The 56,188-nt window shown below is 62.3% G+C and carries 57 protein-coding genes, 2 tRNA genes and 1 riboswitch (2 of these 60 running past the window's edge); of the genes, 35 read left to right on the top strand and 24 right to left on the bottom strand.

Annotated features, from left to right (window positions below; all coding sequences use genetic code 11):
* From hrcA to RA302_RS17925, 5 genes are all read left to right on the top strand, one after another.
* Positions 1-341, top strand: the 3' end of a protein-coding gene (hrcA, locus tag RA302_RS17945; RefSeq protein ID WP_003944583.1) for a heat-inducible transcriptional repressor HrcA. It extends 703 nt beyond the left edge of the window; the window shows 341 of its 1,044 coding nt (coding positions 704-1,044); the start codon falls outside the window, past its left edge; it ends in the stop codon at positions 339-341.
* An 80-nt stretch (positions 342-421) separates the two neighbouring features.
* Positions 422-1,573 carry a molecular chaperone DnaJ gene (gene dnaJ, locus RA302_RS17940; protein WP_058227187.1) on the top strand — a complete coding sequence of 384 codons (1,152 nt, stop codon included), beginning with the start codon at positions 422-424 and terminating at the stop codon, positions 1,571-1,573.
* A 2-nt stretch (positions 1,574-1,575) separates the two neighbouring features.
* Positions 1,576-2,337 carry a 16S rRNA (uracil(1498)-N(3))-methyltransferase gene (locus tag RA302_RS17935; protein ID WP_003944495.1) on the top strand — a complete coding sequence of 254 codons (762 nt, stop codon included), beginning with the start codon at positions 1,576-1,578 and terminating at the stop codon, positions 2,335-2,337.
* Between the two features lie 123 nt (positions 2,338-2,460).
* Positions 2,461-3,699, top strand: a complete 1,239-nt coding sequence (locus RA302_RS17930; RefSeq protein WP_003944568.1) for an Ig-like domain-containing protein — start codon at positions 2,461-2,463, stop codon at positions 3,697-3,699.
* A gap of 14 nt (positions 3,700-3,713) precedes the next feature.
* Positions 3,714-4,490 carry an alpha/beta hydrolase gene (locus tag RA302_RS17925; protein ID WP_070161082.1) on the top strand — a complete coding sequence of 259 codons (777 nt, stop codon included), beginning with the start codon at positions 3,714-3,716 and terminating at the stop codon, positions 4,488-4,490.
* Here the strand turns inward: RA302_RS17925 and RA302_RS17920 are convergent.
* Positions 4,482-6,086 carry an MFS transporter gene (locus RA302_RS17920; protein ID WP_338477366.1) on the bottom strand — a complete coding sequence of 535 codons (1,605 nt, stop codon included), beginning with the start codon at positions 6,084-6,086 and terminating at the stop codon, positions 4,482-4,484. The two genes, RA302_RS17925 and RA302_RS17920, sit on opposite strands and share 9 nt — an antisense overlap.
* Positions 6,087-6,214: 128 nt before the next feature.
* Between RA302_RS17920 and RA302_RS17915 the strand changes: the two genes are divergently transcribed.
* From RA302_RS17915 to era, 5 genes are all read left to right on the top strand, one after another.
* Entirely contained in the window at positions 6,215-6,910 is a 696-nt protein-coding gene (locus tag RA302_RS17915; protein WP_083291542.1) for a TetR/AcrR family transcriptional regulator, read from the top strand.
* Between the two features lie 199 nt (positions 6,911-7,109).
* Positions 7,110-8,111, top strand: coding sequence for a PhoH family protein (locus RA302_RS17910; RefSeq protein WP_223304543.1), 1,002 nt, complete (start codon positions 7,110-7,112; stop codon positions 8,109-8,111).
* Positions 8,112-8,159: 48 nt separating this feature from the next.
* Positions 8,160-8,702, top strand: a complete 543-nt coding sequence (gene ybeY / locus RA302_RS17905) for an rRNA maturation RNase YbeY (RefSeq protein ID WP_003944525.1) — start codon at positions 8,160-8,162, stop codon at positions 8,700-8,702.
* Between the two features lie 21 nt (positions 8,703-8,723).
* Positions 8,724-10,028 carry a hemolysin family protein gene (locus RA302_RS17900; RefSeq protein WP_003944509.1) on the top strand — a complete coding sequence of 435 codons (1,305 nt, stop codon included), beginning with the start codon at positions 8,724-8,726 and terminating at the stop codon, positions 10,026-10,028.
* Between the two features lie 24 nt (positions 10,029-10,052).
* The gene (era, locus tag RA302_RS17895; RefSeq protein WP_003944451.1) at positions 10,053-10,970 is read left to right on the top strand and encodes a GTPase Era; all 918 of its coding nucleotides are present in this window, start codon (positions 10,053-10,055) and stop codon (positions 10,968-10,970) included.
* Here the strand turns inward: era and RA302_RS17890 are convergent.
* Together RA302_RS17890 and RA302_RS17885 are read right to left on the bottom strand one after the other, a co-directional pair.
* Positions 10,967-11,518 carry a TetR/AcrR family transcriptional regulator gene (locus tag RA302_RS17890; RefSeq protein WP_003944561.1) on the bottom strand — a complete coding sequence of 184 codons (552 nt, stop codon included), beginning with the start codon at positions 11,516-11,518 and terminating at the stop codon, positions 10,967-10,969. The two genes, era and RA302_RS17890, sit on opposite strands and share 4 nt — an antisense overlap.
* A 4-nt stretch (positions 11,519-11,522) precedes the next feature.
* The gene (locus tag RA302_RS17885) at positions 11,523-12,941 is read right to left on the bottom strand and encodes an amidase (RefSeq protein ID WP_007731074.1); all 1,419 of its coding nucleotides are present in this window, start codon (positions 12,939-12,941) and stop codon (positions 11,523-11,525) included.
* Positions 12,942-13,270: 329 nt separating this feature from the next.
* On the opposite strand from RA302_RS17885, the gene kdpF reads away from it, so the two are divergent.
* From kdpF to RA302_RS17855, 6 genes are read left to right on the top strand one after another with little or no spacing between them, the layout of a single operon-like run.
* A complete protein-coding gene (gene kdpF, locus RA302_RS17880; RefSeq protein ID WP_007731078.1) occupies positions 13,271-13,369 on the top strand; it encodes a K(+)-transporting ATPase subunit F in 99 nt (32 codons plus the stop codon).
* Positions 13,369-15,054, top strand: coding sequence for a potassium-transporting ATPase subunit KdpA (gene kdpA / locus RA302_RS17875; protein ID WP_003944472.1), 1,686 nt, complete (start codon positions 13,369-13,371; stop codon positions 15,052-15,054). The genes kdpF and kdpA overlap by 1 nt, the downstream gene beginning before the upstream one ends.
* Positions 15,051-17,156: a potassium-transporting ATPase subunit KdpB gene (kdpB, locus tag RA302_RS17870; protein ID WP_338477359.1), complete on the top strand. Its 2,106-nt coding sequence runs from the start codon at positions 15,051-15,053 to the stop codon at positions 17,154-17,156. Before kdpA ends, kdpB begins: the two co-directional genes overlap by 4 nt.
* A gap of 6 nt (positions 17,157-17,162) precedes the next feature.
* Positions 17,163-17,813, top strand: a complete 651-nt coding sequence (locus RA302_RS17865) for a potassium-transporting ATPase subunit C (protein WP_007731080.1) — start codon at positions 17,163-17,165, stop codon at positions 17,811-17,813.
* A gap of 7 nt (positions 17,814-17,820) precedes the next feature.
* Positions 17,821-20,361 carry a sensor histidine kinase KdpD gene (locus tag RA302_RS17860; RefSeq protein WP_003944466.1) on the top strand — a complete coding sequence of 847 codons (2,541 nt, stop codon included), beginning with the start codon at positions 17,821-17,823 and terminating at the stop codon, positions 20,359-20,361.
* Positions 20,358-21,038, top strand: coding sequence for a response regulator (locus RA302_RS17855; RefSeq protein WP_003944545.1), 681 nt, complete (start codon positions 20,358-20,360; stop codon positions 21,036-21,038). The genes RA302_RS17860 and RA302_RS17855 overlap by 4 nt, the downstream gene beginning before the upstream one ends.
* Before the next feature lie 9 nt (positions 21,039-21,047).
* Here RA302_RS17855 and RA302_RS17850 read toward each other — a convergent pair whose 3' ends face one another.
* Entirely contained in the window at positions 21,048-22,028 is a 981-nt protein-coding gene (locus tag RA302_RS17850; RefSeq protein WP_042924097.1) for a zinc-binding alcohol dehydrogenase family protein, read from the bottom strand.
* The gene (locus RA302_RS17845) at positions 22,025-22,486 is read right to left on the bottom strand and encodes a MarR family transcriptional regulator (RefSeq protein ID WP_007731082.1); all 462 of its coding nucleotides are present in this window, start codon (positions 22,484-22,486) and stop codon (positions 22,025-22,027) included. The genes RA302_RS17850 and RA302_RS17845 overlap by 4 nt, the downstream gene beginning before the upstream one ends.
* Positions 22,487-22,607: 121 nt before the next feature.
* On the opposite strand from RA302_RS17845, the gene dinB reads away from it, so the two are divergent.
* Positions 22,608-23,906 (top strand): DNA polymerase IV, encoded by a 1,299-nt coding sequence (gene dinB / locus RA302_RS17840; RefSeq protein WP_007731083.1) that lies wholly within the window; start codon positions 22,608-22,610, stop codon positions 23,904-23,906.
* Here dinB and RA302_RS17835 read toward each other — a convergent pair.
* The 3 genes from RA302_RS17835 to RA302_RS17825 all read right to left on the bottom strand — a co-directional run bounded on the left by RA302_RS17835 (position 23,903) and on the right by RA302_RS17825 (position 26,204).
* Positions 23,903-25,183, bottom strand: coding sequence for an LLM class flavin-dependent oxidoreductase (locus RA302_RS17835; RefSeq protein WP_054187674.1), 1,281 nt, complete (start codon positions 25,181-25,183; stop codon positions 23,903-23,905). The two genes, dinB and RA302_RS17835, sit on opposite strands and share 4 nt — an antisense overlap.
* Positions 25,183-25,974: a 3-oxoacyl-ACP reductase gene (locus RA302_RS17830; protein ID WP_070161100.1), complete on the bottom strand. Its 792-nt coding sequence runs from the start codon at positions 25,972-25,974 to the stop codon at positions 25,183-25,185. Before RA302_RS17830 ends, RA302_RS17835 begins: the two co-directional genes overlap by 1 nt.
* Positions 25,965-26,058: riboswitch (TPP riboswitch) on the bottom strand. Its footprint overlaps the gene before it by 10 nt.
* 2 nt (positions 26,059-26,060) lie before the next feature.
* Positions 26,061-26,204, bottom strand: a complete 144-nt coding sequence (locus RA302_RS17825; protein WP_261254182.1) for a hypothetical protein — start codon at positions 26,202-26,204, stop codon at positions 26,061-26,063.
* Between RA302_RS17825 and RA302_RS17820 the strand changes: the two genes are divergently transcribed.
* Both RA302_RS17820 and RA302_RS17815 read left to right on the top strand, forming a co-directional pair.
* The gene (locus RA302_RS17820) at positions 26,197-26,637 is read left to right on the top strand and encodes a DoxX family protein (protein WP_003944516.1); all 441 of its coding nucleotides are present in this window, start codon (positions 26,197-26,199) and stop codon (positions 26,635-26,637) included. The genes RA302_RS17825 and RA302_RS17820 overlap by 8 nt on opposite strands.
* A gap of 103 nt (positions 26,638-26,740) precedes the next feature.
* Positions 26,741-27,730 carry a diiron oxygenase gene (locus RA302_RS17815; protein WP_070161085.1) on the top strand — a complete coding sequence of 330 codons (990 nt, stop codon included), beginning with the start codon at positions 26,741-26,743 and terminating at the stop codon, positions 27,728-27,730.
* Here the strand turns inward: RA302_RS17815 and RA302_RS17810 are convergent.
* Positions 27,727-28,476, bottom strand: coding sequence for a TetR/AcrR family transcriptional regulator (locus RA302_RS17810; protein WP_070161087.1), 750 nt, complete (start codon positions 28,474-28,476; stop codon positions 27,727-27,729). The genes RA302_RS17815 and RA302_RS17810 overlap by 4 nt on opposite strands.
* A gap of 96 nt (positions 28,477-28,572) precedes the next feature.
* On the opposite strand from RA302_RS17810, the gene recO reads away from it, so the two are divergent.
* From recO to RA302_RS17795, 3 genes are read left to right on the top strand one after another with little or no spacing between them, the layout of a single operon-like run.
* Positions 28,573-29,388: a DNA repair protein RecO gene (recO, locus tag RA302_RS17805; protein WP_029255636.1), complete on the top strand. Its 816-nt coding sequence runs from the start codon at positions 28,573-28,575 to the stop codon at positions 29,386-29,388.
* Positions 29,345-30,163 carry an isoprenyl transferase gene (locus RA302_RS17800; RefSeq protein WP_003944543.1) on the top strand — a complete coding sequence of 273 codons (819 nt, stop codon included), beginning with the start codon at positions 29,345-29,347 and terminating at the stop codon, positions 30,161-30,163. The genes recO and RA302_RS17800 overlap by 44 nt, the downstream gene beginning before the upstream one ends.
* Positions 30,160-30,582: a YbjN domain-containing protein gene (locus tag RA302_RS17795; protein WP_019749000.1), complete on the top strand. Its 423-nt coding sequence runs from the start codon at positions 30,160-30,162 to the stop codon at positions 30,580-30,582. The genes RA302_RS17800 and RA302_RS17795 overlap by 4 nt, the downstream gene beginning before the upstream one ends.
* A 5-nt stretch (positions 30,583-30,587) precedes the next feature.
* Here RA302_RS17795 and RA302_RS17790 read toward each other — a convergent pair whose 3' ends face one another.
* Together RA302_RS17790 and RA302_RS17785 are read right to left on the bottom strand one after the other, a co-directional pair.
* Complete coding sequence (locus RA302_RS17790; protein ID WP_003944514.1) at positions 30,588-31,019, bottom strand: Fur family transcriptional regulator; 432 nt, start codon at positions 31,017-31,019, stop codon at positions 30,588-30,590.
* Between the two features lie 11 nt (positions 31,020-31,030).
* Positions 31,031-31,318, bottom strand: a complete 288-nt coding sequence (locus RA302_RS17785) for a metalloregulator ArsR/SmtB family transcription factor (protein WP_223257795.1) — start codon at positions 31,316-31,318, stop codon at positions 31,031-31,033.
* 294 nt (positions 31,319-31,612) lie between these two features.
* Between RA302_RS17785 and RA302_RS17780 the strand changes: the two genes are divergently transcribed.
* Both RA302_RS17780 and RA302_RS17775 read left to right on the top strand, forming a co-directional pair.
* On the top strand, positions 31,613-33,004 hold the full coding sequence (locus RA302_RS17780; protein ID WP_003944491.1) for a glycine--tRNA ligase: 1,392 nt from the start codon (positions 31,613-31,615) through the stop codon (positions 33,002-33,004).
* 94 nt (positions 33,005-33,098) lie between these two features.
* On the top strand, positions 33,099-33,680 hold the full coding sequence (locus tag RA302_RS17775; RefSeq protein ID WP_064074761.1) for a dihydrofolate reductase family protein: 582 nt from the start codon (positions 33,099-33,101) through the stop codon (positions 33,678-33,680).
* On the opposite strand, the gene RA302_RS17770 is transcribed toward RA302_RS17775, so the two are convergent.
* Complete coding sequence (locus RA302_RS17770) at positions 33,655-34,146, bottom strand: MepB family protein (protein WP_054781578.1); 492 nt, start codon at positions 34,144-34,146, stop codon at positions 33,655-33,657. The genes RA302_RS17775 and RA302_RS17770 overlap by 26 nt on opposite strands.
* A gap of 48 nt (positions 34,147-34,194) precedes the next feature.
* Positions 34,195-34,560, bottom strand: coding sequence for a nuclear transport factor 2 family protein (locus RA302_RS17765; RefSeq protein ID WP_054781579.1), 366 nt, complete (start codon positions 34,558-34,560; stop codon positions 34,195-34,197).
* Between the two features lie 138 nt (positions 34,561-34,698).
* On the opposite strand from RA302_RS17765, the gene RA302_RS17760 reads away from it, so the two are divergent.
* Positions 34,699-35,505 (top strand): helix-turn-helix transcriptional regulator, encoded by an 807-nt coding sequence (locus tag RA302_RS17760; protein ID WP_047270801.1) that lies wholly within the window; start codon positions 34,699-34,701, stop codon positions 35,503-35,505.
* Here RA302_RS17760 and RA302_RS17755 read toward each other — a convergent pair.
* Positions 35,480-36,217, bottom strand: a complete 738-nt coding sequence (locus tag RA302_RS17755) for a polyprenol monophosphomannose synthase (RefSeq protein ID WP_003944487.1) — start codon at positions 36,215-36,217, stop codon at positions 35,480-35,482. The genes RA302_RS17760 and RA302_RS17755 overlap by 26 nt on opposite strands.
* A 99-nt stretch (positions 36,218-36,316) precedes the next feature.
* Positions 36,317-38,383, bottom strand: coding sequence for a TPM domain-containing protein (locus RA302_RS17750; protein ID WP_338477339.1), 2,067 nt, complete (start codon positions 38,381-38,383; stop codon positions 36,317-36,319).
* A gap of 180 nt (positions 38,384-38,563) precedes the next feature.
* Here RA302_RS17750 and RA302_RS17745 point away from each other — a divergent pair, with 180 nt between their 5' ends.
* Together RA302_RS17745 and RA302_RS17740 are read left to right on the top strand one after the other, a co-directional pair.
* Positions 38,564-39,142 carry a YdcF family protein gene (locus tag RA302_RS17745; protein ID WP_128638009.1) on the top strand — a complete coding sequence of 193 codons (579 nt, stop codon included), beginning with the start codon at positions 38,564-38,566 and terminating at the stop codon, positions 39,140-39,142.
* A gap of 5 nt (positions 39,143-39,147) precedes the next feature.
* Positions 39,148-40,446, top strand: a complete 1,299-nt coding sequence (locus tag RA302_RS17740; RefSeq protein ID WP_003941643.1) for a deoxyguanosinetriphosphate triphosphohydrolase — start codon at positions 39,148-39,150, stop codon at positions 40,444-40,446.
* 13 nt (positions 40,447-40,459) lie between these two features.
* On the opposite strand, the gene RA302_RS17735 is transcribed toward RA302_RS17740, so the two are convergent.
* Positions 40,460-42,010 carry a serine/threonine-protein kinase gene (locus RA302_RS17735; RefSeq protein ID WP_070161091.1) on the bottom strand — a complete coding sequence of 517 codons (1,551 nt, stop codon included), beginning with the start codon at positions 42,008-42,010 and terminating at the stop codon, positions 40,460-40,462.
* A gap of 72 nt (positions 42,011-42,082) precedes the next feature.
* On the opposite strand from RA302_RS17735, the gene dnaG reads away from it, so the two are divergent.
* Positions 42,083-44,002, top strand: coding sequence for a DNA primase (gene dnaG, locus RA302_RS17730; protein WP_030536590.1), 1,920 nt, complete (start codon positions 42,083-42,085; stop codon positions 44,000-44,002).
* A gap of 1 nt (position 44,003) precedes the next feature.
* Here the strand turns inward: dnaG and RA302_RS17725 are convergent, their stop codons facing one another.
* Positions 44,004-44,255, bottom strand: a complete 252-nt coding sequence (locus RA302_RS17725; RefSeq protein ID WP_003941570.1) for a hypothetical protein — start codon at positions 44,253-44,255, stop codon at positions 44,004-44,006.
* Between the two features lie 136 nt (positions 44,256-44,391).
* Here RA302_RS17725 and RA302_RS17720 point away from each other — a divergent pair.
* Positions 44,392-44,464, top strand: a tRNA-Asn gene (locus tag RA302_RS17720).
* 57 nt (positions 44,465-44,521) lie between these two features.
* Here the strand turns inward: RA302_RS17720 and RA302_RS17715 are convergent.
* A complete protein-coding gene (locus tag RA302_RS17715; RefSeq protein WP_241896077.1) occupies positions 44,522-44,758 on the bottom strand; it encodes an HAD-IA family hydrolase in 237 nt (78 codons plus the stop codon).
* 181 nt (positions 44,759-44,939) lie between these two features.
* Positions 44,940-45,137, bottom strand: coding sequence for a hypothetical protein (locus tag RA302_RS17710; RefSeq protein WP_003941659.1), 198 nt, complete (start codon positions 45,135-45,137; stop codon positions 44,940-44,942).
* A gap of 177 nt (positions 45,138-45,314) precedes the next feature.
* Here RA302_RS17710 and RA302_RS17705 point away from each other — a divergent pair.
* A tRNA-Ile gene (locus tag RA302_RS17705) sits at positions 45,315-45,388 on the top strand.
* 827 nt (positions 45,389-46,215) lie between these two features.
* On the opposite strand, the gene RA302_RS17700 is transcribed toward RA302_RS17705, so the two are convergent.
* Both RA302_RS17700 and RA302_RS17695 read right to left on the bottom strand, forming a co-directional pair.
* Positions 46,216-47,178 carry an HTTM domain-containing protein gene (locus RA302_RS17700; protein ID WP_070160001.1) on the bottom strand — a complete coding sequence of 321 codons (963 nt, stop codon included), beginning with the start codon at positions 47,176-47,178 and terminating at the stop codon, positions 46,216-46,218.
* Complete coding sequence (locus RA302_RS17695) at positions 47,175-47,666, bottom strand: hypothetical protein (RefSeq protein ID WP_070159999.1); 492 nt, start codon at positions 47,664-47,666, stop codon at positions 47,175-47,177. Before RA302_RS17695 ends, RA302_RS17700 begins: the two co-directional genes overlap by 4 nt.
* Positions 47,667-48,032: 366 nt before the next feature.
* On the opposite strand from RA302_RS17695, the gene RA302_RS17690 reads away from it, so the two are divergent.
* Positions 48,033-48,749 (top strand): SGNH/GDSL hydrolase family protein, encoded by a 717-nt coding sequence (locus RA302_RS17690; protein ID WP_024487644.1) that lies wholly within the window; start codon positions 48,033-48,035, stop codon positions 48,747-48,749.
* Between the two features lie 1,168 nt (positions 48,750-49,917).
* On the opposite strand, the gene RA302_RS17685 is transcribed toward RA302_RS17690, so the two are convergent.
* Entirely contained in the window at positions 49,918-50,259 is a 342-nt protein-coding gene (locus tag RA302_RS17685) for a hypothetical protein (RefSeq protein WP_020969943.1), read from the bottom strand.
* 243 nt (positions 50,260-50,502) lie between these two features.
* Between RA302_RS17685 and RA302_RS17680 the strand changes: the two genes are divergently transcribed.
* Positions 50,503-51,021 (top strand): DinB family protein, encoded by a 519-nt coding sequence (locus tag RA302_RS17680; RefSeq protein WP_070160007.1) that lies wholly within the window; start codon positions 50,503-50,505, stop codon positions 51,019-51,021.
* Here RA302_RS17680 and RA302_RS17675 read toward each other — a convergent pair whose 3' ends face one another.
* Together RA302_RS17675 and RA302_RS17670 are read right to left on the bottom strand one after the other, a co-directional pair.
* Positions 51,022-52,494, bottom strand: coding sequence for a mannitol dehydrogenase family protein (locus RA302_RS17675; RefSeq protein WP_070159995.1), 1,473 nt, complete (start codon positions 52,492-52,494; stop codon positions 51,022-51,024).
* 7 nt (positions 52,495-52,501) lie between these two features.
* Entirely contained in the window at positions 52,502-53,512 is a 1,011-nt protein-coding gene (locus RA302_RS17670) for an NAD(P)-dependent alcohol dehydrogenase (RefSeq protein WP_064444266.1), read from the bottom strand.
* Positions 53,513-53,651: 139 nt separating this feature from the next.
* Between RA302_RS17670 and RA302_RS17665 the strand changes: the two genes are divergently transcribed.
* From RA302_RS17665 to RA302_RS17655, 3 genes are all read left to right on the top strand, one after another.
* A complete protein-coding gene (locus RA302_RS17665) occupies positions 53,652-54,650 on the top strand; it encodes a sugar-binding transcriptional regulator (protein ID WP_070159993.1) in 999 nt (332 codons plus the stop codon).
* 63 nt (positions 54,651-54,713) lie between these two features.
* A complete protein-coding gene (locus RA302_RS17660) occupies positions 54,714-56,066 on the top strand; it encodes a sugar ABC transporter substrate-binding protein (RefSeq protein WP_070159991.1) in 1,353 nt (450 codons plus the stop codon).
* A protein-coding gene (locus RA302_RS17655) for a sugar ABC transporter permease (RefSeq protein WP_019748978.1) crosses the window boundary here: on the top strand, positions 56,063-56,188 show its 5' end (the start). The gene runs 825 nt beyond the window's last position; the window shows 126 of its 951 coding nt (coding positions 1-126); it begins with the start codon at positions 56,063-56,065; its stop codon lies beyond the right edge, outside the window. Before RA302_RS17660 ends, RA302_RS17655 begins: the two co-directional genes overlap by 4 nt.

Here is a 56,188-nt window from a genome sequence, read left to right as displayed (position 1 = left end):
GCGGAACCTCGAATCTCACGCGCAACGCCGCCGATTTCTCCGGTCTGGCCGGCTTCCCCGGTTCGCTGCGCGCAGTGCTCGAAGCACTGGAAGAGCAGGTAGTGGTCCTCAAACTGCTCGCTGCGACGCAGAACTCCGGCACGGTCACCGTTCAGATCGGTGAAGAGACGCAGGTCGAACAGATGCGCGGAACCTCTGTGATTTCGACTGGCTACGGCGCGGCCGGTACCGTTTTCGGTGGTGTCGGTGTGCTCGGACCCACTCGGATGGACTATCCGGGAACAATTGCATCGGTTGCCGCCGTTGCCAGATACATCGGCGAAGTTCTCTCCGAGCGATGAAGGACGTCGACATTCGTCGGCACGCCTCTTCGCGAGGACTGAGGAAAACCTAGAAGTAAGAGAAGGACGAGAGACTCAACGTGGCACGGGATTACTACGGATTGCTCGGCGTCGACAAGAACGCGACAGACCAGGAGCTCAAGCGCGCTTACCGCAAGCTGGCACGCGAACTGCACCCGGACGTCAACCCTGACGAGGCGGCGCAGGCCAAGTTCAAGGAGATCTCGACGGCCTACGAGGTCCTGACCGACCCGGAGAAGCGTCGCATCGTCGATCTCGGCGGAGACCCGCTCGAGTCCGGTGGTGGCGGCGGTGGTGGCTTCGGCGGCGGATTCGGTGGCGGCGGCCTCGGCGACGTCTTCGAAGCATTCTTCGGCGGCGGTGGCGGCGCAGGTCGTGGGCCGCGCGGTCGCGTTCAGCCCGGAGCCGACTCGTTGCTTCGCACCAAGCTGACCCTCGCAGAATGTGCGACGGGAGTCAGCAAGCACGTGACCGTCGAGACGGCCATTCTGTGCGACAGCTGCACCGGAGCCGGAACCAACGGCGACTCCAGGCCTGTCCGCTGTGAGACCTGCAACGGTGCCGGCGAAGTTCAGTCCATCCAGCGCTCGTTCCTCGGTCAGGTCATGACCTCGCGTCCGTGCCCGACGTGCCGCGGTGCCGGTGAGACCATCCCGGATCCCTGCCACAAGTGTGGCGGCGACGGCCGAGTTCGGGCCAAGCGTGACATCACCGTGAAGGTTCCCGCGGGCGTCGCCGGTGGCATGCGCATCCGTTTGACCGCGCAGGGTGAAGTGGGCCCGGGCGGCGGACACCCCGGCGACCTCTACGTCGAGATCGTCGAGCAGCAGCACGATGTCTTCGTTCGAGACGGTGAAGACCTGCACTGCACGATCCGCGTTCCGATGGTCGACGCAGCGCTCGGTACGACTGTCACCGTCGACACCATCATCGACGGCCCCAAGGAAATCACCATCGAGCCAGGCACCCAGCCCGGACACGTTGCTGTTCTTCGCGGTCATGGCATGCCGAAACTGCGGTCGGGAGTGCGCGGCGACGTGCACGCTCACCTCGAGGTGGTCATCCCGAGCCGTCTCGATCACAAGCAGTCCAAGCTGCTCAAGGAATTCAAGCTGCTCCGCGATCGTGACGAGGCCGAGGTTGTCTCGACGGCCTCGCAGAACAGCGGTGGATTGTTCTCGCGTCTTCGCGAAGCATTCAGCGGCCGCTGACGGTGGCCGCGACGGTCTTCTTTCTCGACCCGGTTCCCGGCGTCGGTGAAATCGCAGTTCTGGACGGACAGGAGGGTCGCCACGCGGCCACTGTCCGCCGGATCGGCGTCGGTGAGCGATTGGTGTTGGCCGACGGCCGTGGCCGGGTGGCCGACGCCGAGGTGACGAGCGTCGGCAAGGACCGCCTGGAACTGTTGGTCAGTGACGTTCAGGTTCTCGAGCAGCCCAAGCCGTTGGTGACCCTCGTTCAGGCACTTCCCAAGGCCGAGCGTTCCGAGTTGGCCGTCGAACTGGCGACCGAGGCGGGGATCGACGCGGTGATCCCGTGGCAGTCCTTGCGTTGTGTCGCCAAGTGGGAGGGCCCCAAGCTCGCCAAGGGCGTCGCACGCTGGCGAAGTGCGGCAGTGTCTGCGGCAAAGCAGTCCAGACGCGCGTTCGTCCCGGAAATTGCGGAACTGCACAAGACGCCGGCGGTGATCGCGTTGGTTCGTGACGCCGTTGCCCGTGGCGCTGTGGTTGCGGTGCTTCACGAATCGGCGACGACGCCGTTGGCCGGTTTGCCGCTGGCGAGCGCGGACGAGGTATTTCTGGTTGTCGGTCCCGAAGGTGGGCTGGACGATTCGGAGATCAGCGCGTTGTCGGAGGCCGGGGCCACTCCGGTGCTTCTCGGCCCGACGGTCCTGCGCACGTCGACCGCCGGGGCTGTTGCTCTGGGCGCGATCGGAGTGCTGACCGATCGCTGGGGACCACGGCCACTGCACTGATCTTGTTGTGATCCCGAGCTGAATCGGATCCGGCGCTCAGCGAAGTGTCAGATTTGCGCACTATCGTAAGGACGTCGGGGGTCGCCTTCGGCGTGAGTTGGTTCGGGGATTTCAGGAGGCCAGATGTTGTCACGTGCGCATATGCGAATCGTTGGAGCGGTGTGTGCCGCGGCGGCGTTGATGCTCGTCGCGGGGTGCACGGTCTCCACCGGAGACAACACGGGTTCCTCCAGCAGCGCCGTCACCACTACCCCGACCAGCGAGGCTCTCGTCACCGTCACCCCGGCGGACGGCGGAACTCCGGTGAGTCCACTCGACCCCATCGAGGTCCAGGTCGCGAAGGGAACACTGACGACCGTCGCGCTGACCAACCCCGAGGGTAAGGAAGTCGCCGGTATCACCACGCCGGACAAGACGTCCTGGAAACCGAGCGAACCACTCGGATACGGCAAGACCTACAAGCTGGTCGTCGACGCCGTCGACGCGAATGGTGTTGCCACGACCAAGAACACGACGCTGACCACCGTCGCGCCGAGTAACCAGACCCGGGCGTACATCAACACCACCGGTGGCGCCTCGATATCGGACGGTGGCACGTACGGTGTCGGCACCGTCGTCGCCGTTCATTTCGACGAGTTGATCGGTGACAAGGCCGCGGCCGAGAAGTCTCTGCTGGTCACAACCAATCCGCCCGTACAGGGATCGTGGTACTGGGTCGACGGTCAGAACGTTCATTGGCGACCGCAGAACTACTACGCACCAGGCACGACGGTCTCGGTGAACGCGAACATCTACGGCAAGCAGCTCGGCAACGGACTGTACGGCCAGCAGGACGACACCGTGTCCTTCAAGATCGGCGACTCCCACGTCTCGGTCGCCGACGACAACACCAAGATGGTGACCGTCTACGAAAACGGTCAGGTGATCAAGGAAATGCCGACCTCGATGGGAATGGGCGGCACCGAGACGATCGGCGGCACGACGCTCTCGTTCTGGACCCAGCCCGGCACGTACACCGTGATGGACAAGGCCAATCCCGTCATCATGGATTCGTCGACCTACGGTCTGCCGATCAACTCGCGCCTGGGCTACAAGGAATCCATCAACTGGGCCACCCGCATCAGCACGGACGGTATCTATCTTCACGAGTTGGAGAGCACCGTCTGGGCGCAGGGAAACACCGACACCTCGCACGGTTGCCTCAATCTCAGTGCGGCCAATGCCAAATGGTTCTTCGATTTCTCGCAGCCGGGAGATGTCGTCGAGATCAAGAACACCGGCGGCGCTCCGCTGGAGGTGTGGCAGAACGGCGACTGGACCCTTTCCTGGGCAGACTGGGCCGCAGGCAGCGCCCTCGCCTGAGATAGATTTCCTCGGTGCCTCGATTCAAGATTCCGTACGGCCGACACGAGCAGCAGTTCGGGCATCTCTACGTTCCCGACGGAGTCGCTGACGGCCCGATCCCGGTCGTCATGCAGATCCACGGCGGCTTCTGGAGCGGGCAGTACGGATTGACTCTGGGCACCGCATTTGCCGTCGAACTCGCGCGGCACGGCGTCGCGGTGTGGAACATCGAATACCGCCGTCTCGGGGCGGGCGGTCGTTGGCCGGAGATGTCCGCCGACGTGAAAGCCGCGTACGACGAAATCCCCGGACTGGTTGCCGGGAAGTCCTCGGCCGAATTGGATCTGAATCAGATTCGCTTGCTCGGGCATTCGGCCGGAGGACATCTTGCAGTGTGGCTGGCGGGGGAGAAGGACACGTTCACCCGGCCTGAACGGGTCATCGCACAGGCGGCCGCACTCGATCTGGCGTCGGCAGGCGAGCGTGGACGACGGATCAGCTTCATCGAGGATCTGTTCGGCGTTCCGTTCGACGCGGACCCGGATCTGTATCGCAGTGCGTCGCCGCAGCATCGATTGCCGATCGGCGTCCCCGTTGTGTGCGTCACGGGTGCGGAGGACCTGCAGGTGCCGGCCAAGGTGAGCTCCCGGTACGCGAAAGCCGCGGAAGCGGCTGGTGATCCCGTGGCACTGCGTGTGATCGAGGGCGAAGGACACGACGCATTTCTCTCACCCTCGTCCGAGTCGTGGCGGGTCTCCCGCGAGTTGGTTCTCGCCGAAGACCCGCTGGCTCCGAGCACGTCAGACTGACGCGGGGTCGACTTCCACAGGGGCCTTCTTGCCCGGCAGGATGAACGCCACGACAACTGCCCCCACGAACAGTGCAAGACCGCCCGCCCAACTGGCCGCCGAAATCGCGTCGGCGTAGGCACTGCCTGCGGCGTCGAGCAACGGCCCTGCCTGAGCTGCAGCCAACGGGTTGCCTGCCATCTCTTCGGCGACCAACGAAGCGCCGCCGACGGATTCGCCCGACACCTCCATCGCGTACGCGGCCTGTTGTGCAATTTCGCCCGTCAACTGCGGAACCTGCATTCCACCGATGAATCCGGCAATCGAATCCTTGTAGCTCGCAGCGAGGATCGAGCCGAGGATCGCGATACCCAGCGAGCCGCCGAGTTCGATGGCGGTGTCGTTGAGGCCACCCGCAGCACCGAGATCGTCCTCGGAGAAGTTGTCCATGATGGCGTCGGTGGCCGGCGGTTCGCTGAGACCGATGCCCAGGCCGAGCAGGATCAGTGGGACTGCGAACATCCAGTAGCCCGAATCGCCGTCGACCTGCGTGAGAATCAGAACGCCGATCGTGGCGACCACCATGCCGCCGACGATGGATGCCCGGACGCCGATCAGCGGAGTGATCCGCCCACTGACAACGGCGCCGATCGAAACGGCAATTGCCAAGGGCAGCAGACGAACACCGGTTTCGAGTGCGCCGTAGCCGAGGATGAACTGGAACTGCTGTGAGATGAAGTAGATGGCGCCGAAGGCGGCCAGGAACAGCAGAAGTACGGCGAGCGTCGCGCCGCCGACCATTCGCTGGCCGAGCTTACGGACGTCGAGCAGTGGCTGCGGGTGACGCAGTTCCCAGACGACGAACGAGACGAGGCCGATCGCAGCGAGTACCGCGGCACCGATGGGTCCGCCGGTCCACCCGAAGTGGAATCCGTTGATGATCGAGTACACGAGCGAGCCGATGGTGACCACCGAGAGTGCGCCGCCGATCCAGTCGATCCGGCCCAGGTGCTCGGCCTTGCTCGGCGGCACCAGAATTACGGCGGCGACGGCAGCGACTGCGGCGATCGGGACGTTGATCAGGAAAGTGATGCTCCAGGAATGACTGTCGAGAATCCATCCGGCCAACAGCGGACCGAGTGCAATCGCGAGACCCGACGTCGCCGCCCACGCCGCGATGGCGCGTGATCGCTCCGCTTTGGGAAAGGTAGCGACCAGAAGCGAAAGCGTCGCGGGCATGATGATCGCGGCGCCGACGCCCATGATCATTCGTGCCGCGATGACGGCGTTGGTGGTGTCCGCGATGCTGCCGAAGACGGCGCCGCCGGCGAACACGGCGAGTCCGGCGAGAAGTGCGCCGCGGCGACTGTACTTGTCACCGATCACGCCGAACAGCAGCATCAATGCGGCGTAGGGGACGGTGTAGCCGTCGATGACCCATTGAAGTTGCGTGCTGGTGAGGCCGAGGTCTCTGGTCATGTCCGGCGCCGCGACGATCAGCGCGGTATTCGCCATCACGACGATCAGCAGACTCAGGCACAACACCCCGAGCGCGGCCCACCGCCGTGAGTACGGCTGGTCCATCTCCGAGACAGGTTTGCTCATGAGTGTCGTCATGACGCGACTCCGTTCCTGATGATCGAAGACACTCCTCGATCTATTTGCACACTGATGTGTAAGTTAATAACTTGCACACCGATGTGCAACTATGATTGACCTAGATCACAGTTGGGCAGTCGAAAGAGGTGGAACGCGCGTTGACGCATTCGGGCACAGTCGTTTCGGGAACTGCCGAATCGGGCGGACGGCAGCGTCGTAGTCAGGCCGCGGCCAATCGCAATCGCATCATCGAGGCGGCGATCACGGCGTTCGCTGCTGATCCGGATGCGAGCATGGACGACGTCGCAAAGGCCGCCGGTGTGGTCAGGCGAACCGTGTACGCGCATTTCGACAGCCGAGAGGCGCTGATCAACGGCATCGTGGACGAGGCGTCGACCGATCTCGTAGCTGCGCTGAGCCAAGCCGGCGAGCCGCCCGAGCGCCCGGATCTGGCGACTGCCGTACTGGCATTGCTGTCATGGCCGGTCGGTGATCGCTTCCGGATGCTGCTCAGCTTTGCTCGCAAAGAGTTGGGGGAGCAGCGGATTCTCGATCTGATGGAGCCCGCGCGTGCCGTGAGTATCAGCGTCGTCGAGCGCGGTCAGCGTGACGGAACCTTCTCGAAATACCTGCCGGCCGAGACTCTGGTAGCGATGACCGAGGCGATCACGATCACTTTGTTCGATCAGGCCAACAGTGGGCTCATCACGGACTCGGGCGAATCCTTTGCCGCCGTGTGCCTGGTCATCGCGGGTATCAGTCCGGACAGAAGCTCCGTGATCGTCGCCGAAGCGTCGGAGTGGATCCGCGAATCGCTGCCGTCCGGTCGCCGCGAGGATTAGGCCGGGACGATTAACAAGTGGGCCGTGTCCGACTCTGGCGCTAGACTTCGAAGTATCGAGGCTCACGAGTCGAGTGGGCTGATCGGACCAGAAAGCAGGCCATATTCACCACGTGAGTGAACACAGTGAACTCGACGGGAACCGTGTAACCACCATCACCGAGCGCGCTCTGCCCGCAGAGCGCACCGTCCGTTCGAGTATGGATCTGGCGCCGGAGACCGTGCGTCAAATCCTGGGGGCGACGGACGAGAATCTCACCGCGATAGAACGTGAGCTTCGTGCCGACATTCATGTACGTGGCGGAACCATCTCCTTGTCGGGGACGGCTGCAGACGTGGCGCTGGCAGAACGTGTGTTCAGTGAATTGGCGTCGCTGGCCGGTCGGGGGCAGCCCATTGCCCCGGACGCTGTTCGACGAACCATCGGCATGCTCACCAACGAGGTCGGCGAGTCTCCGGCAGAGGTGCTCTCCCTGGACATTCTTTCGCGTCGGGGCAAGACGATTCGGCCGAAGACCCTCAACCAGAAACGCTACGTCGACGCCATCGACGAGAACACCATCGTGTTCGGAGTCGGCCCGGCCGGTACCGGCAAGACCTACCTCGCCATGGCCAAGGCCGTTCAGGCGTTGCAGGCCAAGCAGGTCTCTCGGATCATCTTGACCAGGCCGGCAGTCGAGGCCGGCGAGCGACTGGGCTTTCTGCCCGGCACGCTGCACGAGAAGATCGATCCGTATCTCCGCCCGCTGCACGACGCATTGCACGACATGATGGATCCCGAGGCGATTCCGAAGTTGATGCAGGCCGGAGTCATCGAGGTCGCTCCGCTCGCCTACATGCGTGGCCGGACGCTCAACGACGCCTTCATCATCTTGGACGAAGCGCAGAACACCACGGCCGAGCAGATGAAGATGTTCCTGACCCGCCTCGGGTTCGGTTCCAAGATCGTGGTCACCGGAGACGTGACCCAGGTCGATCTGCCGGGCGGGGCCCGTTCGGGTCTGCGCGCGGCATCCGAAATCCTCACCGGGATCGACGATATTCATTTCGCCACTCTCGACAGCAGCGACGTCGTACGTCATCGGCTGGTCTCTCACATCGTCGACGCTTACGAGCGTCACGAATCGGATCGGTCCGGCGAGTTGGCGGTCGGAAACCGGGCGCAGCGCCGCGCTGCACATGCTCATTCACCGCGACGGTAGGCTGAGCGACGCATCAACCCCTACTTTTCCCAGGAAAGAGCGTCGCACATGAGCATCGAGGTCTCGAACGAATCGGGCATGGACATCTCCGAACCGGAGTTGATCAGCGTTGCCCGTTTCGTGATCGCTCGGATGGATGTCCATCCGGCGGCCGAGCTGTCGATGGTTCTCGTCGACTCCGCGACGATGGCGGATCTGCACGTTCGCTGGATGGACCTGCCGGGTCCGACCGACGTCATGTCGTTCCCGATGGACGAACTCGAGCCGGGTGGCCGTCCCGATTCCCCCGAGCCGGGGCCGTCGATGCTCGGTGACATCGTGCTGTGTCCGTCTTTCGCCGCGGATCAGGCTGACAAGGCCGGGCATTCACTGGCTCACGAACTTGCCCTCCTGACCGTCCACGGTGTGTTGCACCTTCTCGGCTACGACCATGCGGAGCCGGAGGAGGAGAAGGAGATGTTCGGCTTGCAGAACAGCCTCCTCGAAGAGTGGTACGAAGACCTTCGCCGTATCGACCGCGAAGCAGCACTGGCCGAACGCGATCAGAAGCTGCTCGGTAAGACCGGTTTCGTCGACGGAGTGGACCGATAACAGTTATCCGGGGGTTCTGTAGTGAGTAGCGCCATAGCGCTCTTTGTTCTGGCGATTGCTCTTGTCCCGGTCGGTGGTGTGTTCGCGGCCGTCGACTCGGCGCTCAACACCATTTCGTCGGCGCGGATCGACGAGATGGCAAAGGAAGAGCGAGCCGGCGCCGCGCGAGTGCAACGCATCCTGACCGATCGCCCGCGATACGTGAATCTGATGGTCCTGCTTCGCATTTTGTGCGAGATCACGGCCACCGTCGTACTCGTGGGCGGCCTGATCGACGTCCTCTCGCTGGGCTGGGCGCTGACCGTTACCGCGGTGATCATGGTTCTCGTCTCGTACGTGGTCATCGGCGTCGGACCGAGAACGCTTGGGCGCCAACATGCGTACTCCATCGCGATGGCCGCGTCGCTGCCACTGCTGTGGATCGGGGTTCTGCTCGGGCCGATCAGTCGCGTCCTGATCCTCGTGGGTAACGCATTGACCCCGGGTAAGGGCTTCCGCAACGGCCCGTTCGCGTCGGAAATCGAGTTGCGTGAACTCGTGGACATGGCGCAGGAACGTGGCGTCGTGGCCGACGAAGAACGCCGAATGATCCAGTCCGTCTTCGAACTCGGAGACACGTCGGCGCGCGAGGTGATGGTGCCCCGCACCGACATGGTGTGGATCGAGAACGACAAGAATGCCGGGCAGGCAACGTCGTTGGCCGTCCGCAGTGGTCACTCGCGCCTGCCGGTCATCGGGGAGAACGTCGACGACGTGCTCGGTGTCGTCTACCTGAAGGATCTGGTCAAGCAGACCTACCACCTGCCCGACGGCGGCCGGAACGTCAACGTCTGCGACGTCATGCGGCCCGCCGTCTTCGTTCCCGACTCGAAGCCGCTCGACAGCTTGCTGGCCGAGATGCAGCGCGACCGCAACCACATGGCGATACTCGTCGACGAGTACGGCGGAATCGCCGGGCTCGTCACGATCGAGGACGTCATCGAAGAGATCGTCGGTGAGATCGCCGACGAGTACGACGAGGACGAGACGCCGCCCATCGAGGATCTCGGTGACGGAATGTTCCGCGTATCCGCGAGACTTCCCATCGAAGACCTCGGTGAATTGTTCGATCTCGAACTCGAACTCGACGAGGTGGAGACCGTCGGCGGGCTGATCGGATACGTACTCGGCCGAGTGCCACTTCCCGGTTCCGAAGTGGAGTACGACGGTTTGATCCTGCGCGGCGAGGGAACCAATACGGGCCGAGGCCGGGTACGCATCAGCACGGTGTTCGTGCAGCGCATCCCGCCGTCCGAAGACGAAGAGACAGAAGACACCGATGACTGAGCGAGAGTTCAGCGAGGAGCAGTTATGAGCAAGAACGAATTCCGGTCAGGCTTCGTGTGTTTCGTGGGTCGACCCAATACGGGCAAGTCCACGCTGACCAACGCGTTGGTCGGCAGCAAGATCGCGATCACGTCCTCGCGCCCGCAGACGACGCGCCACACGATTCGCGGCATCGTTCACCGCGAGCATGCGCAGCTGATCCTGGTGGACACCCCTGGACTGCACAAGCCCCGCACTTTGCTCGGGCAGCGCCTCAATGACCTGGTTCGCGACACGTACTCCGAGGTCGACGTCATCTGCCTGTGCATCCCGGCCGACGAGGCCATCGGGCCCGGAGACCGCTGGATCGTGCAGCAGGTCCGTCAGATGGCGCCCAAGACCAAGCTGGTCGGCATCGTGACCAAGATCGACAAGGTCAGCCGCGACGCCGTCGGAAAGCAGTTGCTCGCGCTGTCCACCCTGCTCGGTCCCGAATCCGAGGTCGTTCCGGTGTCCGCGAAGTCGGGTGAACAGGTCGAGATCCTGGTCGACGTCCTCGCCGGTCTGATGGACGAGGGCCCGGCCTTCTACCCGGACGGGGAACTGACGGACGAGCCCGAAGAGGTGCTCATGGCCGAACTGATCCGTGAGGCTGCGCTCGAGGGGCTCGGCGAAGAATTGCCGCACTCTCTGGCTGTGGTGATCGAGGAGGTCATCCCGCGTGAGGGTCGCACCGAGAAGCAGGGCGAGATGCTCGACGTGCATGCACTGCTCTACGTCGAGCGGCCCAGTCAGAAGGGCATCGTCATCGGTAAGGGCGGGGCGCGTCTGCGGGAAGTCGGTACCAGTGCGCGCCTGCAGATCGAGAAGCTGCTCGGTGTGCGGATCTTCCTGGAGCTGCACGTCAAGGTCGCCAAGGACTGGCAGCGCGACCCGAAGCAGCTCGGCCGGCTGGGCTTCTAGGGCCGGAGGACCCTGAGGATCGCCGCGCCGATGTCCTGCTCGTCGACGCCGGTGGCCAGGCGTCGGAGTTGGAGGCCGGTGATGACGGCGACGAGCGTCGATGCAATCGACTCCGGATCAGGTACACCGAGTGCCGTCAGAATCGTGACGGTCAAATCGTCGTAGGCGGCGAAGCATTCGACGGCGACTTCGTGGAGTTCGTGGTCGCGCCCGGCGGCGATGTACATCTCGAACGGCGCGATCCGCTCGGCCGAGAACGAAAGATCTCGCGTCACCTTTTCGGCTATTGCCGCGGCGTCCTCGACGCTCAGACCTTTGTCGCGGTACTCCTCGGCCAAGGCGCGCAGGCGCGTCGTCTCGTCTGTCACGAAACGAGACAGAGCAGCGCGGAGCATGTCCGACTGGCTGGCGAAGTGATACGTGATCGATCCGAGTGAGACGCCGGCCTGCGCGGCGATGCGCCGGTTGCTCACACCCGGGATGCCGTCGGTACCGACGACGTGCAGAACGGCGTCGAGTATTCGCGCGCGGACGTCCCGGTTACTCATCGAGTCACCACCACGGCTCGGGGCGGACCTGATCCCAACGCAGGACCGATTCCAATTGTGAAGCGAGGGAGACCAACAGAGGTTCGGTGTTCTCGTTGCCCATCAACTGCGCACCGATGGGAAGGCCGGTGTTGCTGAATCCGGCCGGTACGTTGACCGAGGGCCAGCCGAGGACGTTCCACGGCCACGCGTACGGGCAGGCGCCGGTCATGACCTTGTCTGTGTCCCAGCCACCGATGCCGTCGATCGCGGTCGCCATGATCGGTGGAGTTGCCGTCGTGGGTGCCAGGACGACGTCGTAGGTGTCGAAGATCGCTCCGATCCGCTTTCGCATCCGTGGCTCGGCCGCGCGGGCCGCGCGCAGAGGTGCGCCGCGAAGTAGCTTGCCGTTCTGGGCATTTCCGCGTGTTCTGGCATCGACCAGTGTCGGGTCGGGAACGCGTCCGAGCCAGTCGTGGACCCCGACGAGTGAGCGGGGCAGAAAGTTCAGGCCGAAGATCAGGCCGTATGCGGGATCGTCGACGACGACGTGGTGTCCGAGCTCCCGCAGCGTGTCGGCGATCGAATGCACGGCCAGGCGCACTTCCGGGTCCAGCTTCACGGGAGTGGCGGTGAACGGATTGCGAAGGGAAAGCGCGATTTTCAGTTTTCCGGGGTCGCGTCCCACCGCGTCGCTGACGGTGACCGGTGTCGGCTTGTGGAGGTCGCCGTCATGGTTGCCGGCAGCGACGTCGAGCAGCAGTGCCGCGTCGGCGACGGTGCGAGCGAGCGGACCGTTGACCGTCAGGCCGTAGAACGCTTCGGCGTCGGGCCAGGTGGAGATGCGCCCGCGCTGCGGTTTGATTCCGACGAGGTTGGTCCAGGCCGCAGGGATTCGGATGGAACCGGCACCGTCGGAACCGATTCCGGCGCTGACCAATCCGGCGGCGACGGCCGCGGCGGTGCCGCCCGACGATCCGCCTGGAGTGTGGTGGCGCGACCACGGATTGCGCGTGTAACCGAAGGCTGAACCGCTCGTAAGGGGCCACTGACCCAATTCCGGGCTGTTGGTTTTGCCCACGATCACTGCGCCGGCGTCGCGGAGGCGTCGAACCATCTCCGAGTCCTCGGTCTTGGCCGGGAAATCGCCAGGGCAACCGAAGGCGGTGGGTTCGCCGGTGATGTCGACGTCGTCCTTCACTGCGATCGGCACGCCGAGAAGAGGTAGGCGCTCGCCGAGTGCGAGACGCCTGTCGGCCTCGGCAGCTTCCTCGAGTGCCTTCTCGCGCCGCACGATCTTGAACGCATTGAGGTGAGGCTGAGTGGCCTCGATCCGGCTCAGCGTTGCCTCCGTGGCCGCGACGGACGAGGTGGCGCCCGAGGCCAGACTCGCAACCTGGTCGACAAGACCGGGGGCGAGATCGTGGTCGGTTCGAGAAGTCATCAGGTTCCCTTCGCAAAACTGTTCGTTCGAACGAACAGTAACTTGTTTCAGTATTAGTGAACTTCGGTTTCGCGTCAAGATCGCGTCAAGACGCCAGGTCAGTGCGTAAGCGGATCGTCAGAGACGCGGAATCGGCCTTTCCGGAGGTCGAAGCTGAGAGAGCGCATCCGGTCGAGGGCGACCGCGCGTCATGGCTGCGATGCACAGCAGCACGGCAAAAGATTTCGAAGAGGGAAGCTCATGGCCGATCTGGCCTACGTTGCTCTGATTCTCGGCGGTTTTCTCGTGTGCGCGCTGGTACTGCGCGCCCTACAGGCGAGCGCTCCCAAATGACGGTTGCCGGTGTGGTCAGCGTGGTTCTGATCGCCGTCGCCGCGGCATTGGTCATTTACCTGCTCGTTGCACTCGTAGATCCTGAGAGGTTCTGATGTCGCCCGCTCTTGCAGCCGGCCTGCAGATCGCTTTTGTCCTCGTCGTTCTGGCAATCGCCTACGTTCCGGTGGGCGACTACATGGCGCGTGTTTACTCGTCGACGCGAGATCTTCGGGTCGAGAGTGTGATCTACCGCGTCGGTCGGATCGACTCCAGGGCCGAGCAGACGTGGTACGGCTACGCCGCAAGCGTTCTCGGATTCTCGCTGGCCAGCGCATTGTTCCTGTACTTCCTGCAACGGATTCAGGGAGTACTGCCGCTGAGTGACGGTCTGTCCGGGGTCAGTCCTGCCGTAGCGTTCAACACCGCGATTTCGTTTGTGGCGAACACCAACTGGCAGTCGTACACGCCGGAAACGACGATGAGCAACTTCGTTCAGCCCGTCGGTCTGGCGGTGCAGAACTTCGTCTCGGCAGCGGTCGGCATGGCGGTGGCCATCGCATTGGTTCGCGGCTTCATTCGGGTGGCCAGGGGCGGCGAGATCGGCAACTTCTGGGTCGATCTGACGCGTGGTTCTCTGCGCATCCTCCTCCCGTTCTCCTTCGTGATCGCCCTGATCCTGTTGAGCCAGGGAGTGATCCAGTCGTTCCACAGCGGTTTCGCCTCCACCGGCCTCGACGGCAATGCGGTCACCAATGCACTGGCCCCCGTCGCGTCCCAGGAAGCGATCAAGGAACTCGGCACCAACGGTGGCGGGATCTTGGCTGCCAACTCGGCGCACCCGTTCGAGAACCCCACCCCGTTGAGCAATGTCGTCGAGATCCTGGCGATTCTGTTGATTCCGGTCTGCCTCACCCGAACGTTCGGAACTCTCGTCGGGGATCGTAGGCAAGGCCTCACCCTGCTGGCAGTGATGGGAATCCTGTGGAGCGGGCTGCTCGCAGTCACGCTCGCTGCCGAATCCGGCGCACGCGGTGTTGCCGCCACAGCAGCTGGTTCGATGATGGAGGGCAAGGAAGTTCGCTTCGGAATCCCCGGATCGGCGTTGTTCGCGGTGGCGACCACGGGAACGTCGACGGGCGCGGTGAACTCGGCCCACGACAGCATGTCACCCCTCGGCGGCGGCGCGGTCCTGCTCAACATGTTGCTCGGCGAAATTGCGCCAGGTGGAGTCGGAACCGGCCTCTACGGGATTCTTGTGCTGGCATTGATCGCAGTGTTCGTCGGCGGACTGCTGGTCGGTCGCACGCCCGAATATCTCGGCAAGAAGTTGGGTCGACGCGAGATCACCCTTGCGGCGCTGTCGATTCTGGTCATGCCCGCGCTGGTCTTGATCGGTACCGCCATCACCGTCATCCTCGGTTCGACCACCGGTTATCAAGGCAATGGGGGAGATCCGGGCACGCCGGGATCGATCCACGGGTTCAGTGAGGTGCTTTACGCCTTCGCCTCCGCCTCCAACAACAACGGCAGCGCCTTCGGCGGTCTGACGGTCACCAGCGACTGGTTCCAGTCGTCTCTCGGAATCTGCATGCTTCTCGGCCGATTCCTGCCGATCATCTTCGTTCTCGCTTTGGCCGGTGCTCTTGCCTCGCAGAAGAAGGTGGCGCCGACGGCCGGCACCCTCCCGACGTCCGGACCGATGTTCACCGGTTTGTTGACCGGCACCGTCGTTCTTGTTGCTGCACTTACATTCTTCCCGGCCCTCGCGCTGGGCCCGCTAGCGGAGGCTCTTCAATGACCGTGCGTATCAGTGAGAAACCCGTGGTAGCGCAAGACGCCGCCGACAAGGCTGATCCAGGGCAGTCCCGTCAAGTACACGCAGGCGTTTTCAACCCGCGGCAGATGATCACCGCGTTGCCGGGGGCCGTGCGCAAACTCGACCCACGCCACCTCGCCCGCAACCCGGTCATGTTCGTGGTGTTCGTCGGTTCCGCCATCACCACTGTCATGGCGATCGCCGATCCCTCGGTGTTCTCCTGGGTGATCACCCTGTGGCTCTGGTTCACGGTGATCTTCGCGAACCTCGCCGAATCCGTGGCCGAAGGGCGCGGCAAGGCGCAGGCGGCGAGCCTGCGAAAGGTGAAGCAGGACACCACAGCACATCGGATCACGATGAGCGGTGCGATCGAATCGGTTTCCGGCACCGAACTGGTGGTCGGCGATCGGGTGATAGTGGTTGCCGGCGAGGTCATCCCCGGCGACGGCGACGTGGTCGAAGGTATTGCCTCCGTAGACGAATCGGCGATCACCGGTGAATCCGCGCCGGTGGTCCGTGAATCCGGTGGTGACCGGTGCGCCGTCACCGGTGGTACGACGGTTCTCTCGGACCGCATCGTCGTGGAAATCACCGCAGCACCGGGCAGTTCGTTCGTGGACCGGATGATCGCGCTCGTCGAGGGTGCTTCACGTCAGAAGACACCCAACGAGATTGCGCTCAACATCCTGCTCGCGTCGTTGACCGTCATCTTCCTCCTCGCCGTCGTAGCCATCGGCCCGATGGGCTTGTACGCGGGGCACGAGCAGGATCCGATCAAGCTGATCGCACTTCTCGTCTGCCTGATCCCGACGACCATCGGAGCGCTGCTCTCGGCGATCGGTATCGCGGGCATGGACCGCCTCGTCCAGCGCAACGTTCTCGCGATGTCGGGACGCGCGGTGGAAGCTGCGGGCGACATCGACACCCTGTTGATGGACAAGACCGGAACCATCACTTTCGGTAACCGCCGGGCCACCGCACTCCATCCGGCGCCCGGTGTATCCGCCGACGATCTTGCTGCGGCAGCTCGCTTGTCGAGCCTGGCCGACGGAACTCCCGAGGGACGGAGCATCGTCGAGCTGTGCGCAGCGGATTTCGGTCTCGCTGCCGAGCCGACGTTGGACGAAGAACGCGCCGAGTTCGTTCCGTTCACGGCACAAACCCGGATGAGCGGACTCGACCACTCCGGACGCCAAATCCGAAAGGGTGCAGCGGATGCGGTGATGAACTGGGTCGTCAGTGGTGGTGGACACGCGGAGACCGCGGTGACCGACACCGTGGGCGACATCGCCCAAGCCGGCGGAACGCCGCTGGTAGTTGCCGTCAAGCAAGGTGAGAGTACCTCGATCCTCGGCGTGATCGCGTTGTCCGACGTCGTCAAGCCGGGAATGGCTGACAGGTTCGCCGAACTCCGGGCGATGGGTATTCGCACGATCATGATCACCGGCGACAATCCGTTGACCGCGAAGGCGATTGCCGACGAGGCGGGCGTCGACGACTTCATGGCGGAGGCCACCCCGGAAGACAAACTGGCCCTGATCCGGAAGGAACAGGAAGGCGGACGTCTCGTCGCGATGACAGGTGACGGGACCAATGATGCTCCCGCCCTTGCCCAGGCGGATGTCGGGGTCGCGATGAACACGGGAACCTCGGCAGCCAAAGAGGCCGGGAACATGGTCGATCTCGATTCCGATCCCACCAAGCTGATCGAGGTGGTGGAAATCGGCAAGCAATTGCTGATCACCCGCGGCGCGTTGACCACATTCTCGTTGGCGAACGACCTGGCGAAGTATTTCGCAATCCTGCCGGCCTTGTTCAGCGGCATCTACCCGCAGCTGGACGCGTTGAACATCATGCGTCTCGCCACCCCCGAATCGGCGATCGTCTCGGCCGTGATCTTCAACGCCTTGGTGATCATCGGTTTGATTCCGTTGGCACTCAAGGGTGTTCGATACCGACCGTCGACGGCATCGCAGTTGCTCGGACGTAACCTGCTCGTCTACGGTCTCGGCGGTGTGATCACACCGTTCGTCGGTATCTGGTTGATCGATCTCGTCGTACGTTTGATTCCTGGAATTGGGTGACCTGACATGCGTTTCACTATCGGTTTTGCCAAACAGGTGTGGGCGGGTTTGCTCGTATTGCTCGCGCTCACCGTCGTTCTCGGTGTGGTCTATCCCGCCGCGGTGTGGGGTGTCAGCCGGATCAGCTCCGGATCTGCCGAAGGCTCACCGGTCACCGATGCCGCCGGTTGCGTGGTCGGCAGTGCCTGGGTGGGTGTCGATCCGCAGGTCGCCGAAGGGCAGCAGGACCCGTTCTTCCACAATCGTGTTGTCGGATCCGTTTCGGACGAGGATCCGTTTGCCACCGGTGATCCCGCTGCGGCACTGCCGTCCAACCAGGGGCCGAGCAGCGAGATTCTGGCCGGATTCGTCATCGAGCGCCGGGCAGCCATCGCGGCACGTGAAGGTGTCGACCCTGCATCGGTTCCCGTCGACGCAGTCACCGGTTCGGGCTCGGGTATCGATCCCCACATCAGTCCGGCGTACGCCGAACTGCAGGTCGCGAGGGTGGCGGCGAACAACGGCATCTCGGAAGACCAGGTGCGGGACTTGGTGGCCGAGCACACCGACGGTCGGCAACTCGGATTTCTCGGAGCCGAGCGAGTCAACGTACTGGAATTGAACCTGGCACTCGGATTGACGGCACCTACGTGTGCTGCACCGACGACTGGTGGATGATTGTCACGTGAGTTCTTCGGAGAAGGTCGGTCAATCTTTCGGTAGGGCACGCAAACGTGGTGAATTGCGTATCTACCTCGGCGCTGCGCCTGGCGTCGGAAAGACCTTCGCGATGCTCGGTGAGGCTCATCGGCGTCGAGATCGTGGCTGTGACGTGGTCGCGGCCGTCGTGGAGACACACGGCCGCGCCCGCACCGCGGCGCAGATCGGAGACCTCGAAACAGTGCCGCCCAAGCTGGTGGATTATCGCGGAACACGGATGCCGGAACTGGACGTCGAGGCCGTGTTGGCTCGGCGTCCGGCCCTTGTCCTGGTGGACGAGTTGGCACATACCAACACGCCAGGGAGCAAGAATCACAAGCGCTGGCAGGACGTACAGGAACTGCTCGAAGCCGGGATCGACGTTCTGTCCACGGTCAACGTGCAACACCTCGAAAGCCTCAACGACGTTGTCGCGCACATCACCGGCGTGGTTCAGCAGGAGACGGTTCCGGACGCGGTAGTGCGTAGTGCGGCGCAGGTCGAGCTGGTCGACATCACCCCGGAGGCGCTGCGCCGCAGACTTTCTCACGGAAACGTGTATTCACCGGAACGGGTCGATGCGGCCTTGGGCAATTACTTCAGACGCGGAAACCTCACGGCGCTACGCGAACTGGCACTGCTGTGGGTGGCCGATCAGGTGGACGCCGCACTGGCGAAATACCGGGCCGAGAACAAGATCACCGATACCTGGGAGGCGCGCGAGCGTGTCGTCGTTGCCGTGACCGGGGGACCGGAGTCGGAAACCCTGGTACGACGCGCATCTCGAATCGCGTCGAAGTCGAGCGCCGAGCTGATGGTGGTCCACGTCGTACGCGGTGACGGACTCACCGGTGTCTCGGCCCCAGAGATGGGCAAGGTGCGCGCGTTGGCTGTCGGAGTCGGCGCCACGCTTCACACCGTTGTCGGTGACGACGTACCGTCGACGCTCCTCGAGTTCGCGCGTGAGGAGAACGCCACACAGTTGGTGCTGGGAACGTCGCGGCGTTCCCGCCTGGCTCGCATCCTCGACGAGGGGATCGGCGCTGCGGTGGTTCAGCAGTCCGGTGGTATCGACGTTCACATGGTCACGCACGAGGAAGCGACGGCGCGACGACGCATTTCGGTGCTGGGGCGCTCGGAGCGCCGGGTCCTGTCGTGGATTGCGGCGATCGTCGTGCCTTCGCTCGCGGCCGCGATCATGGGTCTCGTCGACCGAATCTCCGGGGTCAACGGCGAGAACGCGCTGTTCTTCGTCGTGGTCGTTCTGGTCGCCCTCCTCGGCGGCGTCGGCCCGGCGATATTGTCGGCCCTGATCTCGGGACTGCTGCTCAATTACTTCTTCACCGATCCGCGGTACAGCTTCACCATCGCCGAACCTGACAACTTCATCACCACTGTCGTGCTGTTGATCGTGGCTGTGGCAGTTGCCGTTCTGGTCGACGCCGCAGCAAAGCGCGCCCGCGAGGCGAAGCGCGCATCCGAGGAAGCCGAACTGCTCACACTGTTCGCGGGATCAGTTCTCCGCGGAGCGGATCTGTCGACACTTCTGGCGAAGGCACTCGAAATCTATCGCCAGCGAGGGGTTTCCGTCATTCATCACGACGACGGAGTCATCGCCGCCGTGGGTACGCAGCCGCCGACCACGGACGACGAAGCGGATACGGTCTGTGAGGTCAACGACGGGGAATACGCGCTGTTGTTGGCTGGGCCCGACCTGAGTGCGCGGGATCGACGAGTGCTGACGGTGGTGGCTCACCAAGCAGTTGGGATGATCCGCCAGGAGAAACTGACAGTCGAGGCGAGCAAGGCTGCCGCGCTCACCGAGGCTGATCAACTGCGTCGAGCCCTGCTGTCAGCGGTAAGCCATGACCTGCGAACGCCTCTCGCCGGAGTGAAGGCGGCGGTGTCGAGTCTGCGCAGCGACGACATCGAGTTCTCGCCCGAAGACACCGCTGAATTGTTGGCAACCATCGAGGAGTCGGCGGATCAGTTGACGGCGCTGGTCGGGAACTTGCTCGACTCGTCCCGACTTGCCGCCGGGGTGGTGAAACCCACGCTGCGGCCGGTGTATCTGGACGAGGTGGTTCACCGCGCGTTGCTGGGCCTCGGCATCGGTGGACGCTCGGATTCGCGGGCTCGAAGTGTAGTCGTCGACGTGGGTACCGTTGCAGTGCAGGCAGATCAAGGTCTGCTCGAGCGGGTGATTGCGAACATCGTCGACAACGCTCTGCGCTACGGGGGAGAAACCCCGGTGCGCGTCGGGGCGGCGCAACTCGGTGATCGTGTGGTGATCAGTGTTGCCGATACGGGCCCAGGTGTTCCGCGAGGTGAGGCCGAAACGATGTTCCAGCCGTTCCAACGGATGGGAGATCGCGACAACACCGGCGGAGTGGGCCTCGGACTTTCCGTGGTGCGCGGATTTGTCGATGCGATGGGCGGAACGGTCAGCGCCACAGACACACCTGGTGGGGGATTGACGATGATCGTGGAGTTGGCTGCGGCCGGTACGAATGGGAATGGATCATGAGTCGAATCCTGGTAGTGGACGACGAACCGCAGATTCTGCGAGCTCTGCGTATCAATCTTTCGGTGCGCGGGTACGAGGTGGTGACCGCGTCGACGGGCGCCGGTGCCTTGCGGGCTGCTGCCGAGCGTCCACCGGACGTCGTGGTACTCGATCTCGGACTGCCCGACATGGACGGCACCGAAGTGCTTGCCGGCCTGCGTGGCTGGTGCACGGCGCCGGTCATCGTGCTGTCGGCGCGCACGGATTCCGCGGACAAGGTCGAGGCTCTCGACGCCGGTGCGGACGACTACGTCACCAAGCCCTTCGGGATGGACGAGTTTCTGGCCCGCGTGCGCGCTGCGGCGAGGCGGGGAACCTCCGCGGCGGACACTTCGGAACCGTCGGTCGAGACCGCGTCCTTCACGGTGGACTTGGCTGCGAAAACAGTGAGTCGGCGCGGTGAACAGGTGCACCTGACTCCGACCGAGTGGGGCATGCTCGAGATGCTTGTGCGCAACCGCGGAAAGCTGGTCGGGCAGAAGGAGTTGCTTCGGGAAGTGTGGGGACCGGCGTACGACACCGAGACCCACTATCTACGTGTCTACCTGGCTCAACTTCGTCGGAAGCTCGAGGATGACCCGGCGAACCCCAAGCATCTGATCACCGAGGCAGGAATGGGTTATCGATTCGTGGTGTGAGAAGCCAGGTCAGAGCACAACTACCAATTTGCCACGTGCCGTACCGGCTTCCATCTTGGCATGTGCTCGCGCGATGTCCTCGAACGCGAACACCTCGTCGATCGGTACCACCGCCTCGCCTGACGCCACAGCGGAGAGGAAGTCTTGCAGTACGCCGGCAGGCAGGTCGGACGCGTCCCCACCGTACGAGGTCAATCGCACTCCGCGTGGAATGTAGTCGATCGGATAAAAGTCTTTGACTGTCCACTCGTTGGACAGCATTCCCGTGAAACACACGGTGCCGTGAACGCGGGTCGCGCGCAACGTGTCGGGAAGTGTTGGTGTTCCGACCAATTCGAGGGCCAGATCAACACCGCCCGGGAGGATGTCTCGAACCTGGCCGGCCACAGCACCGTCGTCGACGATAACGTGGTCAACCCCGATCGCGGTCAACGACGACGCTTTGTTCGCATCTCGGGTGGTCGCAAGGACAGTGAGTCCCCACTGCTTCGCCAGGACTGCGGTTGCCATGCCGACCGAGGAGGTTCCTCCCCGGATCAACAGGGATTGACCGGATTTCGCGTCCAGTCCTACCGTCAGCGAGCCGTAGGACGTCTGCAGCATCTCGGGAACAGCTCCCACTGTCGACCAGTCCAGTTCGCTCGAGAAGGGAACGACCTGACTGACGGGAACGCACGTGTACTCGGCATAACCGCCGTCGAACGTCCTCCCCATCCCACCCATCATGGCGGCGACTTGCCGGCCTTCGGTGAGCTCCCCGCCGGGGCAGTTCACCACTTCGCCGACGGCCTCGATGCCCAGCACCCTCGGGAATGTCACGCCTTCGGCGAGGCCGAGGCGGGTGTGAAGTTCGGATCGATTGAGGCCGAAAGCCTTCACCCGGACCAGTACCCAGCCCGCAATCGGCACGGGTATCGGAATCACTTTGATAGTCAATGCTTCTGGCGGGCCGGGGGCGTCGAGCACGATTGCGCGCATTGTGTCGGTCATGCTTTTTCCTTCGTGGTCGGTGTCAGGTTTCGATTGGCTTCACGCAGCGTGGCCAGTGTGGCGCCGAATCGATCGAGAGCGTCGGGCGTCAGCACGGAACCGAGACGGCGCTCCAATTCGCCGTCGAACGTTGCCTTCGCCCGCCGCAACAGCTCATTGCCCTCGGGAGTCAACTCGATGAGTGAGGATCGTTTGTCGGTGGGATTGGATTTTCGACGGCAGTGTCCAGCCGCTTCGATTCGATCCACCAGCTTGCTCGTGCCACCGACGGTGATCGCGAGGGCCTCGGCGATGTCGAAGACCCGACAGGAGCCGAGCCTGTCGATGATCTGCATCGGCTCGAATCGACTCAGTGGCAGGTCGTGCTCGATTCGGAGTCGCTGGTCGACGGCCGTCCACAGTTCGGTTTCGAAGCGGACGAGGTTGTCGAAGTGCCTGCTCAGGGCTGATCTGGTCACGAGCAGACTCCGAACCGATATGCATTCCGTGGAATCATTTTCTCACCGTACGCCCGATTCGTGATTAATTCCATGGAATCTATTTGCGGCCTTTCATTGTGTCGGTGGCGCATGGGAACATATGTTCGTGTCGCATGAACCGCTGGATCAAGAAACGCCAGGTAATCACCCTGGCGGTGCTCGTTCCGGCGGTAATCATTCTGGCGGTAGTCGGTCCACAGGTGACGCAACAATCCTGCATGCGGACCTCGATTCGTTCTACGCATCAGTCGAGCAACGCGACGACCCGACTCTGGCCGGCAGGCCGGTCATCGTCGGTGGTGGGGTGGTCTTGGCGGCAAGCTACGAGGCCAAGGCGTTCGGGGTTCGCACAGCCATGAGCGGTGGTCAGGCCCGATCACTGTGTCCTCAGGCGATAGTCGTCCCTCCGCGAATGTCGGCGTACTCGCAGGCGAGCAAAGACGTGTTCGACGTCTTTCACGACACGTCGCCGCTGGTCGAAGGAATCTCCATAGACGAGGCCTTTCTCGAGGTCGGCGGGCTCGCCAAGATCGTGGGAAACCCGCTGCAGATCGGAGCCAACCTCAGACGCGATGTGGCCGAGCAGGTCGGACTACCGATCACGGTCGGAATCGCACGCACCAAGTTCCTGGCCAAGGTCGCCAGTGCATTCGCGAAACCCGACGGATTGCTGCGAGTGCCGCCGGAGGGCGAGACCGAGTTCCTGCATCCCTTGCCGGTCGAGAAGCTGTGGGGCGTCGGCAAGATCACGGCCCAGAAGCTGCGAAACTTCGACATCGTGACGGTGGGTGACATCGCTCGGCACGACGAATCCTCGATCGTCTCGATTCTCGGGGGCGGCGCCGGTCGCCATCTCTACGCACTCTCACACAATCGAGATCCGCGCCCCGTCCGCGCCTATCGTGGCCGCAGTTCGATGGGTGCTCAGCATGCGCTGGGTCGCGGATCCCATCCCCGCGCAGAACTCGATGCGTCGTTGATGTCCCTTGTCGACCGTGTCAGTCGACGCATGCGTTCGGCGCAGCGGACGGGGCGCACGGTCACGCTCCGGCTCCGCTTCGCGGATTTCACGCGGGCAACTCGATCTCACACGCTGCGCCGGTCCACCGCCGACACAGCGGAATTGCTGAGCGCCTCGATGGTGCTGCTGGACGAAGCGATACCGATGATCGCGGACAAGGGCATCACGTTGATCGGTGTCGCTGTCTCCAACCTGGATCGGGACGGCGCCGAACAACTCGAATTGCCCTTCGACGGTCCAGGATTCGCGGGTCCGGACACTGCCGCCCTCGACTCGGCAATGGACAGTGTCCGGAAGAAGTTCGGCTCCGCGGCCCTCACGAGGGGAGTGCTCCTGGGACGCGATCCGGACCTGTCGGTGCCGCTACTGCCGGACTAGGTGAGGTTTTCTCGCAGAGTCGCTCCCTCGTATTCGCGACGGAACAACCCACGCGCCTGCAGCACCGGAATCACGTGATCGACAAAATCTTCCAGACCCTGCGGATAGGTCGGCGGCATCAGATTGAAACCGTCGGCACCGCGGCCGTTCAACCAGGATCCCATCTCGTCGGCAATCGACTCCGGTGTTCCGATCATCGTTGCGTGACCACCACCCGCAGCGAGCGTCCCGAGGAGCTCCCGCACAGTCGGTGCGTCCTTCTCGACGATCCGCAAAATAGTGGCGTAGCGTCCCTGCGGCCCTGTGAACGCTTCGAGTGGAGGCAACGGGGGCACGGGCCCGTCGAGATCCCAGTTCTCGCAATCCTGTCCGGTGAACAACGAGAGTTGGCGTATTGACTGTTCGGTGGGCAGCAGGAGATCGAGTTCGGCCTTCTTCGCCCTGGCCTCGGCGACGGTGCTGCCGACGTAGGTGACCAGTCCCGGCATCACGGCGACAGAGTTCGAATCCCGGCCGGCTCGCTCGATTCTCGATTTCACGTCCGCGTAGTAGGTCTGTGCGCTGGGTAAGTCGTAGGCAACCGAATAGATTGCCTCGGCGCGACGCGCCGCCAGATCGCGGCCCTGCTCGGACGCCCCGGCCTGGAACAAGACCGGCCGGCCTTGCGGGGAGTGCGGAACCGTCAACGGCCCGTCCACCCGAAAATGTTTGCCGTCGTGATTGATTCGAGAAATCCTGTTTGCGTCGGCAAAACGCCCCGACCGGTCGAGAATCAGCGCGTCTTCCGACCATGAATCCCACAATGCGAGGGCCACTTCGACAAATTCGTCGGCTCGTTCGTATCGGGATGCATGATCGGGCATCGCCTCGAGTCCGTGGTTGCGCGCCTCCTGGTCGAACATCGAGGTCACGACGTTCCAGCCGGCCCGTCCGCCGCTGATGTGATCGAGCGAGGCCAACAGTCGCGCCGCGTGAAACGGCGTGTAGAAAGTGGTGGAAATGGTGGTCACCAGGCCGATGTCCGCTGTCGCTCGTGCCATGGCAGTCAATGCGGTGATCGGCTCGAGAAACCACGACGCACCCGACTCCGGTTCGCGAACACTGTGACCGTCAGCGAAGAAGACGGCGTCCAGCTTTCCGCGTTCGGCGATCTGGGCGAGCGACTCGTAATACGTGATGTCGCCGAGACTTTCGACCGGTGAGTCGCGATGACGCCATGCCGCACTGTGATGTCCGCACCCGAGCAGGAACGCACCTATCCGTAATTGCGCGCCCATCAGTTCTTGACGAGTCCGCCGTCGACAACCAGGTTCTGACCGGTCACGGCCCGTGACCATGGTGAGGCGAAAAAGAGTGCAGCGTCGGCAAATTCGTCCGGCGTGGTGACTCGGCGCAGGGGAGTGCTTGCAGCGATCATGTCGAAGACGGCTTCGGGTGTTGCGGCGCTCGCATCGGTGGTGCGGAGCAAGCCGCCCGAGACCATGTTGACTGTGATCCCGTCCGGACCGAGGTCGGCGGACAGCGTCCGTGTCAGTGCCAACAGTGCGGCCTTGGCAGCGGTGTAGTCGTGGTACGGAACTACCGGATTCTGGACCAGATTGGTTCCGACAGTGATGATTCGGCCGAAGCCGAGTTCGCGCATGCCTGGTAGCGCTGCCTGGGTGGTATTGAGTGTTCCGGCAACAGCTCCGCGTAGTTGAGAGTCGAAGTCGGCCCAGGTGATCGTGTCCGCGTTCGGCCGTGCATCGCCGTTGAACGAGAAGTCGACCAGTGCATTGTCGACCACGGTCGAGATCGGTGCGTCGAATCTCTCGCGTGCAGCGGAGAACAACTGGTCGACGGAACTGCGGTCCGTCACGTCCGCTTGGACTGCGAAGGTGCGATCCTCACCCAGTTCGGCGACCAGGGCCTCGGCGGCATCGTGGCTCTTGTTGTAGTTCACGATCACCCGGGCCCCCGAGCGGGAGAATGCTCGGCTCAGTGCGGCGCCGAGCCCGCGGGCGCCACCGGTGATCAGAACGATCTGCTCGTCCAGGTTCAATGCGCGCTGAAATTGCTGTTCGGTCATGTCGACATCCCTCCGCCAGTGCTAACTGGTCAGGTTCATCGGGTCTGATCTCAGCCGACTTTTTCGGCACCCCGTGTCACCGACCATCAGACCACGAGCGGTGAATCGTCCTGAACGCCGGGTGCGTTGTAACGGCCGGCGCGATGAGTTTTCGATCGCTCGGGAGTCGTAATTGCAAGCGAAGTGGCAACCGGCCGCTCGCCTTCGCCCCAGGAGATTCCGATGACCACCCAGCCCGTCCACAACGAAACTGTTTCCGGTAACGCCACGACGACGACACCTTCGGCCACGGCTCGCAAGCTCGGATACGTCCTGAGTGGGCTGTTCGTCGTTTTCATGCTCTTCGACGGCATCATCCACATTCTCAACCTTCAGACAGTCAAGGATGCGTCGGCTGAACTTGGGTTGCCGGACTCGCTGGCATTGACGGCTGGGGTGGTGCAACTGATCTGCCTTGCGCTGTACGTGATTCCGCGAACGTCGATACTCGGCGCGATTCTGCTCACCGGTTACCTGGGGGGAGCGGTGTTGACCAACCTTCGAGCTGAACAGCCTCTGCTGAGCACGACCCTGTTTGCCGTCTACACCGGAATCGTCATGTGGGCGGGACTGTATCTCCGGGACGAGAAGGTTCGCGAGATCATCCCGCTGCGTCGGGCCTGAAATAGGCCCCCGAGGGGGTTGCGTGGGACGCGGTGTCCCATTATGTTTGACCTCATTCAAGTCCGTCGACTGCAATCGACGGACTGGCCGTGAGGAGACACCGATGGCTCGGTCAGCGTCGATCGAAGTGGAAAAGCCGTACCACCAGGTACTGCAGACTTTGTCCGAGGGCTCAGTTGCCCGCAGTTTCGATCCCTATCTCGACATCGACTGGGATTCACCAGAGTTCGCGATCGATCCGCATGATCCGAGATGGGTGCTCTCGTCCGTGTCGGACCCCCTCGGGGCGACGCAGTGGTACCAGGATCAGTCGTTGGAGCGTCGAATCGCCATGGGAATGTGGCGTCAGGCGAACGTGACCAAGGTGGGTTCGGCCTTCGAGAGCATCTTGATCCGGGGAATGCTGCAATACATCATGGCGCTACCCAACCAGTCGCCTGAGTTCCGGTACTGCCTGCACGAGATGACCGAAGAGTGCAATCACATCCAGATGTTCCAGGAACTCGTCAATCGCATGGACATCGACGTGCCGGGTATGCGTCCGATGTTCCGGCGACTGTCGCCGATCATCGGAGTGCTGGGAGCAAAGTTCCCGGTCATCTTCTTCATCGGCATTCTGGCTGGTGAAGAACCGATCGACCACTTCCAGAAGGATCTCATCCGTGAGGGTAAGGACACGCCGCCGGCGATGCTCCGCACCATGGAGATCCACATCGCCGAAGAAGCGAGACACATCTCGTTTGCTCACGAGTTCCTGCGCAATCACGTCCCCAGACTCAGTCGTACGAGTCGAGCCATCACATCGGTCGCCTTCCCCGGCGCGATGCGTTGGCTTGCGGGTGAAATCATGTCACCGCCAAAGGAATTCGCCGAAGAATTCGGAATCCCGGACGAGGTGATGAAGAGCGCCTTCTGGGGGAGCCCGCATTCACGCCGCATCCTGGGTAACTACTTCGGTGAAATGCGATCCCTGGCAGACGAACTCGGATTGATGAATCCGGTGTCGAAGCGTGCGTGGCGAAAGCTGCGCATCGACGGCGACTACGCCCGCTACCGCGGCGAGCCGAAGCGTTCCGACAAGACCCGGATCTAGTCCGGCTGCGAAGTTCCTCCGTCGGAGGACACCAGCTCGGCTATGAGCGTGGACAATTCGACATGGGGATCGATCTGTAGTCCGCTCGAGCGGGCAACGCCGTCGAACATGTACCAGGTGTATTTCGCGAGGTCGGCGACGATCTCTTCGCGGCTCGGTTTCGGATCGGTGCTTCGGACCCAGTGGGTGAGCGTGCCCTCGACCATTGTCACCACTGCGAACGGTAGTGAATCGAAGGGTGAGGAGTCGATCCCCACGGAACGACCGACTTCGGTGATAGTGGTGCGGGCGGAGTCGGCGATTGTGGCCTTCAGACTGCTGATCGCGTCGATGCTCTCGTCGTCGTAGTCAGTGGGGCCGGTACCCATGAACTCGTGAATCCGCGGATGCTCGGTGATCCACTCGGCGACGGCGCTGATGGTTCGGGTCAGGATCTGGTCGAGAGTGCCTACCGAAATGCTCATCGAGGCGTCCAGGGCCGCCGCAAATTGTCCGAGCACAAACGCTCGGACTCGTCGATCGAGGTCGTCTCGGCCGCTGAATTGGCGGTACACCACCGACTTGGCGAGGCCGGCACGATCGGCGATCTGCTGGACGGACACCTCGGCACCTGCCGCACGCTCTTCGATCAGTTCGACCGCCGAGGTGAGTATCCGTTTCTGACGCTCGGAGTTGTGTCGCTCCCACCGCGCTTCGCGACCGGTCAACTCTGCAGTGACAGGTTGCGCAATTGCGTCGCTCGGCATCGCGCCAGTCTATCCGGACGGACCTGCCGTGTTTCCGACTTGTCATCGGGCGCGGCATCGGGATCGGTCGTCGGTACAACGTGGGACACTGGTCGAGTGAGGTTGTATCGAGACACGGCGGTGGTGCTGCGCCTGCACAAACTGGGCGAAGCCGACCACATCGTCACGTTGCTCACCCGTCAGTTCGGGTTGGTACGTGCCGTGGCCAAAGGTGTCCGCCGAACCACCTCCAAATTCGGTGCCAGACTCGAACCGTTTGCTCACATCGACGTGCAACTACTTCCGGGCAAGAATCTCGACATCATCACTCAGGTGCAGACGGTCGACGCATTCGCCACCGACATCGTCGACGACTACAGCCGGTACACCACGGCCTGCGCCGTACTCGAAACTGCCGAGCGGTTGGCCGGCGAGGAACGCGCGCCGGCCCCGCAGCTTCAGCGATTGACGGTGGGAGCACTGCGTGCGATCGCCGAGCAGGCACGACCGGTCGAGTTCGTGCTCGACGCGTTCTTGTTGAGAGCCATGGGCTATGCGGGTTGGGCGCCTGCCCTCGAAGAGTGCGCCCGCTGCAGTGCTCCTGGACCGCACCGGGCCTTTCATGTCGCCGCAGGCGGAGCCGTGTGTACCTATTGCCGCCCGGCGGGTGCTGCGACGCCGTCGCCCGGAGTGCTCGACTTGATGGAAGCCCTGCTCCGAGGGGAGTGGGAGGGTACCGATTCGGCGCCCGCGACGCTGCGGACGCAAGCCAGCGGACTGGTCGCGGCACACCTGCAGTGGCATCTCGAGCGCCAATTGCGGACGTTGCCGCTGATCGAGCGTTCGAGGCCGCATGCAGCCGTCGAGGTCGACTTGCCCGTGAGGCAGGATGGAACACGTGATTCGACGACGCGAACCGCGAACTCCGCTTGATTCTGCTGCTGACCGGGTGATCCGACCACCGGACCCACATCCGTCCGGGGCGACCCCGCCGATCCTGCAGACCGAACTGATCCCGCGCCACGTCGCTTTGGTGATGGACGGCAACGGACGATGGGCGCAGGAGCGCGGTCTGCCCCGAACCGCCGGGCACGAACGCGGCGAAGCTGTCCTGATGGACACCGTCTGCGGGTGCATCGAGATGGGTGTCGAGTGGCTCTCCGCTTACGCCTTCTCCACCGAGAACTGGAAGCGCAGTCCCGACGAGGTTCGATTCCTGATGGGCTTCAACCGTGATGTCATCCGCCGTCGACGCGACGAGATGAACGAAATGGGTGTGCGTGTTCGCTGGGCCGGTCGTAAGCCACGCCTGTGGGCCAGCGTGATCAAGGAACTCGAGATCGCCGAAGAACTGACCAAGAACAACACCGTCATGAACTTGACCATGTGTGTGAACTACGGCGGCCGGGCCGAAATTGCCGATGCGGTAAAGGAAATCGCGAAGCGTGTCGCGGCCGGTGAGATCAATCCGGACAAGATCACCGAGGCGACGGTTGCCAAGTACCTCGACGAACCCGACATGCCCGACGTCGATCTCTTCCTGCGTCCGTCGGGGGAACAGCGGACGTCCAATTTCTTGATCTGGCAATCTGCCTACGCCGAAATGGTGTACCAGGAGAAGCTGTTTCCCGATTTCGACCGCCGCGACCTTTGGGCCGCCTGCGTCGAGTACGCCTCACGCGACCGTAGATTCGGTGGCGTCAAATGACAGGGGAGAACATGACCGACACCACCGACGAAGCAGCCCGCCTACAAGAACGCGCGGCCGCCTCGCTGGCGCATTTCGTGACGGTCGATGTGGCTGCCGACGGATCACTGGGTTTCCAGTACTCCGGCGCGCTGTGTTCCATCCAGGCGATGAATCTGTCCGAGGGTCTGGACGTGCTGTCCATGACGTGCGTTCTCGCATGGGACCGACCGGTCAGCGCGGCACTGCATCGCAAGGTGGCCGAGCGAAATCGCACCATCCAATTCGGCTCCATCGCGGTGTTCGGCCACGGCAGTCTGGCGGACGTCATCCTGCGTTACACGTTCCCTGCCGCCGGACTGGACGACGAGGCACTGACCACGATGTTGCTACTGGCGCTCACCGGTGCCGATACCGCCCGGCAGGGTTTGATTCCCTGACGCTCTCAGGCGGCGGCGCAGTCGCGGCAGGTGCCGAAGATCTCGACGGTGTGACTCACTTCGGTGAAACCGTTGTCCTCGGCGATGGTCTGTGACCACTGCTCGACCGTCGGGCCCTCGACCTCGACGGTGAATCCGCAGTTGCGGCACACCAGGTGATGGTGGTGCCCGGAGGAGCAGCGTCGGTAGACGGACTCACCTGTGTCGGTGCGTAGGACGTCGATGGTTCCGGCGTCGGAGAGTGCCTGCAGCGTGCGGTAGACGGTGGTCAGGCCGATGCCTTCACCTCGCTTGCGCAGTTCGTCGTGCAATTCCTGTGCCGACTTGAATTCGTCGATGTCGTCGAGCAGGGCGGAGATGGCGCTGCGCTGTTTCGTGGAACGAACGCCGACTGTGGCCGGTCCACGTTTCGAGGTCGTACTGCCCGGGGTGTTCATGCGGTGGAATCTCATCCTTCTTCGGCGTGGGCGACAGCGTCGACGACGATGTGTGCAAGGTGATCGTCGACGAGTCGATAGAGAACTTCTCGTCCGTTGCGCTCGCCGCGGACGACGCCCGCTGCTTTGAGTACGCGCAGATGCTGGCTGATGAGTGGCTGAGTGACACCGAGAGCTCCGACGAGTTCGTGAACGCAACGCTCCGACTCGTGCAACTGAAGCACGATCGCGATCCGAACGGGTGCAGCGAGCGCCCGCAGAATTTCGCCGGCGGCCGCCAGGGTTTCCTTGGGCGGCACGGGCGCGGGCGGTGCGGCTTCGAACGGGTCGTGCGTGTGTCCGAGGTCGGAATGATCATGGCTTTTGTGGAGATCGCCGGTATCCGCAATGCTCACAGCGAGGCTCCTTCGAGGGGTAGATCATGATGTCCGGGCATAGCCATCTCACCACATTATTGCAAATCACTTTCATTTTGATATGCACAAGTATGCATGTCAACCTTGGACGGAAGTGCGTGGCAGCCGCCAGATAGGCTGATGGTGCGAAAAGCGCACGAAAATCATGCATCTATTACCCAGATGGAGAGCAATCGAGTGGCACCCAAGTCCAAGATCGAAGCCGTTGTCAATCTCGCCAAGCGGCGAGGCCTGGTCTACCCGTGCGGTGAGATCTACGGCGGTACCAAGTCCGCATGGGACTACGGCCCATTGGGTGTCGAGCTCAAGGAGAACATCAAGCGCCAGTGGTGGCGCAACATGGTCACCAGCCGCGAGGACGTTGTCGGCCTCGACTCGTCGGTGATTCTGCCCCGCGAGGTGTGGGTCGCGTCCGGTCACGTCGGTGTCTTCAACGACCCGCTCGTCGAGTGCCTCAACTGTCACAAGCGTCACCGTCAGGATCACCTGCAGGAGGCGTACGCGGAGAAGAAGAAGCTCGACAACCCGGACGACGTCTCGATGGATGTCATCGGTTGCCCCGATTGCGGCACCGTCGGCCAGTGGACCGAGCCGCGCGACTTCAACATGATGCTCAAGACGTACCTCGGCCCCGTCGAGAGCGAAGAGGGCATGCACTACCTGCGCCCCGAGACCGCACAGGGCATCTTCGTGAACTTCGCCAACGTGCTGACCACCTCGCGTAAGAAGCCGCCGTTCGGCATCGGTCAGATCGGCAAGAGCTTCCGTAACGAGATCACCCCGGGCAACTTCATCTTCCGCACCCGCGAGTTCGAGCAGATGGAGATGGAATTCTTCGTCAAGCCGGGCGAGGACGAGCAGTGGCATCAGTACTGGATCGACTACCGCCTTGACTGGTACACCGGCCTCGGTATCAACAAGGACAACCTGCGTCTGTACGAGCATGCGCCGGAAAAGCTTTCGCACTACTCGAAGGGCACGACCGACATCGAGTACCGCTTCCACTTCCAGGGCAGCGAATGGGGCGAGCTCGAGGGCATCGCGAACCGTACCGACTTCGATCTCTCGACGCACTCCAAGCATTCGGGCACCGAGCTGAACTACTACGACCAGACGACGGGCGAGCGGTACACGCCGTACGTCATCGAGCCGGCGGCCGGTCTCACGCGTTCGCTGATGGCCTTCCTGGTCGACGCCTACACCGAGGACGAGGCGCCCAACTCCAAGGGCGGCGTCGACAAGCGCACAGTGCTCCGCCTGGATCGCCGACTCGCTCCCGTCAAGGCTGCCGTTCTGCCGCTCTCGCGTAACGCGGACCTGACGCCGAAGGCCAAAGATCTTGCAGCGCAGCTGCGTCAGAATTGGAACGTCGAGTTCGACGACGCCGGCGCCATCGGTCGTCGTTACCGTCGCCAGGACGAGATCGGCACACCGTTCTGCATCACGGTCGACTTCGACACTCTCGAAGACCAGGCTGTGACGGTGCGTGAGCGTGACTCCATGGCGCAGGAACGCGTCGCCCTCGATCAGGTGGAAAGCTACCTGGCCGCACGGCTGATCGGCTCCTGATTCTCGTTCGAAGCTGACGGGCGGTCCTTCTCAATCGAGAAGGACCGCCCGTTTTCTCTTTCCCCGATGGTCCTTCAGGCGCAGGATCGAAGTTATGAGAAAACTCAGCGTGACCAACAGCGTGACTCTCGACGGTGTCATGCAGGCGCCCGGTGGGCCGGACGAGGACCGTCGTGGCGGATTCGAGCACGGTGGGTGGGCAGCACCCTTCAACGATTCCGTCATGGCGCAGAAGATGGGGGAGGGGATGGCGAAGAAATCGGCGTTGCTGTTCGGTCGCAGAACTTACGAAAACTTCGCCTCGTACTGGCCGTTTCAGACCGACAATCCGTTTACCGAGGTGCTCGACAACACGCAGAAGTACGTAGCGTCAAGGACTTTGGGTGAACCGCTGCCGTGGAAGAACTCGACCTTGTTGAAAGGTGATGCCGCCGAAGCGGTCGCCACGCTCAAGGAAAGTGAGGGCCCGGATCTGGTGATTCTGGGCAGCGGCGACTTGATCACGTCCTTGGCCGAGCGACGTCTCGTCGACACCTACACTCTGCTGATACATCCGCTGGTTCTCGGAACCGGGCGCAGATTGTTCCCCGACGGAGCTGCGCTCGCTCAGTTCACCCTCACCGACAGCGTCCCCACGACAACAGGCGTCATCATCGCGACGTATCAGTTGAGCTGAACACAGTTGAGCTGAACACAGTCGAGCTGAGTACATCAGGGAACTCGCCGAAATGCCGGATCTGCCAGCGCTGAGTTCTGACTGCTTGCGCGCTGGTCGGCGTAACCCAGGGTGCATAGACCCGGACAGCGCGCTTACCGCCGGAGAAGTTCGTCGAGACGATGTCGTGTTCGACGAGGGTTTCGACGGGAAAGACGAAGTGCCCCGAATGCTCTTCGTCGTATACCTTCACCACGAACAGCATCACGCGGTCGCTGGCGTCGAATGGGCGGATGGGCCCGGCCTCGGAACGGCGCCACAGTGTGACGAACTGACCGAGCTTGGTCGGCGTCGTCTTGGCGGTTCGATAGACGGTGGGAAGGCCGTTGACGGTCAGCGTGTGAGCGTCGTACTCAGCACCCTCGGACTCGGGAATCGGTGTGGACCAGGTAAATCCGTCGGCGTTCATCGGCACCGATGATGCCACGAACCACCGACAACCTTCGTGACGAACGCTGTCGGTGGTAGTCCCGATTCAGGCCGAAGGCACCTTGTCGAGAAACCCGAGGACAAGCGTCACCCGGCCGTCGTCGTCGCGTTCGAGTACGTCGAATCCGTCGATCAGTGACTCGGCCCCCGACGGGCCGAGAGCCCAACCGAATCGGGCCTGTCGGTGATGCGCGTCCACAGGTCCGACGAGGGTGAAGTGCATGCCCGGAAATTGTTGCTGCACAGCGTTGATCATCGCGTCGATCTGATCGTGTCCGGTGACGTCCGCGAGCGGATCGGTGTAGCGACCGCCGGGTGCGAACAATTGCTCGACCCGTGCTTTACGGGCGGTGGTATCGGTTTCGTTCCACATGTCGATGTAGGCGTCGGCGATTGCGTCGAAGTCGCTCATGGTCGCTCCCTTGATCAGTTTCCGGTGGTGAATGTCCGGCGGCCTCGCCGGCTGAGACCACTGTTCCTCCGAAACTGCGTCGGGTCGATTACCTCTGAGGTCATGGCCTCGGCTACCTCGGGTCGCTAACTTGAAAGAATGACCTTCGAGACGATGGACGTGGGCTCCGAACTCAAGCGGTGGCGGGAGCGGCGAAGGCTCACTCAGTTGGGACTCTCGGCGGCGGCAGGAGTGTCGACCAGGCATCTGAGCTTCATCGAAACCGGCCGCTCCAAGCCGAGCCGGGACATGATTCTTCACCTGTCCGAATGTCTGGATGTTCCTCTACGACAACAGAACACGCTTCTGCTGGCAAGTGGCCACGCGCCGGAGTACTCGCAGAAGTCGTTGGCAGAAGCGCCGATGTCAGCGGTGAGTGAGGCCATCGATCGCATCATCGACGCGCATGACCCGTATCCGGCCGTGGTGGTCGATCAGCAGTGGGAGATGGTCGCCGGGAACCAGGCCGTGGGAATTTTGACCGCGGGCGCCGCTGATTTCCTCCTGGAACCACCGGTGAACGTATTGCGTCTGAGCTTGCATCCCGAGGGCATGGCGCCGCGGATCGTGAACCTCGCGCAGTGGCGGGCCCACCTGCTCACAAGGCTGGCTCGGGAAGTGGAGGTCAGTGCGGATGTGCAGCTGTCGTCGTTGCTCGACGAGCTGCGCGCCTATCCGAGCGGCGGAGACTGGCACGACGACCGCGCGAATTCCCTGCTGGTTCCGTTGCGTGTACGCGTCGGCGATACCGAACTGGCGATGTTCAGCACCACCACCGTGTTCGGTACGCCGCGTGACGTCACGCTCGCAGAGATTGCGATCGAATCGTTCTACCCGTCGGACACGCAGACGGCCGACTACTTTCGATCGGCCGCCGAGGTCACAGGGACTTCTTGCCGAACTTGAGCTTCCACGGCACCAGAGCAGACTCCAACTGAACCGAGAGACTCATCTTGGAGACGCCTTCGGTGCGCTCCTCGAAGCGGATGGGCGTTTCGGCGATCTTCATGCCGCGCTGAACAACTCGGTAGTTCATCTCGACCTGGAACGCGTAGCCGTTGCTCTGCACCGATTCGACGTCGATGTCGCGCAAGGTCTTTGCATGCCACGCCTTGAAGCCGGCGGTCGCATCCTTGACGTGCAGTCGCAGAATGGCGTTGACGTAGAAGTTCGCCCAGGCGGACAAGGCCTTGCGGTGCCACGGCCAGTCGCCGGCGACTGCGCCGCCTTCGACGTAGCGGGAGCCGAGAACGACTGCCGCATCGGTAGTGGTGAGGATCTCGATCATGGCGGGGATCGCTTCGGACGGGTGCGAGAGATCTGCGTCCATCTGAATGACGATGTCTGCGTTCTCCGCCAGAGCCCGGCTCATGCCCGCGACGTAAGCACGGCCGAGACCGTCCTTGACCGTGCGGTGAAGCACTCCGACCGGGATGGGACCATCGATACCCAACTTGTCCGCAACCTCGCCCGTTCCGTCGGGGGAGTTGTCATCCACCACGAGGACGTGCAGGTTCGGGATCTTCAACGCGGCGAGGCGATCGACGAGCTTTGGCAGGTTCTCACGCTCGTTGTATGTGGGTACAACGACGGTTATCTGCGGGGCGACGCTTTCCATAACACCTTCGTATGATCTGTGATCCCGACTTGCCGGATGAAGCGTACGACGAGTGCGGTCGTGAACAAAGTAGGGATTTTACTACCTCGACGGGATCCGTCAGAACCGGCCGCCGCCGCCTCGACTGGTTCGGCCGCCGCCCCCGCCGCCGAAACCACCGCCGCCGCCACCGCGACCGGAGCGTCCGCTGCTGCTCGGTCCGCCGTACGAACGGGGCCCTCCGCCACCTCGCAGAATGCTGTTGATCAGGATGCCGCCGAGGATCGCTCCTGTCGCATCGCCACCGCCGCCACGGGGTCGTTGGTTTGCTTCCCAGGTGTTGACGTCGTTCTGCGCGGCGCGAAGTGAGTGCGTCGCCAAGGTGGTCGCGGCCTGGGCGTGTTGCAGCGCCTTCGACGGATCCGAGGCCTGCAATTGCTGGGCCGCCTGCAGGTGCCGCTGAGCCTCGGCGTAGCGAGTGCGCGCCTCCGCTCCGATCGCGCCGCGCCTGGTTCCGAGGAAGTCGCCTGCAGCGGTCACCTGAGCCTGTGCGGCCAGAATGTCCTGGGCGAGGCGCTGCTGTGCACGTTCGAGCTGCTGCTTCTGCTCCTGAGCGTCGGCAAGAAGCGCGTCGAGTTGGGCGTCGGCTGCGACGATCTGGTTGAAGGCTGTCAGCGGATCGCTGTCCTTCGACGTCTGAGCATTCGCCAACGCTGCCTGGGCTGCGGCCTTCGCGTCCGCCAACTTCTGCCCGCCTTGCGCCAGGTAAGCGTCCGCAGCGGTGATGCCCTGCTGGACGTCGTCCATCGCGGACGGAAGTGTCGCGATGGCGTTTCGGATGTCGTCGGCGGCGTGATCGACGCCGTCGAGTAGCTTGCGTGCCTGATCGAGGGCGGCTTCGGCCGTGCGAATCGCAGTGACGGCAGCGCCTTGCTTACCGGCCGGCAGTGCCGTCGCGTCTCGTCCTTCCTCGATCGACTTCTCGGCGAGCGTCAGGCGCTCACTCGCCATCGTGACGTTGTTCACGACCGATGCCAGCGTCGGCGCGGGGAATTGATCCTTCAATTTGGTCAGAATCGCCTCGGATTCGGGCAAGCGCACGCTGAGAGAAACAACACTCTGCGTCAACGCATCGAGACGGGCGGGGGCGTTGATGAGAAGGTCGCGAAGCCCGTCGAACTCCTCGACGCGAGCTTCGAGTTCTTGGTCGGCTCGACCGCACGAGGAAATGATGTCGATCAGCATCTGGCGGCGTTGATCGGGAGTTTCCGGGATGGCGTCGTCGAGTCGCTGCCTGATCGCGAAGGCTTCGGCGAGGGTGGCCTTGGCCTTGTCGAATGCTGCCGAGAAGGGTGCGACGGCGGAATCTCCGAACTCGCTGCGGGCCAGATCGAGTTCCTCCTGGCTGCCGGCGATCGCGTTGTCCGTCTCGACGAGGATCTCCTTCGCGCGTTCGTCGAGCGTTGGCAGCGGGAGTGCATTGAGGCTGGCGATGTCGTCGGGGGAGATGTTCTTCGCGGCTTCGACGCTTGCCTTGTTCTTGTCGTTCTTGCGCTTGCGTGAGTACAGGACCACGCCGCCCGTCCCGACCACCACAGCGCCGCCCGCGATGAGGAGTGTTCCGACTCCCATTCCGCCGCTCGTGTTGTTCGCGTCGCCGAGTGCGCCGGCCGCGGCAATCGCCGCGCCGGTCCAATCATCCTCGGCGAGAGCCGGTTCCACCGCGTCGGTATTGATCGATTCGATGTCGGAATCCGTGATGTTGCTCAGCTCAGCGGGCACATCGAGGTAGTAAGCACGCTCCGCCGTGGCAACTGCAAGCAGGACGGACTTGGTACTCAGCGTCGACTTCGTGGCTGTCTGCTGCGCCCACGCCTGGCCACCCAGGTTGTTGAAATCGGGGACGAACGCGACCCACAGATCGATCTGGTGGTCCTCGCCGAGTTGATCGATCGCGGCTTGTATGTCGCTGCGTTGCCCGGCGTCGAGAACCCCGGAGGTGTCGGTGATGTGATTCGGCAACACCATCGGGGCGTCCGCCGAGGCGAGCGCAGGACTGAAGACGAGCGCCAGCAGAGCGAGAATCGCAGCGACGGCGGCGGCGCTTCCCCGACGGCGAACGGGTCGGGTGATTGTCCGACTCTGCTCTACCGAGGACAACTGCGAGAAGTGTGGTGCGAGGGCCATGACGCAAATCTATCCGTTGTGGCGCGTCGGCATCGGAGGTGATCGCCGCGAACTGGCAGAATTGCGGGAGTGAAACCTGCTTTCGGTAACCGCCCCCACGACCCATCACCCTCACGGGCGGGCGGCTTCGGGGCAGGATTGGCTCGCTGGACGCGCCGACTGATCGCCGGTGCAGTGTTGATGGCCGTGGTTCTGGTCGGGGGTACTGCGTTCCGGGTGTGGCAGGTGGCGCGCATCGACGACACGCGGCCGGCCGACGCGATAGTCGTTCTGGGCGCGGCTCAGTATTCCGGCACTCCGTCGTCCGTCTTCGAGGCCCGACTCGAGCAGGCGTACAAGCTGTACAAGCGCGGAGTGGCTCCGCAGATCATCACTGTCGGCGGCAAACAAGAAGGCGACGAGTACACCGAAGCGGCGTCGGGAAAGATGTATCTGACCGATCGCGGAATTCCTTCGAGTGCGATCACCGCGGTGGAGACCGGTTCGGACACACTGCTCAGCATCGACGCAGTCAGTGCCGAGATGTCTTCGCAGGGAATCAATTCCGCCGTCCTGGTCAGTGATCCGTGGCACTCCTTGCGAACGCGGACGATGGCCCGCGACACAGGACTCCAGGCGTGGACCGCACCTACTCGTCAAGGCCCGGCTGTGTTCACCCGCGAATCCCAGTTACACGGAATCGCTCGCGAAACCGGCGCACTGCTCTGGTATCAGCTCACGCACTTCTCGGCAGACTTCCCCTACACGGCAGGGCAATAGAGACCATGACAGCTCACACCACCTACGGAGGCGGCACCTACTCCGAACACGACCTCGAACGTCGTGTTGTCGAGGCGCCGAAGCGAGCGGGGTTGCCGGGTTCGCAGATCGCAGCGGCGCAGCATCGTTCGGACTTCTCGCGAGATCGGGCCCGCGTCCAACACTCCGCGGCTTTGCGGCGGCTGGCCGACAAGACCCAGGTTGTCGGCCCGCGCGACGGAGACACGCCTCGTACGCGGTTGACACACTCGATGGAGGTTGCGCAGATCGGGCGAGGGATTGCCGACGGACTCGGTTGCGATCCGGACCTGGTGGACCTCGCCGGTCTCGCGCACGACATCGGGCACCCACCGTACGGTCACAACGGCGAGAAGGCCCTCGACGAAGTCGCCAAGGACTGCGGAGGTTTCGAGGGCAATGCGCAGAATCTGCGGATCTTGACCAGCCTCGAACCCAAGATCCTGCGCCCCGACGGTCTGAGCGCAGGCCTCAATCTCACCAGGGCGTCACTCGACGCAGCCATCAAGTATCCCTGGACCCGCCCTGAGCCCGGCGCGAAGTTCGGGGCATACGACGACGACGCAGAGGTGCTCGCCTGGGTTCGCGAGGGAGCGCCCGAGCGTCGGCAATGCCTGGAAGCTCAGGTCATGGACTGGGCCGACGACATCGCCTATTCCGTGCACGACGTGGAGGACGGGGTGATCGCAGGCCGCATCGACCTTCGCTCGCTTGCCGATCCGTCCGAGCAGCGCGCACTGGCAGAACTGGGGGCCTCCGAGTTTCGCGGATTGGTAGTCGACGATCTGATCGAAGCCGCCCAACGGCTGTCCGAACTCCCCGTCGTACGCGGGGTCGGAAGTTTCGACGGAACACTCGGAAGTTCCGTCGCGTTGAAGAATCTGACGAGTGAATTGGTGGGACGCTTCGCCACCGCGGCGATCGCCAGCACCCGGCTGACACACGGTGACCGACCCCTCTCGCGCTATCAAGCCGACCTCGACATACCCGAGGCCGTCGCATCCGAGGTGGCATTGCTCAAGACCGTGGCGCTGTACTACGTGATGTCCGACGCCGGACACAAAGCGCGTCAGGATCGGCAGCGTGATCGTGTTCATCGCGTCGCGGAATGGCTGCTGGCAACTGCGCCTGCCGGGCTCGATCCGATCCTGCTGCCCGCGTGGGAACGCGCCGCAGACGACGGTGCTCGGGTCCGGGTAGTGGTGGATCAGATCGCGTCGTACACGGAGAGTCGGCTCGAACGGGTGGACAAAGCGAGCCTGGGCGCGCAGGCCAGCTGGGGCTGAGCCACTTACGCCCTCAGCAAGTCATCCGCGTCGACGGGTCGGTAGTGGTATCGAGCCACTTGCCGTAAGCGTCGCCACCTGCTGCGCGAACGTCCTTGCAGATCTTCGACTCGGTGTTCCCGGATTCGCGATACACCGTGTAGATCGCCGTCCCCGAATCGGAGACTTGACGCAGTGACGGGCAGGACTGGTCTGTGCGTAGGTATTTCGAGCCGGGGAACGCGTCGAGGTAGTTCTGAATCTCGCTGGCGTACGTTGCCGGATCGGTGGCATTGGCCAACACCACGATTCCGGTTCCTTTGCATGAGGGGACGGTGATCGGCTTGCTCACCCCGAGGTCGCCATTTCTCGCGGACGGGTTCGACGCCCGGGTGGTCGTGGTCGCCTGCAGTCCGGCGGTGGGTAGCGGCTCGAGCTTCGGCGTTCTGACTGGATCCTGAATGGGTGCCGGTGCCGACGTGGCGGTGGAAGCTGCTACAGCGGTTGGTGATTCGGGGCCCGAATTCCCCAGCGTCACCCAGGCCGCCGTGCCTCCTGCGGCCAGAACGAGTGCAATTCCAGCCGCACCGATCGCGATCGGTGCTCGGTTTCGCTTGGTCTTTGTCACGATGTGAGTGTAGTTCCCGTGAGCGGGATTCGCCGTGGTGTAGGTGGGCTGCCCGACGATCGTGGGTTGCAATCCGCCGGCGGCACCGGGGGTGTGGGTCGTCGAGAGGGCCTGCCACGCTTGGAGTGCGAGCGCTCCCGTAGTCGGATAGCGGTGTGCGGGATCCTTTGCCATGCCGCGAGCCACGATGGCGTCAAGGCCTTGCGGGAGCGACGGAACCGCCAGTGTGGGGCGTGGCGGCGGAGCGTTCAGGTGCGAATTGACCAGATGCTCGATGCTTGTGGTGTTGAAAGGTGTTGTTCCGGTGAGTGATTGGTAGAGGACACAAGCCAGGGAATAGACATCCGCTGCGGCCGTCGGCGTTTCGATTCCGAACCGCTCCGGCGCCATGTATGCATACGAACCGACTGCGCTTCCCTCGGTGGTGATCTTCGTGTCCGTCTGTGAGTATGCGATTCCGAAGTCGACGAGGTAGGCGAAGCCGTTGTTCGTGAGAATGATGTTGTCTGGTTTGACGTCACGATGGATGAGCCCGCGGGCATGGGCGGCGTCCAACGCCGACGCGATTTGCGAGACGATGTCGACGGCTCGTACAGGCGTGAGTCGGCCGAATTCGGTCAACTCGGCTCGCAATGTGTGGCCTTCGACCAAACGCATGTCGATGAAGAGGACTCCGTCGATTTCGCCCCAGTCATGCACCGGGATCACGTGCGGTTCGTTCAGGGCGGCGGTGGCGCGAGATTCTCGGCGGAAACGAGCTTGGAATGACGGGTCGGCCGCAAGCTCTCGATGGAGCAACTTGAGTGCGACCAGGCGATCCTTCGAGGTGTCGTACGCCTCGTACACTTCACCCATTCCGCCTCGGCCGAGGAGGCTACGCAACTCGTACACGCCGAATCGGGTTCCTGATCGCCCTTCGTGCGCGCTCGAGGCGTTTTCAGTCATCGTCGGTCCCATCGCTGCGGTGCAGAGTCGGCCATCAACATATCGTTGTCAGGAGGTGCCGGGGGACCGCCTAGACTGATGTACGTGGCGGGCCGAATTTCTGACAGAGACATCGCGGCCATTCGCGAACGCACTCGCATCGAGGACATCGTCGGTGAATACGTTTCACTCAAGCGTGCCGGTGGCGATTCGATCAAAGGTCTGTGTCCCTTTCACGACGAGAAGTCGCCGTCGTTCCACGTGCGACCCAACCACGGCCTCTACCACTGCTTCGGCTGCGGTGAGGGTGGTGACGTGTACTCGTTCCTGCAGAAGATGGATCACATCAGCTTCGTAGAGGCCGTCGAGCAGTTGGCGGATCGACTCAGCTACACGATTTCGTACGAGGGCGGCGGACCGTCCGTTCAGCGCGATCGCGGCACCCGTGCACGCTTGATCGCAGCAAACGCGGCGGCTCAGGAGTTCTACGCCGCTCGTCTGCGCGAACCCGATGCCCAGGCGGCTCGCGACTACCTCACCGAGAGAAACTTCGACGGTGCAGCGGCCCTGCAGTTCGGGTGTGGATACGCGCCAGAAGGTTGGGACACTCTCACAAAACACTTGATGTCCAAAGGTTTCGAGTTCAAAGAACTAGAAGCAGCCGGGCTGTCCAAAGAAGGCCGGCGAGGTCCGATCGACCGGTTCCATCGCCGACTTCTGTGGCCGATCCGCAGCGTCGCCGGTGACGTCATCGGCTTCGGTGCCCGCAAGCTCTTCGACGACGACACCATGCCGGGTAAGTACGTCAACACGCCGGAAACGATTCTCTACAAGAAGTCTCAGGTCCTGTTCGGCTTGGACCTCGCCAAGCGCGACATCGCCAAGGGACACCAGGCGGTAGTCGTCGAGGGTTACACCGACGTCATGGCGATGCATTTGGCCGGCGTCAAGACCGCCGTCGCTTCGTGCGGGACCGCCTTCGGTGAGGAGCACCTTGCGATGCTCCGTCGACTCCTGATGGACGACAGCTACTTTCGCGGTGAAATCATCTACACCTTCGACGGTGATGCCGCGGGGCAGGCCGCTGCGATGAAGGCGTTCGAGGGTGATCAAAAGATGGCCGGGCAGACGTTCGTCGCCGTCGCGCCCGACGGAATGGACCCGTGCGATCTGCGTCTGAAGTCTGGTGACGCCGCCGTTCGCGACCTCGTGGCACGGCGCACTCCGATGTTCGAGTTCGTGGTGAAGTCCATCCTCACCGAACACGATCTGGAGACCGCTGAAGGTCGTGTCGAGGCACTGCGTCGTACCGTGCCCGTCGTTGCGCAGATCAAGGAATCAACTCTGCGCGACAGCTACGCGAATCTGTTGTGCGGATGGGTCGGTTGGGACGATCTTCCGTCGGTTCGACGACGCGTGCGTGACGAAGCTCGCAAACGGGCGTCGACGCGCGGATCGTCACCGGCGCCCAAGCGTCGTCAGGTTGTCGACCAACCTGCTGCCGATGCGCTTGCGCTGCCGATCGGAATCTCCAGGCCCCGGCCCAACGATCCCGCGCTCTCGACGCAGCGAGCTGTCCTCAAGGCCGCATTGCAGCACCCTGGCATCGCCGGCAGTGTCTTCGACTCGTTGCCGCCCGAGACGTTCACCCACCCCGCCTACGTTGTCATCAGACAGGCAATGGCTGACGCCGGTGGAACGAGCAAGGGACTCGGCGGCGCCGAGTGGATCGAAGTCGTCACCAAGGGCGTCGAAGACATGACGGTGGCCTCGGTTGTATCTGAGCTGGCCGTCGAACCGATGCCGTGTGACGAAGACACGGTTCCGCGCTACATCAACGGAGTGCTCGCACGACTGCAGGAAGCGTGGGTGGGCGAGCAGGTTGCCGACCTCAAATCCAAGCTTCAGCGCGTTTCACCTGCTGCAGCCCCCGAGGAGTACAACTCACTGTTCGGCGACCTCGTGGCGCTGGAGCAGTATCGCCGACAGCTGCGTGAGCAGGCTGTCGGCGACCAAAGCGTCTGACCTAACGGTTTTTCTTCAACTGGTCGTGGGGGACCAGAATCGTAGTCTCCTCGTTGATCGGCTTCATCGGCTCGAGCTTGGGCTGAGTACTCAGTGAGTCGGCCAGCTTCTGCCGTGACGCGTCCAACACCTTCTTGGTGGCCGGACTGGTGGCCACCGCCTTCGCGGCCCGGCTGATCTGCTCGTATCGTGCGCGGCCCGCTTTGGTTCCCAGGACGTACCCAGCTGCAACACCGATCAACAAACGCATCATTCCTGCTTCCCTCCAGCACCGATCGTCCTGACTCCATCCTGCCTGATGACTCGCTGGGCAGGCGATTTGGTACTTCGGTGAAGGATTCGCTACAGTTTCTCAGGCAACGCCGGAACGGGCGAAGCGAGCAAGACAATCCCCTGTAGCTCAATTGGCAGAGCTTCCGACTGTTAATCGGACGGTTGCTGGTTCGAGTCCAGCCGGGGGAGCAGCAAAGCCCCTCACCTGAGAAATCGGGTGGGGGGGCTTTCTTGTATTCGTCGCCGCTAGTGCGTTTGCAGCAGACCCACCGATCGAAGTGCCGATCCGACGTCTGCCGCTTTGTTTGCTTGTTCTGCGAGAATTCCCAGCCGTCGAGCGCTGAGGACGTTCACCGGGTTGTCGTCGACGAAGAAGGTCTGCTGTGGACGCGCATCGAGAAACTCCAGCGCAGCCAGGAAGGCCGCAGGGTCGGGTTTGGTAGCTCCGAGCATGCAGGAGAAAACATGCTCGTCGATTGCCACTGGAGTTACAACACTTTCGATGGCGGCCAACAGGACAGGCCCATTGTCGTTTTCAGTGACGCCGATGGCCGCTGCACCCGTGAACGCGACGCGTAGATATTGGCGACAGATACACCAAAGCCCGACGCAAGTGTCTGCGTCGGGCTTTCGGTGGAACCGTCGAACTGTTTGACGGGTGCGCTTACTTCGCTGCGCGATCCGACGGCTCGAACAGCCGGATGATGTGGCTGGGGTTGATGTAATAGACACCATTCGGAGAATTGAGGACGAGAGTGTCTTCGGTGAAATCGGTGACGGTGCCGTTCAGCTTCGCGCCGTCGGACATGATGATCCGGATCGTGGCCTTCGAGTTCTTGAATTCGGTCAGTGCAAGCTTCATGTGGTGATCCTGTTCCGTGGGGTGTGCACTCCCACGGTATCGGCTCATCGCTCCTGTGCCGACCAACCTTGGAAGACTCGACTCGAAAGAGTGCAACGCGTCACCGCCTGCCCGATTGTGATCCGCGTCGGATGTGCCGGTAACATTCGGATTCGCCGCGATGCATCGCATCCGGATGGGGCGGTAGCTCAGTCGGTTAGAGCCGTGGACTCATAATCCATTGGTCGCGGGTTCGAGCCCCGCCCGCCCCACGTTCAGGTGCCGTGAGCCCGCGGGTCAGCCCCAATGATTTTTGTCGAAAATCATGCTGCAGACGATCGCCAAGGCGACTAGTGCGCAAAGTGCAATCACCAGGACAGTTGCCCACACGTTGTTGGGATTGAATCGCCTGGCAATGCGCCTGCGGTTGCGTCTGAGTCGAGCGTTCGTGGTCACACAAGGAATCGTCGCATCATGATCGTCGATCGCAGATGAGGTGAAAGTCTCGGATCCAGATGACCAATTTCCCGACAGTGTCGGATGTGCAACGCTTCTGGACGTGACCGAGACAGCGACCACTCGGAAGACGAAGGAAAAGCAGGTACCTATCCAGGTATTTCAGCGTATGTGCTCAACCAGCCGAAGTGTCACGCTCTGGATGTACTTACGCACGGCGATCGAAGGTGATTTCGACGATCGAACTCAGGGGTCACTGAACAATTGTCTGTACCTGCCGGCGCGAGCCCGGCCCACAGGTGACGACGATGCGTTCCAGTGACCCCCTGAGCGTCGACGCACGCTGGTTTAGCAGATAGCTGGCAAGAAACCATCTTCGCCTGGTGTAAGTGCAGGCAGTCGAGCCGACCCCCCGCGGCTCGACTGCCCCCAACACGCGATGTGGGGTCCGAATGGCGGCGCCGAATTGGCGATTAGGGCGCCCGTCTGCGAACCGAATGTCAGTGAATGTAGAAGTTCTCGGAATTTCATTGGGAGACAGTAGGTTTGTTTGATCCCCAGGTTGAGGGAGTCTGGGGATCGCCTACCTGTGATTGGGGCACTCACGAACTGTGACGGAAAGGTCCGCTCCCGGATATTAGATTTACGGTGCGTCCGAACTGGCCGGAGACACTTGACGTGGAGTTTCCGGCGCCGACGTTCTACCGATATCGGGGCTTCTGCCCAGGACTCGCTTGGTGACCCATACGGCAGGTGCCGACAGGAACGGCAGATACACGAAGATATAGCTGTCGAACTCGATGCCCAACGCGAGATAAACCCCAAGGTGAAACCCGAGTAAGACGACGATCCCGATTCTGAACAAGACAGGGAAGAGCACGGCAACGATCAACCAGCCTTCAGCGAAGACAGTGGCGTAGTCGAGTGCTTTCCATAGCCACTCCGAATGGATGTCGAATAGTTCGTGGGTCAGCGGACCGAGCTTGGTGGGGTCAGCGACGTCTCGCGCAACGTAGCCCCGGGTTGCCTGCAATTCGGGGTTCAGCCAGCCCGACGCAGCTTTGGGTAGTGCCGCTGTAAACAGGGCGTAGGCGACCGTCACTGCCCAGATGAGCATGGGCAGTCCGCGGGTTTGAAGTGCTTTGCGTTGTGTGCGTGAACGTCGTGCGTCGAGGGACCATGCGGCGCCCCATCCAGCGGCTGCCATGGCCACCGGCAAGATTTCGAAAAGAATGAAGTGGTCGACCTTGCCGAAGGAATTGACCAACCCGCTGCCGATCATGAGCGTGAGGGTCATTGCGATGGACGCGGCTGTCGTTCGATATCCGACCAAGATGGCGATCGCCAGGATGAATCTGGCGACTTCGAGTCCGACGAGGAAGTTCTCGGAGGGTGGTGACGACAGCAGGGAGAACGGACCGGATTGCGGATGAAACAGAATCGAGGGAACCTCGCCCGCCCACGTGTAGTCGATGGGAAACGCGATCACATATAGCGCGAAGAGGATTCGAATGACAGCGAGGAACCTCGCATCCCCGCGGTACGCCTCGCACAACTGATCGATGTGGTCGCGCAGGAACAACAGAGTTCCCGCACGGGCACTCATAGATCAATCCTTGTCGTTTCGCACGGGTCAGTTGACGCATCGGTTCCGTCGGTGATGTCGATAATTGTTTTGCGCCAGCAGAACTCGATACTGTCCGGGATGGCACCACTTCCGACTTCGACGCTGCGGTTTCGGAGCCATTCGACCAATTCAGGGTCCGCGGTTCGGGTGTTGCGGTCGCCTGCCCCGCTGGGGCGGAACGCATAATCGAGTGATGCTCTCGCGGATGAGTAGCGAATATCGCCGGCGAGATCCACTGGGTTGGGACTGATCGTGGATCCGTCGGTGTAATGGAGAGTGATATCCAAGCCACTTCCACTGAACTCGCCGTCTGCATTGGGCACGCCACCGAAGCTGGGCATGCGAATTGTCGGGTATGGCTCAGGGCGGACACCGAACGAGTAGGCGCCTTGCACGAGGAGTACGACTGCGAGTGCTGCGATCGCGATCAGTCGCCGATTGCTGCGCTTTGCTTCTGTTTCCGGCATGTCGACGTTCTTCCTGGCACCTGGTGCCGGTTTCTTCGAATGAGAAAAATGGGGGGGTTGCCGAGCGGGGGGGACTGGGTGTTGTCGCGCGTCCGTGCAGATGTGCCGAAAGTAGTTGAAGTGTCGACGAAATATAGCTGCGCGATTGCCGCTTGTCGCAGTGTTGATTTGAAAATGGACTTTGGTCCGTCGAATGGGGGACGGTGTGCCCTGAATGCTTTGCCGCGCCTTAACTTCTAGCAAGCTTGGCCCCAGTCTGCTGTGAGAGCGGGATTTCACTCCTTCGTTGATGGCCGATTCAAGCGGAACGACAGATGCTTGACACTCGCTCAGAGGCAACATGATTCGACCCCGTATGTTTACGGGGTGACCAAACCCAACAAGCGAACTGTCGCCGTCATCGGCGCCATGGTTTTCACCGTCGTAGCGGTGATCGTAGGATTTGCGTACGAGCAATCCCGAGACAGTCGGGCAACTGCCTCTGTATCGCAGCCTGACAGTTCGGCGCCGGCGCTGAATGCCCCTACCGACGACTTCGACACGGTCGCAATATTGGGGGACTCGTACTCGATTCCGAACACGACGGGAGATCATTGGCCGGCGCTGCTCGCCTTCGATCGTCGCTGGTACCTGGCAGATTTTGCGAGCGGTGGCACCGGCTACGTCCAGGGAAACGAGGAAAAAGGCAAGCTACCGTTCGGTGCGAAAATTGATCAGGTCGTTGCGGTGAATCCCGAGGTCGTCATCATCGCCGGCGGTCGGAACGATGTTTCGTACCCGCTCGAGGTGCGAGATGCGACTCGGGAGTTGTATGCGCAGCTACGAGATCGGCTTCCTCACGCCAAGGTTGTCGTCATCGGCCCCATCATGGACAACCGGCCTCCATCCGAGACCGCTGTCAATGTCAACGATCGAATCCGTTCCGCCGCTGAGCAGTACAAGCTGCCTTTCATTGATGCGCTCGCCGAGAACTGGCTGTCGGACCCGACGTTACTCAAGGAAGACGGCATGCATCCCACGCCGGCAGGTCAAAGGCTCATGTTCGAGAAGATCAGCGAGCACCTTCACTCGCTCGGTCTCTAGCTCTGAAGGAAAGCGAAGAGGACCCCGCAGGCGCGGGGTCCTCTTTTTCGTGAAAAGTATTGTCGGACTTAGGTCATCAGTAGCGAGGACTTTGGGCGCAGTCTTGGCTGGCCGGCTGCCTCGCACGGTGATGGAAAAGTTCGGGTAAGAAGGCTCTCGCGGACTGTGTCGCCGCCCCTATCCGCGTTGCGGCTTTTGTGCATCGCAGTTCACCGCAGGTGATGCACGCGCGGCGATACCTACGCTGGGAGGTCGTCGGCGGAATGTCGTTTCTTGTGCCTTGCCGGTGGCTCGACCATCACTGCAGCCTGAACGGAGATGGAAGGGACGGCGTAGATCATGTCGACAAGTTGGCCACCCCTGATGTTCTGCGCCACCCGTGATCAAACCGGGCAATCGGAACAAAGTGCTTGTCGAAGAGTTACAGTTGATGTTAATATGTAACGATGAGTCGCAAATGAACAGCGGCTTCGAGGTCGCGCTACCGGAAGCCGATGGGCGCCGGGGGAGATTGGTCTGCTGTCGATGGACGCGACGCCGTTGGGCGGCACAGATAAAGGCTCTGCGAGTTGCTCCCGGTCGCACCCCTGATCAACCTGACAGACCAATGTAACGGAGAACATACTGTGGCAATCAAGAACTCGATCGCGCCTGGTGTCATAGCGGATCATGGAAACAGGCTGTTCGGCAACACTATTCGATCAGCTGAAGGTGAGGAACTCGTCCAGCGGCTGAATGCCATGTTCGAGCGAGCGAACAGCACAGGTCAGGTGGTGAATCAACGAGAACTCTCGACCTTGCTTTCTGTGCGGAGATCCGAGGGTTCCCCGGGCGACCGGTCGATTCCGGCGCCTGACAGGCTGATGCGTGCGACCGAGGGACTCTCGTACGAATCCCTCTCCTTGTTGATTTGTGCGGCCAAGCATTTGCTGCGTTCGGAAGGCGTACATGTCGACTCGGCGCCCTTCACCTGAGGGACGACGAGACTCGTCGAAGCCTCGGCCACGAACGCGTCACAGAATCTTCGAAAAACGAATCGAAAACCCTGGAAAATCGAAGTGGCCGGTCCTTCGCTGACGAACGAATATTTGTCACGAACGGAATGACGTTCATACGTCGTTGTTTGTAATTCCTTTGTGCGATAGGCGAATCGGACGCCCCGCGTTGCTCAACCGCAAGATCCCGATTCCGCAGCTTCGAAGGCTTCCTGGATGCGCTGACGCCCCTCAGCGTCGAATCCCCTCCAGTCGCGGTATGGTCCGCTCATGTATTCGCGGACTCGATCGATCGGTGACGCGGAATCGCTAGGAGTACGTCCCAATTCTTCGGCCAATCCGAGTATCGACTGGCAGATCTTTTCGACGGAGTCTGGTACTTCGAGCCTTCGGACCCACGTTCCGCCCGTTTCGGTTGTTGTCGTTGCGGTGTCGGGTTGCTGCACTGTCTGCGACCCGCAGCCCGCAATCAACAAGCCGGCAGCGAGAGTGGACAAGGCGAGCGAAGAGCGCATGTTACGAATCAAACCAGATGCCGCAAACGATGATGGAAATACGGATCAACATTCGCCCCGGGCACTCGAATGAAGTGAATTGACGACCACCGCCTGCTCTTGCTGTTGCGCGGCTCGGGTGCGCCCACTTCCGCGCCACACGCGGAGAGCGTCAGCACGAAGGTAACCGAAATACCGAGCACGATTCGCTTCATCGGCCGATCGAAGCAGACTGACCCCGCCCTGGCGGACTATTCTCGATCCATGCCGATCACCCCGGATACAAAGAACTGGACCTGGGTCCTCGAACGCCCATGCGGCGAGTGCGGGTTTGATTCGTCCGCTGTTGCGTTCGCGGATGTTCCAGATCTTGTGCGTAGCAATGCCGTCTCGTGGGCCGAGGTACTGGAGGGCGAGAATGTGACGGAGCGACCGGACAGCGAAACATGGTCAGCGCTGGAGTATTCCGCCCACGTACGCGACGTGTTCCGGATCTTCAAGGTGCGGTTGGAACAGATGCTCGAATTCGACGATCCGCTATTCGAGAACTGGGATCAAGACGCAACAGCTGAGGCCGAGCGGTACAACGACCAAGATCCGGCAACGGTGGCATCGGAATTGTCCGACGCCGCGGCCGAAGTCGCGAATGCCTTCGAAACCGTGCCAGAGGGTAGCCGCCAACGACGGGGTCTCCGCAGTGACGGATCGGCGTTCACCGTCGAATCGTTGGCGGCCTACTTCATTCACGATCCGATCCATCACCTGCACGACGTCTCGGCGTAGTCAGAGCCCGCGCACCTCCTCGAGGGTTCTTCTGGCTCCGACGGAGTGCAACGAGTCGAGCGTCTTTCGGAAGCTAGCGACAAATCGGCGATCGTCCACGAGATCGCCGAACACTTGGCGGTACCCGATGAAGGCCAACGGGTCGCTCGACTGTTTCTGGGCGAGCGGCACCAGAGCGTCCGACAGCTGATCGACGACGGTGATGGGATCTCCGTTCTCGTCTGTGCCCTCGGCGTAACGGGCCCAGCTAGCGACAATTGCGGTGGACAGGTTGATCGACCCACCGGTGTCGAGTTGGTTCCGGATGACGGGCAACAGCCACTTGGGAATTCGATCGGACGACTCGGCACACAGACGTGCAATCGTGTCGCGGATCTGGGGGTTCGAGAATCGTTCGATGAGGGTCTTCTTGTACTGATCGAGGTCGACGCCGGGTACCGGATCAAGGGTCGGCGTCGCTTCGAGATTCATGTAGTCGAGCAGGAACCCTGACAAGAGTTCGTCCTGGCATGCCTCGTGGACCAGACGGTATCCGGCAAGGTAGCCGAAGTACGCGATGCCTTGATGGCCGGCATTGAGAAGGCGCAGTTTCATCAGTTCGTACGGGCGAACATCCGGCACGAGATTGACGCCGGCATCCTCCAGAGGTGGCCTGCCTGAGGTGAACTTATCCTCGAGGAACCACGCGGTGAACGGCTCAGCCGCGACCGGCCACTGATCGTCCACGCCAAACGTCTCGGCGATCTCGGTGGTCACCTCGGCTGTCGTGACGGGTGTGATCCGGTCGACCATGGAGTTGGGGAAGGCGCCGTTCTCGTCGATCCACTCCGCAAGTTCGGGATCCTTCAGCGCGGCGAAGGCTTCGACAGCCGTCTTGGCGACCGATCCGTTGCCTTCGATGTTGTCGCAACTCATGATCGTGAAGGGGGCGAGGCCCCGGTCGCGACGGAGTGCGAGTGCCGCACAAATCAGACCGAAGGTGGTGCGGGGGAGTGTTCCCGGCTCGAGATCGTGCATTACATCGGGATCGGACGCGTCGAACTCACCCGTAGTGTGCGAGATGTTGTATCCGCCCTCGGTGATGGTGAGAGATACGATTTTCGTCGATTCGGATGCCATCTTTTCGATCACCGCCTCCGGATCCTCCGGAGCGAACAGGTACTCGACGATCGACCCGATGACCCGGGCCTCGAGGGTTCCGTCGGAATGCTTGAGCGCCAGCGTGTAGAGGCCGTCCTGCGCGCGGAGTGCGTCTTTCATTCGCTTGTCCGACGGCATCACTCCCACTCCGCAGATTCCCCAGTCGAAGCCCTCACCGCGTCGCAGGAGAGCATCGATGTACATGGCCTGGTGTGCACGGTGAAAGCCTCCGACACCGAAATGCACTATGCCAGTGGTGACTTTGCTCCGGTCGTAGTTCGGCACTTCGAGTGCAGCATCGAAGTCGAGCAGGGTCTTCGTATTGAGTTCCATGAAAGTACTAGTCTCCTTCGGCGACAATGACTACGGCTTTGATGCTGCCGGGAATGCGATCGGCCACCAGGGCCTCTTGCGACTGTTCGAGTGAAAAGCGTGCTGTGACCATCGAGTCCAGATCGACGCGCCCGGCAGCGACCAATGCGGCGGCGATCGGCCACGTGTTGGCGTACCGGAACACTCCGGTCAGCATCAGTTCGCGATTCTGAATGATCGGGACCGGCAACGGTATCTCGTCGGCACCCATTCCGACCAGAACGACGGTCCCAGCGGGCCGAACTGCGTGAATCCCGTCGATCACCGCGGCCGTGGCACCCGACGCGTCGATGAATGCGTCGACGGCCAGCGAGCGTACGTCGCCCTCACGTGGATCAACGACGGTTGTTGCGCCGAATTTCAGTGCCACATCACGCCGGGCCGCGTCGATGTCCGAGACGATGACTTCCGTCGCGCCGAATGCCTTGGCCACCTGCGTCGTCACGATTCCTACCGGGCCGGCGCCGGCGATCAACACCCGAGAGCCGGCAGTGATCCCCGCCTTCTGGGCTGAGGCGATCCCTACGGAGAGTGGCTCGAACAGCGCAGCTGCCTCGTAGGACACGGAATCTGCGATGGGATGGGCGAAGTCGGCACCGATCGTGACGTAGTCGGTCAGCGCACCGTCGATCGGCGGCGTCGCGAAGAACTCCATATGAGGGCAGAGGTTGTATCTGCCTGCCTTGGATTCGAGACTTGTCGGATCGGGCTTCTGAGGCTCGATGGAGACACGCTGCCCGATGCGTGTTGGGTCGACGCCGTCACCGACCGCGGCGATGCGTCCCGATGCTTCGTGTCCGAGAACGAGCGGTGAGTTGACTACGTAAGGGCCGATGCGACCTTCGTGAAAGTAGTGCGCGTCCGACCCGCACACGCCCACGGCATGGATGCGAACGAGGACCTCACCCGCCTTCGGGGACGGTCGTGGTCTCTCGACCATCTGCATCTTTCCGGTCTCGACGAGGACATTTGCCCGAATTGTCGCAGGTAGATCGACGGATTCTCCGGAAACTGTTGTGTGGGTCACAACGTAGATGTTAGCTTAATGAGCATAAGAACATCTAGTGAGCATTTGCTCACGATCGAGAAACTTTGAACCTGATGCACAAGGAGACCGTGTGAACCAGTCGGCTCAGCCCACAGGACTCAAGACGTCGAAGTTGCCCGCTTCCGAAGATGTGCGGCTCGCCTTGCGGGCAGCGACCATGTATCACCTCGAAGGTGCCACTCAGGCGGAGATTGCAGCGAAGTTGGGCGTCTCGCGGCCGACAGCCGGGCGACTGTTGGCCAGGGCGCGGACGCAAGGTTTGGTCAGGGTCGAGATTTTGGTACCGCCGGAGCTCGAAGGTTCGGTGAACACGGAGTTGGAATCGAAGCTGGAGAAGCACTTCGGGTTGGCCGAAGTGTTGATCGTCCCCGAAGCGATTTCGGATGCGGACGACCCGGACTTCGACGCACTCGGTCGACGAGCAGCGGAAGTTCTGGTTCGTCGTCTGCAGCCTTCGAGCGTTCTCGGGTTTACCTGGGGTCCGGAAACCGTTGCGGTAGCAGGATCTTTGCCGGACAAGGCCGCGAAGTGCTCGGCTGTGGTACAACTTGACGGCTCCATGACGGTGACCGACTACCAAACCGGTGTCGACTTCACCATCGGCCGATGTGCACACCAGTTGCAGGCCAATCCTATTCGTCTCAACGCTCCGCTGTATGCCGACCCGGCGACCGTGGAGTCGATGCGAAACGACTCGGTGATCTCGAAGGCGCTGCAAGCCGGAACTGATTCCGACATCATGGTTTTCGGAGTCGGTGCCGTCTCGACCGCGACGACCTTGTTTGCCGGTAGCTTCGTCGACTCGACCATGCTGGACGAGTTGGAAAGTCGAGGCGCTGTCGGTGAAATCGGCGGCCGTTTCTACACGATCGACGGCAATCCAGTGGAGGGGCCACTACCTGAGCGAACGGTCTCCGTCTCGCTCGACGCAGTGAAATCCTGCGATCAGACGATTCTGATTTCGGGAGGAACACACAAACGCCAGGCCGTTCTGGGCGCATTGCGCGGAGGTTTGGCAAACGTACTCGTCACCGACGTCGAGTGCGCCCAGTGGCTGCTCGAAGGCTAGCGATCTCACGAGTTTCGCGGTCCGAGCGCGCGACTGACACGCAAGTGTGAAGGAAGGTAATCCGTGAAAACAGGAAGACGAGTGTGGGGCGCTGCCGCGGCGGCGCTCTGCCTCCTGGTGTCGGGATGTGCGGGCGCTGGTGCGCTCGGTGGTTCCGGCGAACGAACAGTCACCATCGCGATGGTGTCGAACTCGCAGATGCAGGACGCCATCAAACTGGCGCCGGCTTTCGAAGCCGAGAACCCTGGCATCGACCTCAAATTCGTCAGCCTTTCCGAGAACCAGGCGCGCGCCAAGATCACGGCGTCGACGGCAACCGGCGGCGGTGAGTTCGACGTCGTGATGATCAGCAACTACGAGACACCTCAGTGGGCCGCCAACGGTTGGCTCACGAACCTGTCCGACTATGCAGACACGACGCCCGGTTACGACGAGGACGACTTCGTACCGTCGATCAAGACTTCTCTGTCGTACGAGGACAGTATGTACGCGGTCCCCTTCTACGGGGAGTCGTCGTTCCTGATGTACCGCAAGGATCTGTTCGATCAGGCGGGGATTACAGTTCCCGAAGACCCGACGTGGCAAGAAGTTGCAGGTTGGGCAGCACAGTTCGACAACCCGGACGCCAAGATGGCGGGAATCTGCTTGCGCGGAAAGCCTGGCTGGGGTGAGGTACTCGCACCGCTGAACACCGTGATCAACACCTTCGGTGGACGCTGGTACGACGAGAATTGGAATGCGCAGCTGACCAGTCCGCAGGTCGAGGATGCGGTTCAGTTCTACGTGGACACGGTCAAGGAGCACGGTCAGCCGGGTCCTGCCACAAGCGGATTCGGTGAATGTGCAACACAATTCGCGCAAGGCAACACGGCGATGTGGTACGACGCGACGTCGGCTGTGTCGGTTCTCGAGGACCCTGCGTCGTCGAAGGCAGTCGGCAACATCGGATATGCGAAGGCCCCGAAGGTCGAGAAGTCCGATCCTGGTTGGCTCTACACGTGGGCGCTCGGAATCCCGGAGTCGGCACAGAACAAAGATGACGCCTGGAAGTTCATTTCCTGGATGACGAACAAGGACTACATCCAGAAGGTCGGAACCGAACTCGGCTGGTCGAGAGTTCCTCCGGGAAGTCGCCTATCGACCTACGAGATTCCGGAATATCAAGAGGCCGCACAGGCATTCGGTCCGATCACCCTCGAATCGATCAACAATGCAGATCCGAAAAACCCGACAGTGCAACCGGTTCCGTACACCGGCGTCCAGTTCCTCACCATCCCTGAGTTTCAGGACCTGGGCACTCGCGTCAGCCAGCAGATCAGTGCGGCCATCGCGGGTCAGAAGAGCGTGAAAGATGCACTCGAACAATCCCAGCAGTATGCCGAGGTGGTCGGCAAGACCTATCAGGAGAACCGATGACTACGGTTGCCGAGCCCAGAACTACCGTGGACGACGCGCCACCGGTCCGTGTCGAAAAGAAGATCTCCCGCGCCGAGGGTTGGCGTCGTAGAGGTCCCCTGTTGCCGGCGTTGATCTTCTCG

Origin of the sequence: Rhodococcus sp. DN22 (assembly GCF_036669995.1) — a bacterium.
Classification (GTDB): domain Bacteria; phylum Actinomycetota; class Actinomycetes; order Mycobacteriales; family Mycobacteriaceae; genus Rhodococcus_F; species Rhodococcus_F erythropolis.
This window is presented reverse-complemented; position numbering and strand designations above follow the sequence as displayed.

Excerpts from the sequence above, each read along its gene's own strand:
- RA302_RS17930 (WP_003944568.1), top strand. The coding sequence starts at position 2,461 with ATGTTGTCACGTGCGCATATGCGAATCGTTGGAGCGGTGTGTGCCGCG.
- RA302_RS17920 (WP_338477366.1), bottom strand. The coding sequence starts at position 6,086 with ATGACGACACTCATGAGCAAACCTGTCTCGGAGATGGACCAGCCGTAC.
- RA302_RS17910 (WP_223304543.1), top strand. The coding sequence starts at position 7,110 with ATGGATCTGGCGCCGGAGACCGTGCGTCAAATCCTGGGGGCGACGGAC.
- ybeY (WP_003944525.1), top strand. The coding sequence starts at position 8,160 with ATGAGCATCGAGGTCTCGAACGAATCGGGCATGGACATCTCCGAACCG.
- era (WP_003944451.1), top strand. The coding sequence starts at position 10,053 with ATGAGCAAGAACGAATTCCGGTCAGGCTTCGTGTGTTTCGTGGGTCGA.
- RA302_RS17890 (WP_003944561.1), bottom strand. The coding sequence starts at position 11,518 with ATGAGTAACCGGGACGTCCGCGCGCGAATACTCGACGCCGTTCTGCAC.
- RA302_RS17885 (WP_007731074.1), bottom strand. The coding sequence starts at position 12,941 with ATGACTTCTCGAACCGACCACGATCTCGCCCCCGGTCTTGTCGACCAG.
- kdpF (WP_007731078.1), top strand. The coding sequence starts at position 13,271 with ATGACGGTTGCCGGTGTGGTCAGCGTGGTTCTGATCGCCGTCGCCGCG.
- kdpA (WP_003944472.1), top strand. The coding sequence starts at position 13,369 with ATGTCGCCCGCTCTTGCAGCCGGCCTGCAGATCGCTTTTGTCCTCGTC.
- kdpB (WP_338477359.1), top strand. The coding sequence starts at position 15,051 with ATGACCGTGCGTATCAGTGAGAAACCCGTGGTAGCGCAAGACGCCGCC.
- RA302_RS17865 (WP_007731080.1), top strand. The coding sequence starts at position 17,163 with ATGCGTTTCACTATCGGTTTTGCCAAACAGGTGTGGGCGGGTTTGCTC.
- RA302_RS17855 (WP_003944545.1), top strand. The coding sequence starts at position 20,358 with ATGAGTCGAATCCTGGTAGTGGACGACGAACCGCAGATTCTGCGAGCT.
- RA302_RS17850 (WP_042924097.1), bottom strand. The coding sequence starts at position 22,028 with ATGACCGACACAATGCGCGCAATCGTGCTCGACGCCCCCGGCCCGCCA.
- dinB (WP_007731083.1), top strand. The coding sequence starts at position 22,608 with ATGTTCGTGTCGCATGAACCGCTGGATCAAGAAACGCCAGGTAATCAC.
- RA302_RS17835 (WP_054187674.1), bottom strand. The coding sequence starts at position 25,183 with ATGGGCGCGCAATTACGGATAGGTGCGTTCCTGCTCGGGTGCGGACAT.
- RA302_RS17830 (WP_070161100.1), bottom strand. The coding sequence starts at position 25,974 with ATGACCGAACAGCAATTTCAGCGCGCATTGAACCTGGACGAGCAGATC.
- RA302_RS17820 (WP_003944516.1), top strand. The coding sequence starts at position 26,197 with ATGACCACCCAGCCCGTCCACAACGAAACTGTTTCCGGTAACGCCACG.
- RA302_RS17815 (WP_070161085.1), top strand. The coding sequence starts at position 26,741 with ATGGCTCGGTCAGCGTCGATCGAAGTGGAAAAGCCGTACCACCAGGTA.
- RA302_RS17810 (WP_070161087.1), bottom strand. The coding sequence starts at position 28,476 with ATGCCGAGCGACGCAATTGCGCAACCTGTCACTGCAGAGTTGACCGGT.
- RA302_RS17800 (WP_003944543.1), top strand. The coding sequence starts at position 29,345 with ATGGAACACGTGATTCGACGACGCGAACCGCGAACTCCGCTTGATTCT.
- RA302_RS17795 (WP_019749000.1), top strand. The coding sequence starts at position 30,160 with ATGACAGGGGAGAACATGACCGACACCACCGACGAAGCAGCCCGCCTA.
- RA302_RS17790 (WP_003944514.1), bottom strand. The coding sequence starts at position 31,019 with ATGAACACCCCGGGCAGTACGACCTCGAAACGTGGACCGGCCACAGTC.
- RA302_RS17775 (WP_064074761.1), top strand. The coding sequence starts at position 33,099 with ATGAGAAAACTCAGCGTGACCAACAGCGTGACTCTCGACGGTGTCATG.
- RA302_RS17765 (WP_054781579.1), bottom strand. The coding sequence starts at position 34,560 with ATGAGCGACTTCGACGCAATCGCCGACGCCTACATCGACATGTGGAAC.
- RA302_RS17760 (WP_047270801.1), top strand. The coding sequence starts at position 34,699 with ATGACCTTCGAGACGATGGACGTGGGCTCCGAACTCAAGCGGTGGCGG.
- RA302_RS17755 (WP_003944487.1), bottom strand. The coding sequence starts at position 36,217 with ATGGAAAGCGTCGCCCCGCAGATAACCGTCGTTGTACCCACATACAAC.
- RA302_RS17750 (WP_338477339.1), bottom strand. The coding sequence starts at position 38,383 with ATGGCCCTCGCACCACACTTCTCGCAGTTGTCCTCGGTAGAGCAGAGT.
- RA302_RS17745 (WP_128638009.1), top strand. The coding sequence starts at position 38,564 with ATGGCCGTGGTTCTGGTCGGGGGTACTGCGTTCCGGGTGTGGCAGGTG.
- RA302_RS17740 (WP_003941643.1), top strand. The coding sequence starts at position 39,148 with ATGACAGCTCACACCACCTACGGAGGCGGCACCTACTCCGAACACGAC.
- RA302_RS17735 (WP_070161091.1), bottom strand. The coding sequence starts at position 42,010 with ATGGGACCGACGATGACTGAAAACGCCTCGAGCGCGCACGAAGGGCGA.
- RA302_RS17725 (WP_003941570.1), bottom strand. The coding sequence starts at position 44,255 with ATGATGCGTTTGTTGATCGGTGTTGCAGCTGGGTACGTCCTGGGAACC.
- RA302_RS17710 (WP_003941659.1), bottom strand. The coding sequence starts at position 45,137 with ATGAAGCTTGCACTGACCGAATTCAAGAACTCGAAGGCCACGATCCGG.
- RA302_RS17700 (WP_070160001.1), bottom strand. The coding sequence starts at position 47,178 with ATGAGTGCCCGTGCGGGAACTCTGTTGTTCCTGCGCGACCACATCGAT.
- RA302_RS17695 (WP_070159999.1), bottom strand. The coding sequence starts at position 47,666 with ATGCCGGAAACAGAAGCAAAGCGCAGCAATCGGCGACTGATCGCGATC.
- RA302_RS17685 (WP_020969943.1), bottom strand. The coding sequence starts at position 50,259 with ATGCGCTCTTCGCTCGCCTTGTCCACTCTCGCTGCCGGCTTGTTGATT.
- RA302_RS17680 (WP_070160007.1), top strand. The coding sequence starts at position 50,503 with ATGCCGATCACCCCGGATACAAAGAACTGGACCTGGGTCCTCGAACGC.
- RA302_RS17675 (WP_070159995.1), bottom strand. The coding sequence starts at position 52,494 with ATGGAACTCAATACGAAGACCCTGCTCGACTTCGATGCTGCACTCGAA.